Here is a 57,671-nt window from a genome sequence, read left to right on the forward strand (position 1 = left end):
TGTTGCGGTCGCTATGGCGGTCGTCCATGGAAAACCGCATCGAAGGCCCGCTTCCAGTACGAGCTTTTCTCGCGTTTTGTTTGCCCGCCTTTCTTGTGTGGTCCTTCTTCCTCCTGGTCTTCTATCCCGGCACCATGAATGCCGATTCCCTAACCCAGTGGTCGGAAATTCCGGACTTCAAGTTCACGGCAATCCATCCGCCCATCTACGCCCTATGCATGTGGCTGGGCACCTTTCTGTGGGATTCACCCGCCACCACGGCACTGTTCCAGATACTGGCCGCGTCCATCGTCGTCGGCAGCGCATTCTCCCTCCTCTGGAAGGCGGGTGTTCCCCGCGCGGTGGTGCTGGCGCTCTACGCCGTCACCGTGCTCTCCCCCCGCAACAACACGACCCTGATTTCCCTGATGAAGGACACGCCCTACGCCATCGCCATGCTCGCCATGGTGGTCCTGCTTGCGTGGTACCTCGTCCAGCCAGGCCGGAAAGCCCTCCTGCGATGGGGGGCGGCGGGGCTCTGCCTTGGCGCGGCCTGCGTCTTTCGCTATAACGGCCCCCTCGTGGCCGCTGTCTTTATCCCCCTTGTTTTCATTTACTTTCCCCGCCAATGGCGCGCGGGGCTGCTCTTGACCGCGGGGTACTTCGTCGTCACCGTGGGGGTAAATCACGGCGTCTATTCCCGAATCTCCATCGATACCGAGAATGGGGGCGCCCACGACTTGACCACCTGCCACCTCGCCATCCTGCTGGATCGGGACGTGCCCATCCGGTCGGAACAATTCGAGTTTCTGAGCAAGGTGCGCGACCTGGAAGACCGCTGGGCCTACGATCCCCGGCGCGTGGCCTCGGTCGTGCAGCCCTTTGAAGAGCTCTACCGCCGCGCGTGGGCAAAGGAAAACAGCCAGGCGTACATGGCCCTCTACAAGTCCCTCGTCATGCGAAACCTTCTAAACGCCGCCATGTACCAGGTCGAACGGGGCGAATTCCTCTACGTGCCCTGGCAGACCGAAGTCGATATGGAAACCTACTTTCTCGGCATAAGTTCCAACGATCTGGGGCTATGGAACACCCAGCTCTTCCTCGAACTGCCCGATCAGCTTCGCGCACTCCTCGCCGCGACGGCCAAACCCGGCCTGAATTGGCTCTTCTGGCGACCGGCCCTGCCGCTCTACATCATCCTCATCGCCTGCATTGTTCTCTGCATTCGCCAGCGCAATCTCGCCTGGAGCATTGTCTATCTGCCTTTCGTCCTCAACACGGGAACCATCGCCCTCGCCGCCATCTCCCAGGCCTGCCGCTACCAGTTTCCCCTCACCTTCGCCGCCGCCTTCCTCGTGGGGCTGGCCTGCCTGCCGCGTCCGACCCCGCCAGTGACTGAAACGACACAGGATTGAAGGGTTCCATTCCTCGATTTCCACAATTGGCGAAGCTCTAGGTGTAGGAATATCGTGGCTAATCTGAACAGGCCCGTTTGTATCTCGGTCCCTTGACAGCATTCCCCGCGGCGGTGTCCATGTCGTAAACTGACCCCGGCTGGAACGACACCATGGAAATCGCCCACACCACCGACTTTATCCTACTCCACCGCTGGCGCGCATCGCGGGACGCCGAAGCCTTTCGCGCCCTCGCCGAGCGCTATGCGGGTCTCGTTTTCGCCGCCGCCCACCGGGTGCTACGCGATCCGTCCGAGGCCGAGGACGTGGCCCAGGAGTGCTTCCTGACCCTCGCCCAGGCCCGAAAACCCCCAGAGCGCAACCTCGGAGCCTGGCTCAACGTGTGGCCGAGTTGCTTCAACTTGCGCTGGGGAGCACTACAACAAGGTCCTGCGTCTCGAGCCCCCCGTCGTTCTCTCCCAGGTCCAGGTGGACTGGTTCGAATCCGGGGGCCTCGATTTGCAGTAGCCAGTGACCGCTGTAAGGGAGGCTGACGGAAAAGATGCCCTGAGTGTTTGAAAAGCGTTCTCGAAGCACACGCGACTCTGTATCGTTGGCGAGCGAAAGGATCACGGTAAAGTCTGTTACGGGCTGGCCGTCCCTGGCGCTAACAGCACCGCCGACCGAAAGTGCGGACCTCAGTCGTACGAGTATGCCATCGCCAGAATCGCTGCCGACGGTCATCATGTGGTCGCCGTAACCACGGGCCGATACTTGGAGGACGTAAGTACCCAGGGGCAGGCCATCAAGGTGAAACTCACCGTGCTCGTCCGTAACTCTCGCGGGTATAAGGCCCAACGGCGATGCGTTCATGACCGAAGCCTTTACACGGGCTCCCTGGACGGGCGCATCGCTTTCATCAACCACAACGCCCGATACGTCGAATAGATCGCCGGGATCATAGACCAATTCAAGCCCAGTCAGCGACTCACCGGGCGCGATATGAACCGTCTCCAAATCACTCGGACTCTTCCCCGGAGGAATGACGCGCAGCAGGTATGTCCCGGCGCAGACACCGCCCATTACGAAATTCCCCTCAAAGTCGGTCTTAGCGTGGGGCATCAGCATGGGGAAACCGAGTTTGGGATCCTCTCCGTGGGCCTGTATCTGGCAAGCGACGGGGGTGCCGTCTGGGTCGATAACCCTTCCGGCGATGATGCCCGAGCAGGCCAGTGCCAGGACGATCTCTATGGAATCGGAACCAGGCGCGCCCGCAAGAAACGGCCCCTGAAAACCGCTTTTCTGTTCCAGGGTTTCGGCGCTCAGATTGACCGCCACGCCGTCCGCATAATCGCCAAAGGAAAAGCGGCCGTCGGTCCCCGTGTAGAACTCCGCCAGCACTTGCGGCCCCTCTTCGTTTCGGGCGCGGACAGTAGCGTCCGGAACCGGTCTTCCCTCTGTATCTAAGACGACCCCCGCTAACGTGGCGCCCGGCGTGAGAATAAAATCGACGTCGCCCAGTTCACCGCCTTCCTCAACGACAACGCTGTGCTCCAAGGGCGGCCTCGGATCCTGGGGGTAAGCGGGTATCCTCTCGCTAAGGGCTACCTGGTATTTCCCCGGCGGCAGGCCGCTCACGAGATAGGCGCCTTCCGCGTCGGATGCGCTGGAGAAGAATACCCTCTGCGATTCATGGTTGGCCCAGACGACCACGTTGCGAATGCCCGCGCCGGTGTTGCCATCGGCGATCCGCCCGCGAATCCGTCCGCCATGAATAAGCCTGAGCGTCAGGGGCGGCTGTTTTCGAGCCGGGTCGATTTCCACCTCTTCCGGGCCCTCCGCGAGGGCGTACGTTTTGTCGTCGATTCCAACCGAGTAGATACCCTTGCCCACGGATGCGAACTCGGCCAATCCTTCCGCATCGCTGACCGCCTGGAGGCGGTCGATCTCGGTCACCGCGTGGGAGAGTGTCACGGTCACGTTCGGGATCGGAGTCCCATCGTCCGCAAGGACCACCCGACACTCAACCATCGCTCCAGCGTCCAAAACAATTCGGGCAGTATCGCGGCCCGTGGGGATTTCCTCCGTGATCACACTGCCGAATCCATCCGCCGAAACCAGCAACTTCCACGATCCGGGCGCCAGCCAGGAAAGGCGAAAGCGTCCGACATCATCCGTCGTTGCCGCCTTTGCCTCGATGATGTGCTTGAAGGCTTGTCTACCCGCCTGCTCCAGGGGAAATACACGCGCGCCTGCAATTGCGGCTCCATTTCGAGTGACTACCGTGCCGCCCAGATAGTCTCCCCCGGCGAGAACAAGAAAGACCTCCTCGACCGGCTGGTTTAAACGCAGGTGAACGCGCTCGATGGCGCGGCCCGTTTCGTGTTCGGCAGTCACCACAATCCAGCCCCGCCGCAAGTCACGAAATTCGAAGCGGCCATCCGCTTCCGTATTCATGGGGGCCGGCCCTGCCGGTGGGTCGCTGTCCGACAGATCCGGCACCGGCACTTGAATTCTGCTGGACGACCAGCGATAGCGGATAGAAGCGTGTGCGGCGGGATGCCCGTCGGGCTGGAGAACGATTCCCCGGACAGCGCAGAGGGATTCGTCATTCAGGGGGGCTTTGCCCTCTTTAGTACCCTTGGTCAGGGAAACGGACTCCGCGGGTAACACGTTCGTATCCCACGCCGTACTAGACACGGCGATCACAGGGAGAACTTGGCCACTTATTTCGGGGGTGGGCCGCCTAATATAGAACAGGGCCCCCGAAAGCGCCACCAAGGTTAGAATGATGACCGCAAGTCTATTCCGCCTTCGCAAGTTTTTGCCCTCCTATTGTCACCACGCGAACACGTGTATCGTAGAATGGCCCCGAAATTTTGTCAAGCGTTGTCCCACATTGGAGTCTCAGCACGCCAACTGATACAGAAAAACGGCCCGGAAAGGGTTTCAATACGAAATCATTGCAATGGAGTGGTTTTTCGCGTCCTCGCACGACATCATGTGGTGATAGTAGAAAAGCGGCTGGACAGAATAGAAGAAAAAGGGTACAGTGAACGCGTAGTTGTTACGTAAAGGGGTATGCGATGACTAACTATTCCCTAATCCGATTCCTTCCCCTGGCGGGCTTGCTTCTGGGGCTATCCTGCTCCAGGCAACTCGACCCATCCGCAGTCGCTAATGCTGGCGATTCTCCCGCAGTCGCAATATCAGCGGCGCCGGCATCAATCGGAAGTGAGCCGCCACCCTCAGAAACCGGCGATGGTGAGGAACAGATCAAAGCGATCATGGCGCAGTGTAAGGCCGCGCGTGAGGGAATTCGTTCCTACCGACTGCATATTAAGTGGAGGACTTGGAAGTATGCAGGCAGTTCGTTAGCTCAGCCGCTTCCCGATGGCCAGGTAGTTTCCGAAGGCGAGGGGGTTTGGATCGAGGAAGGCGACAAATGGCGGGTACATCACTCCAGGCGTAAGGAGCGGGCGGAATTTCTCCTCTCGCCCGACTTGCCGTCGAGCGCCGCTCCACCGCCAGAGCTGCCGCAAGGCGAGTTCCAGTATTGGGCGGCCTATGATGGTGAAGACTATGCCAAAAGAACCACCCAGCACGGGTTGGACGAACTTTTGTTTTTTCCTGGGCCGGTAGTAAGAGCCGGAGAGCACGTCATAGTTGGTCCGAGTCTTTTTCCATTTCCACTCAAGTGGGGGTTTGGCAGCGGTAGCGACTATCTGGACGAGTTGTATAGAAAGAGCGTTGAGAAAAAGGTTGAGGCCCGCGGCATTTGGGATGTGGAGTATTTCACCGATGAAACCGGTTCCAAAATAAGACTGAACGCCTATCATTCGCGCGAGAAGAGGGCGGGGCGGATGGTTGAATACGTGCTCGATCCGGAACGGGACTTTCAGGTTGTGTATGTCGCGGGTTGGGATCGGCCTGGGGGAATGAAAACCATGGAGAAGCGCAAGACCCTGCAACAATTGGCGGATGGGCGTTGGTTTCCGGACAAGGTGAGCCATCGGCACGAAGATCTGTTCAAGGAATGGGAGTACAGCAATGTAGAGTTCAATATTTCCCTGGATCCCTCGGTATTTACGATGAACGGTTTTGGTCTCGGGCCGTCCGTGACCATGCACAGAAGGAATACGGATGGGAGCACGTCAAGATTTCTTTTCAGAGACGACCAATGGGTTCCCGAAGCATTTGTGCCACAGTCAGAACGTCCCGAAATGTTGCGCGCACACTAGGTCAGTCGTAGTAACACGCTTTAGACAGAAGGTCATCCCACGGATACAGTACTTCGAGAGTTGTTACGTAAAGGGGTATGCGATGACTAACTATTCCCTAATCCGATTCCTTCCCTTGGCGGGCTTGCTTCTGGGACTATCCTGCTCCAGGCAACTCGACCCATCCGCAGTCGCTAATGCTGGCGATTCTTATCCACCCTCCCAGTCGGCGCCGCCTTCAATTGGCAGCGAACCGCCGCCCTCGGAGCCAAGCGATAGCGAAGAGATCAAAGCAATCATGGCTCACGTTGCCGCCGCCCGCCAGGGGATCCGTTCCTACCGGATGCACATCAAATGGCATACCCGCCGATTCGCAAGCACCTCGCTGAATAATCCGCTTCCGACGGGAGTTACTGTATCGGAAGGCGAAGGGATCTGGATAGAGCAGGGAGAGAAATGGCGCGTGCATCATTCCAGGTGCAACCAGCGAACGGACCTGCTCTTTTCCCCAGGGCTGCCGCTGGATACGCCGCCACGGTCGGATTTTCCCCAGGTGGAGTATCAATTTTGGGCCGCCTTCAACGGCGATGAATATGCAATGCGCAGTACGGAGTATGCGACCGATTTCCTGACGTATTGTCCCGGAGAAGTCGTAAGGTCGGGCGAACATGTTCAAGTGGGAGCCGCGCTATACCCGTTTCCTCTAAAATGGGGGTTCGGTTTTGGCTCAGAATATTTGACGAGTTTTACAAAGAATCCATGTCCAAAGTGAAGGTTCGCCCCATATGGGAAATCGAGCGATTTAAAGTGGAGGGCGAACCGAGAATAAAGCTGACCGTATTCCAGACACGGAAAGGGAGAGACGGTCATGCAATAGATTTTATTTTGGACCCAGAGCGGGACTTTCAAGCCGTGCATGTGCTGGTCTGGGAAACTTTTGGGGTAAAGAAGCTGGAAGAACACCAAAGAACGCTCCAGGAACTTACCGATGGGCGTTGGTTCCCATCGAAAGTGACTGTCAGAAAAGAAGACGAATGTATAGAAAGGGAATTTAGCAATGTGGAGTTTAATGTAGATCTCGACCCTTCGATATTTACCTTTCAGTCCTTCGAGGCCGGGGCTTCCACCATTATGCAGCGTAAGAACTTGAACGGAACTGACACGATATTTCTCTTGAGAGGCGGCCAATGGGTTCCGGCATCAATGGTTCCCCGGTAGAATTGATGAGTCGGAATTCGTGGGGCTGGTTTCACGCGCGTTACTCCACTCAGCGGCTGAGAGTTTTTCCATCAACACAGTCGCCAATCGCGAGCGCGGGTTTTCTTACCCGCGTATCGTGCGACGGAGTCGCACGGAAATCACGGATTGGAAAGTCCGTGCTCCCGCTGGCCGACAATTTCACAAGCTCTCAGCTTTGAACTGGCACCAAAGACACAACATGCGTCTTCGGCCGATGCAAGCTCAGGTCGTGAGTGGTCTGCAAGTTACTCCAGAATTCTGGAGACGTCCCAAAGGCGTCGGCGAGCAGCCAAGCCGTTTCGGGGGCAATGCCGCGCTTGCCTTTGATGATTTCGTTGACCAGCCGCACCGGTATCTTCAAATGGGTGGCCAGTGCCCGCTGCGTGATTTCGAGCGGCTCAAGAAACTCCCTCTGGAGGATGATTCCAGGAGGAGTCGGAATTCGTTGGGCTGGTGTTACGCGCATCGCTCCACTCAGCGGCTTTGAGTTTTTCCATCAACACAGTCGCCAATCGCGAGCGCGGGTTTTCTTACCCGCGTATTGTGCGACGGAGTCGCACGAAAATCACGGACTGGAAAGTCCGTGCTCCCGCTGGCTGATACTCTCACGAGCACTCAGTGACGGCTCCCGTAAGCCAAGGCGCTGGCGTGGTTCGATTGGGGCACCGATTTCTTGTTCCCCACTGCACCGCCATTCAAATTTGCGTCCATTTGCGCAAATTTGCGGTTCAGCAGGAAGTCGCCCCCCAAAAAGGAAGGGGGCGGTGGACCTTGGGAATCCACCGCCCTCATGTGCGGGAGTGTTTGGAACACAGTTCCGTGTTCTAGGCGCAAGAGGGTCACGGTTGCGAATTACATCAGGGCTCTTGGGCTGCGGTATACCCTGAATACGCGTGAGCTGTTGTGTCAACAGTCTCTTGTTCCAAACACCGAGCGCATACTAACACAACATGTAGGGCTTGTCAACCCCCCCGGTAGAAAAAATGAAAATTTTTTCTACCATATTTTGCGACGCCCTGGACCCTCGCCGGTAAGAGGCACAAAATATGGTGGTTTCATTGGGAATGGCCCCTTCGGTCCCTTCCTTCAGTGTCCCATATGTTGTGCCACAACAGGTAGAAATGCTCCCGCCAGGGTGCCGGGACTTGTGGTTTGTCTCTTGACAGGGGATTAGTTTTTATCAATTGGCGTACGGCGGGGACCGGGGGAGAACCTGTCGGCGCAATTCGCCCATCTGGTTGAACAGGCTTTTACACGGGGCCTATACTCTCAACCGAGCAAGGTTCGCGTATTGGTTTGCATCCGGTGGGAGATCGATTTTGAATATCTTTGCGTATTCGGGGAAAAGCGAGGGGGAGCCACGTCGTTCGGCGACCCCTCAGTCGGTGCGGCGTCTCAAGAGTCTAGGGGCGGAAGTGTTCTTCGAGGCCGATTTTGGCCGCGCCTGCGGTTGGTCCGATGAGGAATACGTCGAAGCGGGCGCACAGACCGGTGGCGACACTATCGGAGCCGATGTGATTCTGGGGCTGGAACCGCCGGACCTTTCGCTGATTGAGCGCATCCGGCCCGGCGCCCTGTACATCGGCTATCTGGATCCCTTCAATTCCGGGGCGCTTCTGCGCGCCTTTGCCGCGCGCGGCGTGCACGCCATTGCCATGGAGCTTATTCCGCGCACGACGCTGGCGCAAAAGATGGACGCCCTGAGCAGTCAGGCCAATCTCGCGGGCTATGCCGCGGTGTTGATGGGGGCGTCGCGCCTTGCACAGATCCTGCCCATGATGATGACCCCCGCCGGAACCATCAAGCCCGCCCGTGTGTTTGTCATCGGCGTGGGCGTGGCGGGGCTGCAGGCCATCGCCACAGCCAAGCGGCTGGGCGCGCGTGTGGATGCCTTCGACACCCGGCCGGTGGTGGAAGAGCAAGTGAAGTCCCTCGGGGCCCGATTCGTCAAGGCAAATCTGGGAGAGACGGGCCAGACAAAAGACGGCTACGCCCAGGCCCTCACCGAGGAGCAGCAGGCCCTCCAGCGGGCGGCCATGGCCGATGTGGTGGCGGAGTCCAACCTGGTTATTACCACAGCCCAGGTGTTCGGCCGAAAAGCCCCCATCATCGTCACCGACGCCATGATCCAGCGGATGCGCCCCGGCAGCGTGATTGTGGATGTGGCGGTTGACAGCGGCGGCAACGTGGAGGGCATCACGCCGGGCGAAGTAACGGAACGGCACGGCGTCACGCTGGTGGCCCGGCCGCACCTGGCTCGGGAAGTTCCTGTGGACGCCAGCGAGATGTACGCGGCGAACCTCGCCAATCTCATCGAGCATTTCTGGGATCGGGCGAACGCGACCATCCGCCTGGACACGTCGGACGAGATCATGGCGGGTTGCCTGGTCGTCCATAACGGGGAAATCCGGGACGAGCGTTTTCGCGGGTAGACCGTGCGCCGGCGCACCGGGGAAAGCCGCAGTCACGCAAACTTTTGCCAACGGAGAGGAGGCCATCAGGCCATGATACTGCTATTCTTCACCTTCGTCCTCGCCATCTTTCTCGGCGTTGAACTGATCAACAAGGTTCCATCCCAACTCCACACCCCCCTCATGTCCGGCTCGAACGCGATATCGGGCATCACCATCGTGGGGGCGCTGCTGGCGGCGGGAAGCATCCAGGGACACGACTGGCTTGCCGCCGGCCTTGGCTTCACCGCCGTGGTCATGGCCACGATCAACGTGGTGGGGGGCTACTGGGTGACCCACCGCATGCTCTCCATGTTCAAGTCGAAGGATCAACGCAAGTGAGCACCATCATCGAACTCAGCTATATCGCTGCCGCCGTACTCTTCATCGTCGGCCTGAAGATGCTCAGTCACGCCGATACCGCCGTCCGTGGCAATCAAATCTCGGCCGTCGGCATGCTTGTCGCCATCGTGGCGACGCTGCTGGACCAGCAAATCGTGACCTACCCTTGGATCGTGGCGGGGGTTCTCGTGGGCGGCGTGATCGGCGCGGTCTCCGCCATGCGCGTTCCCATGACCTCCATGCCCGAGTTTGTCGCGTTGTTCAACGGCACGGGCGGCCTCGCCAGCCTGCTGGTCGGGTGGGCGGATTACCATGCCCACGCCGGACACTATGGCGAGGTGGGTGCGAACGTTAACGCCGTCACCATTGCAACCTACCTTGCCGTGCTTATCGGCGGCGTCACGTTTACCGGCAGCGTGCTGGCCTACGCCAAGCTGGCCGAGAAGATTGGCGGCAAGCCCGTACTTTTTCGGGGACAGCAGTGGGTAAACGGTCTGGTGCTCCTGGCCTTCGCGATTGCCGGCGTTGTTTTCGTCGCGAAACCCGATTCACCGGCGGCGGAGGTGGCCTTCTTTGTGGCTATCGCGCTGTCGTTTCTCTTCGGCGTGCTGGCGACCATCCCCATCGGCGGTGCGGACATGCCCGTGGTCATATCGCTGCTGAACAGCTATTCCGGTCTGGCGGCCTGCGCGGCGGGCTTCGTCATCGAGAATACCGTGCTCATCGTCTCGGGCTCTCTGGTGGGCGCCAGCGGCATCATTCTGACCAATATCATGTGCAAGGCCATGAATCGCTCACTGGCCCACGTGCTCTTCAGCGGCTTCGGCAGTGCGACCGGCGCCGCGAGCGCCGCTGGCCAGGAGGGGGAGGTGAAGTCTCTTTCGGCGGAAGACGCCTACTACATCCTCGAAGCGGCCCGCTCCGTGGTCATCGTTCCCGGCTATGGCATGGCGGTGGCCCAGGCGCAGCATGTGGTGCGGGAACTCTCCGACATTCTGGAGGAACGCGGCGCGGAAGTGAAATTCGCCATCCACCCCGTGGCGGGGCGCATGCCCGGCCACATGAACGTGCTCCTGGCGGAGGCGGACGTCCCCTACGAGCAGTTGGTCGAAATGAACGACATCAACCCGGTAATGCCCACGGTGGACGTCTGTATTGTGATCGGCGCGAACGACGTGGTCAATCCCGCGGCGCGGGAAGATCCCGCGAGCCCGATTTTCGGCATGCCGGTGATCAACGTGGACTATGCCCGTACGGTATTCGTGCTGAAGCGCAGCATGGCCTCCGGCTTCGCGGGGATACCGAACCCATTGTTTTTCAAGGAAAATACCCGAATGCTGTTTGGCGATGCCAAAGCCATGGTGGCGCGCCTCGTGGCGGCCTTCAAAGAGGCCTGAGCGCGACGGGCCCGACTATTTTCTTGAATACGCCGCAGGATGATACTACACTGCACTTACCCAGCGGCAGCAGCGCCGCAGTGTTTTCAGTGCGATTTCCCCGGCCCGCCGAGGCAAGAGCGAAGTTTCGTAGATCGGAGTGATGAATGCTTAATCTGGCCCATTTCCTGGACGTTACCGCAGCGGAGTATCCCGACACCACAGCCGTCATCCTGGATGATTTTCGACTGTCTTATGCGGAGATGGCCGCCGCCGCCAAGCGCGTGGCCAGCGCGCTGAGCGCCAAGGGTATCGGCAAGGGCGACAAAGTCGCCATGATGATTCCGAACACGCCACACTTCCCGATTATCTATTACGGGATTCTGCACACGGGCGCCACCGTGGTGCCGGTGAATGTGCTCTACACGCAACACGAAATCGAGCACTATCTCAATGATTCCGAATCCGTGGCCTTTTTCGCCTTCAAACATTTTGAGAATGAGGCCATCAAGGCGTTCCGCACCTGCGAAGCCTGCCGCCACTATATCTCGGTGAGCGCTCCGACCGATCTCGAGGCCCCGCCCGTCGGCGAAAACTTCATGCAATTGATCATGTCGGCGGAGGCCGAGTTTGACACGGTTCAAACCATGCCGGACGATACGGCGGTGATCCTTTACACTTCCGGCACCACGGGGGCGCCCAAAGGGGCCGAGCTGACCCACTTCAATCTGTTTTTCAATGCCTTTTATTCCACGCGCGAAATCACCAAGCCCAAGCCGGGGGACGTCTGCCTGGTGACGCTGCCTTTGTTTCACTCTTTCGGTCAAACCTGCCTTCTGAACGCCTCGGTCCTCGCCGGCGCCACCATGTCGCTGCTGCCGCGCTTCGAGACGGAAAAGGCCATGCAGGTCATTGAGCGCGACAAGGTCCGTTTGCTGGCGCTTGTGCCCACCATGTATTTCTTCATGTTGAACGAAGCGGACAACTGCAAGTACGACCTGTCCTCCATTACCCACGCGGTATCCGGCGGCGCGGCCCTGCCCGAGGAGGTCCATCGCCGCTTCCAGGAGCGCTTCGGCATCACGATTCTGGAGGGCTATGGCCTTTCCGAGACCAGCCCCGTGGCCACCTTCAGCCAGGCGGGTGACAAGCTTAAAGTAGGCTCCATCGGCAAGCCCATCTGGGGTGTGGATGTGGCCATCAAGAAAGATGACGGCAGCTTTGCCGCAGTGGACGAAGTGGGCGAGGTGGTGATTCGTGGGCACAACATCATGAAGGGCTACTACAACCGCCCCGAAGCCACCCGCGAGGCTATCGTGAATGGCTGGTTTCATACCGGAGACATGGGCCGGGTCGATGCGGAAGGCTTCTTTTACATCGTGGACCGCAAGAAGGACCTCATCATCCGCGGCGGCATGAATATCTACCCGCGCGAGATTGAGGAGGTACTCTACGGCCACCCCAAGGTGCTTGAGGCCGCCGTAATCGGTGTCCCATGTCCCATGCGGGGCGAGGAAGTTAAGGTCTACGTGTCCGCGCGCGAGGGCCAGTCCCTGGAGCCGGCGGAGATCGAGGCCTATCTCCACGAGCGGACCGCCAAGTTCAAATGGCCCAAGGAAGTGGAAGTGCTTCCAGAACTCCCCAAAGGCCCCACCGGCAAGATACTGAAGCGCGAGTTGCGCGGCGTGTGAGGCGCGTGCGTAGCCGTTCTTCGTACTGAACCCCGTCAGACCGATCAGTCCGATCCGATTGATCGGTCTGATTCGTATTCTGGCCCCCTTCCAATCACTATTCGACACATTTCCATAATTGTGGTATATACTGGTCGGTAGGTTTGGCCACCCGGTCCAGTCCAAATAAAACCCGAACTCGGGCGGTATAGTCACAGAGAGCGGACGTGTCAGACCACAGATCAGGAGAGGCAGCCTATGCAATTGGACGATAAAGCCAAACAGGCATCCCTGGATGTCGCCGAAGACGCCCGGGAAGCCGGGTGGCAGGCACCGAGTTTCGTGGCAGAGCTATTCAAAGGCAATTTTGACTGGAAGCATATCCATCCATTTCCGCTTCAGTCTGCCGAAGATCGACAAGTAGGGGACGAGTATATCGAAGTGCTCCGGGGTGTGCTCGAACAGCACATCGACCCCAGCAGCGTGGACCGGGACGGCGTCATACCGCGAGAAGCCCTGAAGGCGTTGGCCGCCGTCGGTGCGTACGGGATGAAGATCCCGAAGGAATACGGCGGTCTCGGTCTCAGCCAGACGAATTACAGCCGCGCCTGCGCGTTTATCAGCAGCTATTGCGCCTCCACGGCGGCGGGTATCACAGCCCATCAGAGTATCGGCGTGCCCCAGCCGCTGAAACTCTTCGGAACGAAGGAACAAAAAGAGAAGTATCTGCCGCGCCTTGCCAAAGGTGCCGTTTCCGCCTTTGCCCTCACCGAGCCTGGTGTCGGCTCGGATCCGGCTCAGATGACCACCTTCGCCGAACCCACGCCCGACGGCAAGCACTACATCATCAATGGGCGCAAGCTCTGGATCACCAACGGCACCCAGGCCGAGATCATGGTGGTCATGGCGCGCACGCCCTCCATCACGGTGAAGGGCAAAGAAAAGAAGCAGATCACGGCCTTTATCGTGGAAACGGACACTCCCGGCTTCGACGTAATTCACCGTTGCGATTTCATGGGCATTCGCGGCATTCAGAATGGCCTGCTTAACTTCGACAACGTGAAAGTGCCCGTGGAGAACATCATCGGGAAGCCTGGCGAAGGGCTCAAGATTGCCCTCGTCACCTTGAACACCGGTCGCCTCTCCATCCCCGCTACGGCCTCGGCCGGAGGCAAGGCCGCCATCCTCGCGGGCAGCAAATGGGCCAAAGAGCGCGAGCAGTGGGGCGCGCCCATCGGCAAGCACCAGAATACCGCCCAGAAAGTGGCCACTATCGCCGCCGACACCTTCGCCATGGAGGCTGTTACCTGGCTCGGCTGCGCCATGGCCGATAAGGGCGGCAGCGATATCCGCCTGGAAGCCGCCATGGCGAAATACTTCACCACGGTCCACGGCTGCAAAATAGCCGACGACTTTCTCCAACTGCGTGGCGGACGGGGATACGAAACTGCCGAGTCGCTGGCCAAGCGCGGCGAAGAACCCATTGCCGCCGAGAAGATGGTGCGAGACGCCCGAATTGCCCGCATCGTCGAAGGTACAGACGAGATCATGCGGCTCTTCATCGCCCGCGAGGCGATGGACGTGCATGTCAGCCAGATTATGCCCCTCATGATGCCCGGTGGCAACAAGGTGAGCCATTTCTTCAAGAGCTTCCTGCCGTTCTACGCGAAATGGTATCCGAAGCAGTGGCTGCCAGCTGGCGGGGGATACGCTACCAGCCATCTGGATCATCACAATCAGGCCCACCTTATCTTCATCGGGCGAAACGCCAAGAAGCTTGCCCGGGCCATGTTCCACACGATGGCGCGCTACCAGCAGAAGTTGGAGCGCGAGCAACTAATTATGGCCAATTTCGTTGATATCGGCACAGACCTCTTTGTGATGGCGGCGGTGCTGTCCTACGCCGATGCCCTGCTGCCCACAGTGGAACACAAAGAAGAGCTCCAGCAACTGGTCGATCTGTTCTGTACCGACGCCCAGGACCGGGTCAAAACCAACCTGAAGGCGGTCACGAAGAACCACAACAGTAAATACAGCAAACTTTCCAAAGACGCGATGGACGGCAAGTTTGACTGGATCTGCAGCGGCATCTATACCGAGGTGCCGCCCGGATACCAGAAATTCATGAACGAGAGCATCCACGCCTTCGAAGCGAAGCGCGGCAAGCAATCCCCCGCCGACGAAGTCCTGGAGCCGGAAGCCGCGAACCAGGCGTAGCCCCAACACTTTCCAAACGAATCCTTGCGCAAGAGGGTTCACCGGCGCGGACACTTCGGTGTCCGCGTTTTCTATAATGAAGGTTGCGTTCTGCGCGGCGGGGACTGCCTCGCCGCTGCCCACCTGGAACGCAAAGGCATCCGTCCCCTCCAGAGGGAAACCCCACGGGCGCAGTCAACAACAACCGGCGAGGCTGTCCCGTGGTGAGCGAGGTCGTCGAATATGCCGACGTTCCATTCAGAATAAGCAGCCGTTTTTTGTCTCAAATCGGGACAAATCGCCCCGCCGCAAGAGAAAAACACGGGCTATTCTGGACTTGATCACAATGCGCCGTCAGCCAGTGTACTAGATAAAATTCTATCTTGACAAGCGCACAGATTTTCTGTAAGGTTGCGACTCAGCGGCACGTGTCGCGGCAACACTTAATAAATATCGGGCAACCAACAGTAAGGACCAGGGCTTCCCCAATGTATCTCTTTTCGCGTCACCGTGCATTTTTTCGATGCATATCTCTCGTCACCGCATTGAGCTTCCTTCCCACCTCCGTGCAGGCGTGGTATTTCCTTCCCGCGTTTGCGGCATCTGCGGGGGGGGGGGCAACAGAATCTATTGATTTGGACACCCTGCTCGACATGGAGTCCTCCCTGCGCACCGCGTCCGAGCCCCGAATGCCGGAATCCCCCGCGCAACCTCTTATGCTGGCCGACGCCGGTCCCACAGGTATTCCCGCAGCCCCCATTCCCCTCCGTCCCGAATCGCTTACCGAGGGTACTGTCATTCCCGCACAAGCGGGAATCCAGGAAGGTGGCACAGGCGTCCCGCCTGTGGTTTCAGCGCCGCAAGGCGCGTCTCCGGTGCCCAGTCCCACCTTACCCCAACTCCCGCCCACGCCCGAAGGCCTCGCATCCAAACTCGCCCAATCCGAAGGCGTAGTCCCCAACCTGAACCTCGCCATCACCCCCGCGACCAATCGCCTCAAAGGCAAACTGGAAGAGCACCCGCAGCCCACCGCCGCCGCGAAGCCCAGCGCGAAAGTCGACTACGCGCCCGTGCCCCGCACCGCGAAAGCCCTGCCGAGCGCCGAAGACTTTCTCAAGCGCTTGGACCATCCCGAGCCGCTCCAGGCCAAGGTTAAAGTAGCCCAGCTAGGTGACGCGCCGCCCGCACCCCGGGTCAGTTCCCACCACTACCTCACCCACCCGGAAGTCTCGCCCGCCGCGCCCGAGCTCATCGCGGCCAACGAATTGCTCCTCGCGGGCGACTTCCTCGGCGCGCTCTTCAAAACCCTCGACGTGATGGATCAATACACCCACACGCCCCCCGTGCTCGATGCCCAGACCCAGTTCAACGACATTTTCAACGCCCTGATCCGCAAAGAGGAAGGGGGTGATTCCGCGCCCTTCCAAGTGGTCGAAGCGGGCCTGCCCCAGGGCAACGAGGCCCTGCTGAATCGCTTCCGCTCCGTGGAAAGCCGCTACGCCCTCATCGAGTTCTTCCAGCACCGCATGCTCCAGGGACAAAAGGCCGATAATGCCGAAAGCGCCCGCACCTACGCCGACCAGACCATGGATCTGGCGGATCGCACGATGCAGCAGGATAGCGCCCACCCGCTCCAGAGCGACATCATGCACTACTACTACGACACGGCGGTATACATGGGCGGCGAGACCTACGACCGCTGCGTGGCCTACCTGCAAAACGTCGTTCGGCAGGGCGAGCCCTCCATCGCCCGGTGGACCGGTCGCCTCCTGCTGGCCGAGGTCTACACCCTCACCGAAGACAACCCCGCCGAGCGCACCCTCGTCTTTGGCGGCCTGATCGACGAACTGGAAAGCGCGGGCGTGCAGGCAGCATTGGAAGACTCCGGTGTCTACGTCTGGCTCCAGGCTGCCATCGAATCCGAAGTGGGTCAGGCGTGGTATGCCCTCGCCGACTTTGACCGCGCCGCGGAACACTTCAACCGCACCCTTCAATACCCCAAAGGCTCGGAGGCCAAGGCCGCTTCCATGTATCTGCTGGCCGATATCGCGGCCCGCCAGAACCCCTACGACCCGGAAATCGCCATCGCCAAGTACCAGGAGTTCTTGACGCGCTTCCCGAAGGATGCGAATGCCGACGCGGGCCTGCTGAACATGGCGAGCCTCTATCACGCCTACGGCGACTATCCCCAGGCCCTCCAGCTCTATGGCGAAGTCCTGGAGCGCTACGGCGACACCCGTTCTGCTCCCGCCGCGCGACAGGCCATAGAGTACATCCTGGCGAATCAGCAGGATACCGTGGAAGTCGCCTCCACCAGAGCGCCGCAGTCCGAGGGCAAAGGCGAACTCGCCATGCACTGCGGACCCCAGGCCCTGCAAAAGTTGCTGGAATTGAAAGGTATCGCGAGCACTGTGGAAGAGCTTGCGACCCTGGCCGGAACCGACGGTACTGGCACCACTATGGCAGCCCTCTCCCGCGCGGCGGATGCAAAAGGACTCCCCCTCACGGGCATTCAGGCCAACGATCTTGCCGAAGTGTCGATACCCTTCGTCGCGCTGCTGGATGGCAACCACTTCGTCCTTGTCTCTCAAGTCGCGGGTGAACAACTGCGCATCTACGATTCCGGACAACCCGAGTCCGCGCTGAATCTCGCCACCTTCGCGAAGCGCTGGGCGGGCCAGGCCCTGGTGTTGGGCAACAGTGTTCCACCGATTGCGAAGGCGCTCCCACCGGCCGCGATGGAAGAATTGCGAGGAGGCGGGGGGCCGGTCAGCATCCCACCTGATCTGCCCAAATCTTCCGTTGGAATACCAACGATTGGAGTGAATTCTCCCGGAGTAAATGCCGAGATTGATCCATTTACGACGTCGCTGAATCTGAACGAGTTAGACTTGTCGCTCAAAACACGGGGTGCTTCGGGACTCGCCTTTAGTCGCAGCTACCGCGCGGAGAAAGGCTCCCCTCGTACGGAGACATCGAGTACCGCTAAGTGGTGGGAGAATAATATCGGCCTTGGATGGTCCCACAGTTATAACCTGCATTTGCGCACGTCTGGCGGGGCAACGCCGGGTACCGTGCTCTATTGGGACGCTCAGGGTATTTACCGGACCTACACCCTCGATTCCACTGCGGGCGGTTACAATATCTATAAGCGCTCCGCGACTGCGAATCCAGATGAGCTAGCCAACGTGCTGAAACGCAATACCACCACGTTGGCCTTCACGCTGGAAACAGGCAGTGGATCAAGAATCGAGTTTAGTCCTTCCACCACGTCGGGGGACTTCATCGCCCGCGTCGAATCCCTTGTGGACGCGATGGGGAATACTGTTACCTTTACATACGACAATGCCAGCGTGGCCTTGGGAAAATTGACCAAAGTACAGTCTCCGGCGGGAGATGCCCAACACCTGGCCTTCACCTACAGCGGCAACCTCATCACAAAGGTGGAGTTGAAGAAGAACAGCACCGTACTCAATTCGGTATCCTTTGCTTACAACGGATCCAGCGAATTGGTTACCGTCACCGACCACGCCGCAAAGACGGTGGAGTACGAGTACGGCACCAGCGGTAGTTTGTCTGGATCGCGTTTTATCACCAAAATTACGAACAAGAGGGGCGTGGAAACGGACTTCGCTTGGGCCTTTGGGCTGAACAGTCTTTCGCTCTACGAGGCCCATAAGATAGAAGTCGACAATGTGGACGGTCTCACCACAGTCTACGACAGAAGCATTACAACAAATGCGTCCACAAACACCAACTGGGATGGCGCGACATTACTTGCGAAGCAGGTGAAAACGCCGGTGACCGGAGACACGAGTCTTTCGCGATATTCCGACTACTACATTGATTCTACTACCTATGAACGCTGGACCAACACCTACGACGCAGATCGTAATCTAACAGAGGTGACAGCGCCCGGCAGCGTGGACTACGCGGAGTATACCTACAACGCTGTAGGCCAGGCACTTACGGCAAGCAACGGTACGGGGCCCGTGACGGAATACGAGTACGACCCATCAGGTCTCTGGGTTGAAAGCACCATCGATGGGGCGGGTATCGAAACCGTCAATGAGTACGACGCAAACCATAACCTCGAAAAGACGACCCATCCTTCTCTGGACGCTGCGGGCATCCAGCACGAATATGATGCCTATGGTCAGGTTACCAAGGACATAAGCCCGACAGGAGTGGAGACTGTCTATACGTACGATACTTTGGGCCGACTGGAGGAAACAGTACAGGATCCCTCTGGACTCGCCATTACCACAAGTTATGTGTACGATGATCTCGGCAATATGATTGAAATGACAGATCCGCGCGGGGAGGTGACGGAATACGAATATGGTGGTCCCGGCTGCGGTGGCTGTGGCGGCGGTTCGAAATTGATAAAGAAGACCGACGCCCTAAGCCATGAGACCGAGTGGATCTACAACGCGGACGGCCTCTTGGAGACCACCATTGACGCGGCGGGTATCGAGACCGACTACACTTACGACAGCATGAATCGCCTCACGACGATTACTCGCCCGGCGGGCAGCACCATCACCTCCACCATTGCCTACAACGCGTTGGGCCAGGTGGCTTCGCGCACGGATTTCGGCGGTAACATAACAAGCTACGACTATGATCACATGGGCCGGGCAGTCAAAGTGACGGATGCCGTGGGTGATATTGACTACGCCTACGACAGCCTCGGCCAGTTGGTTACGGTAAGCGATTCGCTCGGCCACGAGACAACCAACACCTATGATTCCGCGTTTCGTCTGACCAAGGTGACGGACGAAATCGGCAAGGAGATCCACTACTTCTATGATGCGGCTGGTCGCAAGGAATCGGTTGGTGCGGGCACTTCGGGCACGGTAGATCCAACGACCTATGCCTACAGCAGCACCACGGGGCAGGTTGAATCCGTGGAGTATGGAACGAGCACCTACACCGCGAACTACGAGTATGACGGCGAAGGTCGCCTGGTAAAGCTGACGGATTGGCTGGATGCCGTGGACGGGCTTCGCTATGGCTATGACGCCGTGGGCCGTCTTGAGACAATAACGGATTATGATGACTCCGTGCTCACTTACACTTACGACAACGCGGGGAATGTGTTGTCCATAGTGGACTACCACGGCAACACCACCGCTTATACCTATAACGACATCGGCCAACTGGCGACACTCACCGCGCCGGGCAGCAAGGTTTGGACCTACACCTATGATACGGGAAACCGACTGGCGCAGGTCGACATCCCCAATGGTATGCACACGGAATACACCTACGACACGTCGGGCCGACAGAACTCCATCCACCACAAGGACGGGACCACGGTCAAGCAGGGCTTCGACTATACCTTCGATGATGGCGGCAACATCACCCGCATCGACCAGGAGGATGGTTCCTATTGGGAATATGACTACGACGGTCGCGACCGCTTGACCGATGCCATTCGGGGCAACCATGCCACACCCACCATCCTGGCGACCTATGAATACACCTATGACGATGCCGACAACATGCTGACGAAAAAAGTCCCGTGGTATGACGACTTCGAGGATGGCAATCACACCGGCTGGTCGGGGAACACGGCGAACTATACCGTATCGGGCGGGGTATTGAAGAACACCCTTGATACGACGGTGCGCGACCTGTACCTGAGCGAGACGGATGCCGACCACGATCTGAGCTTCGATTATGTCCGCTACAGTAGCACCGGACGCGTGGATGTTTATCTTCGCACCATCGACGGGAACAACCGTCTCTATTTGGAGTTGAATCCAGGCAATATCAAATTGCAACAGGTAGACGGAGGCACTTCCTCTACGCTTGCAACTTACACTACAACGGTGGCCCAGAATACCTGGTATAAACTCCGGGCCAACTTGGACGGAACCTCGGTGAAAATCTACTGGGGTGCGGAAGGGGAGGACTTCAACGAGATCATCTCGACCACCACGACGAAGACCACCACAGTGCGCGCGGCTTACTTCCGCGCCCAGGCCAACTCCGAGCATGGCTTCGACAACATCCAGCTCATCGCGGGCACCCGAAGCACCACGGAAGCCTTCACCTACAACAACGCCAACGAGCAAATCACCCACGCGAAGAACGGCGTTACCACCACCATGACCTATGACGACTGGGGCCGTCTGGCGACCCGAGACGACGGCACCCACGACGCTACCTATGCCTATCGCTACGGCGGTAAGCTCTACAGCGTCACGAGCGACTTCCCCGGAGAAGGGAATGTGACCTACGAGACGGGCGGCGATGGGAACAGGAGATCGCGCGATGATGGAACTAGCTTTACTTGGTACAATTGGAAAAAAGACCAGGCAATACAAGAGGAAGGGCAAGGAACCGGGCTTGGTGATGGTCCATTGCTAAAGACACACATGAAGGGACAAGCCGATATTCTTGGAAGCAGTCCCGCGTCAGGCACGTACAATTATCTAGCGACAGACCACCTAGGTTCCACGCGGAGTGCGTACAATGCTTCAAGAATCGAATTGGGCACCGCAGATTTTGTTCCCTTCGGAGCCAGCCACGACAACACTTTGCCAGTAAGTGTTGATTCAGTATATGGGGGGCATGAATATGATGCGAGGGTAAATCTTTACCATGCTCAATACCGAGATTATTCCATAGATTCTTCACGTTGGCTTGCACGTGATCCCCAAGGTATGGTTGATGGACCTAACGTCTATGTCTACGCGGGTGAGAATCCTGTTACGAGAGTAGATATTAGCGGGGGAGAGTGGAGTAGTTATGACTTTGTATGGTGGTACTATTTTGGATGGGGTCAAAGCATAAACCTAAAGGATGTCGGGCTGCTGGATAACTATAGAGCTCACCACTTGGTGAAAAAATTTGTTAATGCACAAAAGCGTGACTTGACAACTCGCGCAACGCAATTTGCCGATAGGCTTGCCTTCAAGTGCTTTGTTACTGAGGGGTTGCGATGGGCTAGCGGCTCGGTAGGTAATTCTGGGAGCCAGGGGATAGATGTCGCAAGGGGGCCTGGCAGTGTTGATAACCCCTATACAAATCCATTGTGGTCCATTGGTTGGCATCGCCTTTATCAAAATGGCAGATGCTCAGTTGTGTTAGACTGCAGAACGAGAAAATATACCTATCAGTGCAGTTCAAATTTTAGCTTTAACGATAGTTTCCGAGATCCGACAGGATATGGGTTCGAAATGGGTATTGGAATACCCTACGACATACATGCCAATTGGAACGAACAATGGAGTGGAAGTGGAACTGCTTCGCCGATTATTACTGCCAACTAATGAATTGGCCTAGATTTACGGGGCGATATATTCTTAAAGTGTTTCCAACATCTCAGGAAGTGTGCCTCCTTCTTACCTGTCGGGCAGGGACGAATTCGATTTCGTCGTCACTGCGATTAAAAACTCATCAACCTGATCTGACCACTAGTATGATATATCTCAATGATCGACGCTAATTGCATTGCGAGATTTCGTGTTTCTTCAGGTCGTGATGTAGTGAAACTCTCATTGCTGATTGACTAGCTCAACAGCGAGTTCTAGGATAGTCAAAATGAAACTCAGCAAATATCTCGCCATTACGATTGCGGTGGGCGTGCTCCTGCTAGTTGGAATCCACCTTACGCGCAGGGATGCAAATCTCCTTGGGTTGCGACCTAGTGCCGCAGTGGCGGGGTACTGGTTGAGTATTCCCATGCTAGCCTTAGTGTTAGCTCTCGTATCTTCCAATGTGCGACGGCTTCAGCAGGGAATCGCTGTGTTGGGATACTACTTCGTATTTATGCTCTTTTGGGTTTTAGGAAAGCCTACGAATGACGTCTCGGGAGCCCAACATTTTCACGTTATTGTTGTTCCGGTGATAATGTTGCTTCTTCTGCCCATTGTGCTCTATGTTCAGTGGTGCGTATGGAGATTCCTTGATTGGAGGGCCGCCAGACACAATAAACATGGGGGAAACGGGGACAGTGACCTATAAAAGCCCTAGTCTGTCCCGAATGGCACTTACTTAACGGGAGTAATCGCAGATTATCGAGGGCCACGCCGGGTGCCACCCTCAAGCGGAGGAGCGCAGCGGGGGAAGCTTGTGGGTGTGGTGGGTTCAGAAAGCTAAACTTTGGACGATACTTTGTGCTGGTTTTTACTGGCTTTGAAGCAGTTTCTGTCGGCGTGAAGTCTCATCACCCACAAGCTCCCGCAGCGAAGCTGCCCCACTTGAGGGTGGCACCCGTGGAGTCTTTTTCTTCGCACCAGTCCTTAAGTAAGTGCCATTCAGGACTGTCCCCCGTTTTTAAAATCGCGGGACGGTCCCGCGAATTGTGGGGGCCTTCGTTCGGACAGTTGTTCCTGTTGGCGCGGGGGAGCCTGCGCTGTGCCCCTCTGCCTTGTCCGCAGGACGGTCCCGTCGGCTGCCCCATGGGGACTGCATCCTCCTGGCACGTGTCGTTCGATTGAAGTCGTGTCGCAGGGCCAGGTGGGCGTCGAAACTCCGGAGCCGGAGGACTGTTCCCCTGCGAAGCGTCCACACTACCGCGCCGCTGGCGCCGCCGTCGTTCGTGCACTCGCACGAAATCCTTCGAGCACGTCCATCCCCGCTACGTACAACTCTGTCTTGACCCCCAGCAATTCCAGCAAGGTATCGGTACTAAGGTCGCGACGGCGTGTCGTGCGGGTCTCCCCGCTAACGCCCGCTCGGGACAGGCTCCCGCCTCACGGTGCTCCTGTGCCGAGGCTCGGTGTGGTGAAGGGCCTCGGTCTGCCTTGCCCCAGCCGAAGTGCGCGCGCGGGTCCGTCCCCGGAAACCGCCTACCCAGGTGGACATACCGAATGGAATGCATACGGCGACTTTTCTATGGGTACAGTTTCCGATTGGGCTTTCGACGCTAGACGAGCCGGTCGTCGTGCAAAGAAAGAGGCGGCCCGAAGGCCGCCTCTGGCATTGTGTCTGTACACCCAGGGACTAGTATTCCTGGATGTTGATGTTCTTGAAGGACAGGTCGGTTGTCGGATCGTGGCCCTGGAGGTGGATCGTGCCGGGGCCGGGGACGTAGCCGTTCTTGCCGTCGTTTTCGGGGCTGAGGGGACGAGCGTCGTAGAAGTCGCTCACAAGGTAACCGTTGATCCACACGGCGGTATGGTTGCCGTCGGCCACGATGGTCTTCTGGAACCATTCGTGATCGGTGGAAACGACCTTGCGGGTCTCCTGGTTGCCGTAGTTGCCACCGGTACCGAAGTCGTTGGGGGCACTGCGATCATCGCCCTTCCAGTCGTTGCGGACCTGGGACTCGTAGCCCTTCCAGAACACACCCACGGGACCGCGGAAGAATACGCCGCTGTTAAGGCGTTCGCCGTTGGAGATAATGTCGAGCTGGAGGACGAAGTCCTTGTAGAGCCCGGCGGTCTCGATCTGGCCGTTGCCATTCTTAATGTTGATGGCGCCTTCGACGACGGAGAATTCAGACTTCTTCTCGGGGATGATGTTCCAGCCGTCGAGGTTCTGTCCGTTGAAGATGGGGGAGAGTCCCAGGGGGCGCAGCTTCACGTTCTGTACCGACAGGCTGAAGGGGTGAGCCCGGAAGCGGTGATAGCGGTGGTACTGGATGATGATATAGCCTTTGTCGCGGCTGGCCTTGACTTCAACGGGGGCGCCGTCGATGTTGGCTTCGATGGCATCGCCGACGGCCTTCACATGGATGGTGTGCCACTGGTTGTCGTTATTTTCATTGCCGTAGAAGATGGTGCCGCCGCCGTTTTCATTGGCGTGGCCTTCGAGACCGGCGCGGACTGCCAGGCCCATGGTGCCGGGGCCTTCCATTTTCACTTCGGCGCTCAGCTCAAAATTCTTGAACTGGCTCGTGGTGGCCACCCAGCCGCCGTCGCCGGTGCTGGCGGAAAGAACGCCGTTGCCGGCTTCCCAGCCGACATTGCCGAACTGGGTCCAGCCGAACAGGCTTTCTCCGTCGAACAGGTTGATCCAGTTGCCCTCGGCCACGTCGGCGGCCTGGACAGCCAGCGGCATCGCGGCGACGGCCGCGGCGAGCGCCAGCTTGCGTACTGTGCGAAACATGATATTCTCCTCTCCGTTAACTACTTTGGGTAAGAACTTGCGGGATTGCCACGGACGGGAAATATTCCCTACAATGACAGCCCACAAACTTACTAAACTGCGGCCCGAAATGCAATGAAGACCTGAGAGCGAACCAAACGATGTCTAAAATCACGGCTTTTCTCGTTGCCCTCATTTTCCTTCTGCCCGCCATGGCCGACGCTCCCCAGCCTCCCATCGGCGAGCCGGTGACGGGCTACCGGGGTATCTGGTACGCCAACCAGAAGACGAATAACGAGTATGTCTACAAATACAGCGGGGGCCTGGGCACCTATTGCGCCAACCACATCCCCATGGCGATATACGCCCCGGCGGTGAACAAGACCTTTTTTGTCTACGGCGGCACCTCCGAGACGGGCGATTCCCTCTGGGAAATGGTCTCCTGGTACGACCATGCAACCGGGGAAGTGCCCCAACCGGTCAAAATCATCGACAAGAAGACGACCGACGCCCACGACAACCCGGTGCTCTCCATCGACGCCGAGGGTTACCTCTTCGTCTTTGCCAGTGCCCACGGCAATGAGCCGCCCTCCTGGATCTTCAGGAGCCTGAAGCCCTATGACATCACGGCCTTCGAGCAGGTGGCGGATTTTAATTATTCCTATCCCCAGCCGTGGTACATCGAGGGGCAGGGCTTTTTCTTCCTCCATACCTGGTACAAGGACGGACGGGGCCTATATTTCCGCACGAGTCCGGATGGACGCACCTGGAGCGACCGGGTGGCCATGGCCCACATCGAAGAAGGGCACTACCAGGTAAGCTGGCCGTGGAAAGGGCGCGTGGGGAGCTTTTTCAACTACCACCCGGCCGGAAAAGGACTCAATTTCCGCACCAATCTGTACTACATGCACACGCCTGACCTCGGCAAGACCTGGTCGGCTGCGGACGGCGCGTCGGTATCCATACCCCTTACCGAAATTCAGAATCCGGCCCTCGTGCGGGACTACGCGGCCGAGGGACTGCTGGTGTATACGATGGATTTGAACTATGACGAAGCGGGGAATCCCCATCTGCTCTACATGACCGCGAAAAGCTGGGTTTCGGGCCCTGAGGGCGGTCCGCGCCTCTGGACGCTGGCCCGCTGGAATGGCACGGCCTGGGAATTCCACGAAATCACCGAGTCGGACAACAACTACGACTTCGGCTCGCTCTATATTGGGGAAAAGGGCCTGATCAGGGTTATCGGGGCTACCGAAACCGGGCCCCAGGCCTATAATCCCGGCGGGGAAATGGCCCTCTGGCAGAGCGAGGACTATGGCCAGACCTGGTCGCGGGTGCGGCAGTTGACCGGCGGCAGTGCGATGAATCACACTTACGCCCGGCGGCCTCTGGGCGCGCAGGACGGCTTTTTGTCCTTCTGGGCCGACGGACATGGGCGAGAGTCCTCAACGTCTCGCCTGTACTTCTATGACGCGCAGGCGTCGGAAGTGAGACAGTTGCCTTTTGAGATGGTCAACGAACGGGAAAAGCCGGTCGTTATAGCATTCCCGAGATAAGATGCAGCGTGGGGCACTGAACCAAGGCACACCGATAAATCCGGGTGCCACACAGGAGTAAAGAACGTGAAATCTAGTATGTGCAGGGCCCTTGCCACCATCGTGGCCGTTGTCGGCCTGGGAGTTTTTGGTTCCGCAAGTCAGGCGGCCCCTATCATCATGAGTCCGGCGCCGGTTTACGAGTTTGGCGAACAGGACAACGAGGGCAAGGTCACCCACGATTTTGTGATCAAAAATGCGGGCGACGAGCCCCTCCAGATCACGGAAGTAAAGACGACCTGCGGGTGCACCGTCGCCAAACCGGAAGTCAACACGCTGGCGCCGGGCGAAGAAACCAAGGTCGGGGTAACCTTCAACCTCAAGGGCAAGCAGGGCCCGCAGACCAAGAAGATTACGGTGCTTACCAACGATCCGGAAACGCCTCAGTACTACCTTGAGCTCAAGGGTACGGCCCTGGCCCTGATCATGATGGAACCGGGCATGCTCAACTTCGGCAAGATTATCGACAACGAGCCCCACGTCCTTCCGATTAAACTGCACACCACAAAGGAGGGTTACTCCTTTGAAGTGAAAGAAGTGACGGTCGAAGGCGCGGCCCCGATACAGACGGTCGTGGAAACGGTTACCCCCGGCAAGGAATACAAGATCATCGCCACCACGAATCCCAATCTCATGCCCGGCAACATCAGCGGGACCATCAAGATTACCACCAGCGAGACCACCCGTCCGCAACTGGAAGCACGGGTCTTCGGTCATGTCATCGGGGCGCTGACGGTTCAGCCGAATTTCGTCACGATCCAGTCCAGCACCGATCCAAACGCTGCCCGTTCGACCCAGTACCTCCAGGTGGTCGCCGGTCGGACCAAATCATTCGAATTGCTGGAAGTCATCGCGCCGATCGAAGGCATGAAAGCCGAACTGATCAAACGCAAGGAGAATGACTACCACATCAAGCTGAGCGAGATGCCGCTGGACAACTCTCTGAAGGACAAAGAGCTCATCGTGCGGACCAATCTGCCCGACACGCCCGAAATTCGCATCCCCTTCAAAGTCCGGCCGGCCCGGGTGACCCAGGTGGGGAGGACGCCATCGCGCATTCCCAAGGGAACGGTCACGGAGCCCACGCCCGTGGTAAGCACGGCGGTTCCGCCCCAGCTTCCGGGCGCAGCGGCACCCGCGAAAGAAAGCGAAAACTGAAGTTCCGAGAATCCGGCCCCGGTAGTAATCAGGTCTGCTGCCGGGGCCTTTTCGTTGAAACCGCTGGTCGAGGGGCCCAGTCTAGTCCAATCAGCATCCGGATAGCGTTCCGGCAAAGGAGAGCAGCTTGAAAGTCCGCCCGATCTCAAAAATACTGGTACCCCTCTTTCTGGGTCTCGCACTGGCCGATACCGGCGTTGTAGCGGAGTCCCAGGCGCCCAAGGCCGCGGCGGAAACCGCCCTGGACCGCTACGTGCACGCGCCCGATCCCAGCTTTTCCTGGAAAGTCGAGGGTTCATTGAGCAAAGAAGGGGTCACCCAGTATGTCCTGAACATGGTCTCCCAGAACTGGCGCACCCCTGAAGAGGTCGACCGGACCGAATGGCGACACTGGGTTACGGTTACCGTCCCGGACGAAGTGAAATATGACACGGCCCTGCTTTTCATCGGCGGCGGCAACAATGGAAACGAAGCGCCCGACGAAATCAACAAAGAGTTCGCCCAGATGGCCAAGCTGACCAGTTCGGTCGTTGTCGAATTATCCATGGTGCCCAACCAGCCCCTTGAATTCGCGAAGGATGGCAAGAAGCGCACCGAGGACGATCTCATCGCCTACACGTGGGACAAATTCCTCCGCACCGGCGACGAATCCTGGCCCGCGCGCCTGCCCATGACCAAGAGCGCGGTCCGGGCGATGGACGCGGTGCAAGCCTTTGCCGCGACGGACGAAGCCGGCAAACATACCATCAACAATTTTGTGGTGGCCGGCGGATCGAAGCGTGGCTGGACCACGTGGACGACGGCGGCGGTGGACAAGCGGGTCGTGGCCATTGTGCCCTTTGTGATCGACCTGCTCAATATCAAGGAGTCTTTCAAGCACCACTGGGAAGCCTATGGCTTCTGGGCGCCGGCCGTGGGTGACTACCAGAATGCCGGTCTCATGGACTGGATGGGTACGCCGGAATACGACGCCCTGCTTCAATTGGTAGAACCTTACAGCTACATTGACCGCTACACCATGCCCAAGTTTATCGTGAACGCCTGCGGCGACCAATTTTTTCTGCCCGATTCTTCGCAGTTCTATTGGGATGATCTGAAAGGGGAGAAGTACCTCCGCTATGTGCCCAACGCCGGTCACGGCCTTGATGGTTCGGATGCGCTGTACTCCCTCGTGTCTTTTTATCACTGCATTATCAGCAAGACCCCGCTGCCGCAATACAGTTGGGCCTTCGAGGGCGATAGCCTGGTCGTAAAGTCGGCGACGAAGCCCAAGTCCGTGCGCTATTGGTCCGCCACCAACAGCGAGACCCGCGACTTTCGTGTGGACGTCGTCGGCAAGATCTGGAAGGACAAGAAGGTCAAGGCCGAGGCCGACGGCACCTATCGCGTGAAACTTCAGACCCCCGAAAAGGGGTGGACCGCGCAGATGGTCGAGTTGACCTTTGAAGGCCCGGGAGGGACCGCACTGAAGTACACCACGCCGGTGAAGGTGCTCCCCGAGACGATGCCCTTCACCTACACCCCGCCGGCGGTATTGCCGAAGGGCTACCTGTCCAAGTAAGCAGTAAGAAAAATGCCGCCCGATATGAATCTATCGGGCGGCATTGATTTTGGACTACAACTGCTTCGCGTTTCGGGCCTGCAAGGCCTGAACAGCCCGTTTCACATCTTCCGTCTGGTCTTTAGGCACCACGAGCACAGCATCTTTCGTCACCACCACCACCAGATCCGTCACGCCTATCACCGCCACCGCCCGGGCGTCCGCACCTTCATCGTTATACACGATACAGCCTTCGCTGTCGATAAGCACCGGGTCACCCTGGGTTACATTGCCCTGTTCGTCCGCTTCGCGCGAACGTTCGAGTGCCGACCACGTGCCGATATCGTCCCAGGCGAAGGTGGCGTTCACCATGGCCACTTTGTTGGCTTTTTCCATCAGGGCGTAGTCGATGGAAATGCTGATGAGCCCTTCAAAAATCTTGACGACCTTATCATTGTCGCCATCAGCCTTGGCCGCCGCCATCGCGCGAATCGCCTGGCCATAGGCCGGATCCGCCGCGTCGAATTCCTTTACAAAGGTCGCGATGTTCCAGAAGAACATGCCGCTGTTCCAGAAATAGTCGCCGCTGGCCACATAAGACTTGGCCACGTCCAACGGGGGCTTTTCGCGGAAGGCCTGCACCGTAAACGACTGAGGTACGGAGCCGAGGTCCTGCGGCTTCTCATCGAGAATCGCCTGAATGTAGCCGAAACCCGTTGATGGCCGAGTCGGCGGAATGCCGATGGTGCCGAGTACGGGTTCGGACTCCACGACACTCAGAATCTTTGAAACCGTTTCCGCGAAAGCCTTATTGTCGCCGATACGGTGGTCGGCCGTGACCACGGCCATGCTCAGGTTGCTTCCATCGCCGCCATAGCGCGCAAGCATGTGGGCCGCGGCATAGGCCAGACAACCCGCCGTATTGCGTCGGCAGGGTTCCGCAATCACATTCTCATCGGGAATGCCAAGTTTGGCGGCCCGAATTGCCGGAACCAGCTCTTCGCTGGTCTGCACGTAGATGTGCTCCGGTGAGATAAGGGGCGTAAGGCGGTTTACGGACTCATGGAGCATGGTGTCCGTCGGGCTGGTAAGCCGAAGCAATTGCTTCGGGTGAAGTCGCCTGGAAACCGGCCAGAATCGCTCGCCGGAACCGCCCGCCATAATGACCGCTATGCGTTGTTGTGTATCGGTGGAACTCACCCGAATCTCCTTCTATGAAAAAATGGTCTGGTGCCGAACGTACTGCAACCCCGACGGGGCTTATCATAGCGGTTTCCGTCCTTCGATGTGAACTGGATGACGTCGCCCGTTGTAGTTGCCGCGCGGCGGATGATACGATCAGGGCTCCCTTCCAACCCCGTGACAGGCGCGGCCTGTACTCTGGAATCTCGACATGACCCGCGACACGAAGATCCTTCTGGGCCTGCTCGCCCTGGCCGCCCTGGTATTCAGTCTCAACGCCGGCGGCTACGACCTGTGGCCGCCCGACGAGCCACGCTACGCCGAAGTGGCCAGGGAAATGGGGGAGACCGGCTATCTCGTTCCCCGCGTCAATGGCGAGGTGTACACCGAGAAACCGCCGCTCCTGTTCTGGTCCATGGCGGCCTTCGGAGCGCTCCTGGATGAGACAAACGAGTGGGCGGCGCGCCTTCCCTCGATTCTCTCGGGCATATACGTCGTGGGACTTGTCTTTCTGCTCGCACGACGCATGTTCAACGCGGAAGTGGCCTTCTGGGCCGCCATCGTGCTGATCACGTGTTTCCGTTTCTGGTATCAGGCCCGAAGAGGCCAGATCGATGTACTGCTGACCGCCTCCATGATCACGGCCCTCTACGCCTTCTGGCGATGGGATGACGAACGAAAGAGCGCCTGGCTCGCCCTCGCCTACACCGCGATTGGCGCGGGCATGCTCGCCAAGGGGCCGCCCGCCCTCGTATTCCCGCTCCTCTTCCTCGTCGGATTCTACTGGAAGAAACCCGAGCCCCGTAAGCAGACCCACTGGGTCCTGGGTTCGCTCTTTGCCATCGGCGTTACCCTCCTGTGGTACGTGCCGGCCCGTATGTATGGTGCGGATACTGCCGCGGAAGCCGTGCAATCGGGCATGGGGGAGAATCTCTTTCGAAACACCCTCGGGCGCTTCCTGTTGGGCGTGAGCAAGGCCCAGCCCCCCTGGTATTACCTTGAAACCCTGCCGGTGGACTTGATTCCCTGGACCTTCATCGCGCCGCCGGTGCTCTATTGGGCCTGGAAGAGCCGAAAGTCCTCCAAGGCCATGTGGGCCATCCATTCGTGGCTCGTGCCCGCACTGATCTTCTTTTCCATATCCATCGGAAAGCGGGAGCTCTATCTCCTGCCCCTGCTTCCCGTTTTCGCCATGCTCTTCGGTGCCGCCATAGTCCATCTGCGCAAAACAGGAAACCTGAAGTGGCTGCTGCGCGGCGGCGTCGCCTGGTCCGTCTTGCTGACGCTCTTTGCCGTGGCGCCGGTGGCCCTGGCCTTCAGCCCGATCGAGGCGCAGGCGATCTGGCGCGTATACCTGCTTGCCGGCGCGGGGGCCGTCACCGGGCTGGCGGGAATGCTGTTGCTCCTGAAACGCGGGGGCGCTATGACGCCGCCGGTCATGGCGGTTCAGACGCTCTTGATCTATAGTCTGGCGGTTTTCACCGCTTATCCCGAGATCAACCATTTCAAGTCCGCCCGGCCCATCTGTGAACCCGTGCGGGCCCTGGCCGAGGCCGGTGTGGACTTCAAGCTGTATTCCGTCGGCTTTTCCCGCGAGGAGTACGTCTACTACGCCCGACACTTCCACACCCCCGTGCTCACCGGGCTCGTGGGCGAGATTACACCCGATACGATCATGGAGCAGGCCAAACTTCAAAAGGACGCCAGAAAGACCATTGCCAAAGCGGTGGACGAGGTCCCGGTTGCAAACCTTCAACACGTGACCCCGGAAGAGCGGCAGGCCCTTTTTGACGCCATTGAGTCGGCCGTCGCCGGGCACGAAGATGAGGCGGCCATCCGCGCCTTTGAAGCCGATCTCCAGAAGGCCATCGCGGATTTTATTAACCTGCTCAAAGAACCAGCGCCCGCCTTCGCCTTTATACAGGAAGAGGACTGGCGCTGGCTGTTACCGCTCTATCCGGGCGAGATTCCCGCCACGATTCTGGTGGACCGCCCCGTGGGGAGCCGACACGTACTGTTGCTGGCCAATGATGCAGCTACGGCGCTTCTCAACCCACCCAGGTGAGGATGTGTTCGATGACGAAGGGCCCGGTCAAAATCACCACCACGCTGGCGACCACGCCAATGATACCGCCGGAGATCATCATGTCGCGATTTCGAACTTCGCCCGTGCCGTAGGCTATGGCGTTGGGCGGTGTCGAGATGGGCAGGCTCATGGCGAAGCTGGTCATGATGGCGCACATGGCCGCCAGTACCTGAAGCTGAATCGTGGAGCTGCCAATACCGGCAGCCATGGCCAGGCCAATGGGGACTAGAATCAGGGCGGCCACACTGTTGCTGATAACCGTGCTCAGGCCGATGGCGATGAGACCTACGAGGCCGGTCAACATGAAGAAGTTCAGCCCCTGCGATGGCAGCGCCGCGACGACCCACTTGTCCAGGCCGGTGCTGGTGATGCCGTCACCCAGGGCGACACCACCCGCGATCAGCATGAGGATGTTCCACTCGAGGCGGTTAAAGTCCTTTTCCGAAATGACGCGGGTCATGGTCAGGACCGCGGCGGGAAGCACGGCCACTACTTCCGTCGGAATTCCGTGCCAGGAACCGGTCACCCAAAGAATCACCGTGATGGCAAAGGTCAGATAGACCGTCATGGCTTCCGGGGTGGCCTTGAAATTGCTCTCGACCTTGACCTCAAAGCGATCGGTGCGGGGTTTGAAGAGGACCACGAGCAGGAACCAAACCAGCACGAGAGAAATCAGCATCAAGGGGACGGCGAAGGCCATCCAGCTCACAAAGGAAATATGCAGCCCGGCGGTCTGCAACTGGGCAAGGGCAATGGCATTGGGCGGCGTGCCGATGGGGGTGCCGATACCGCCGATGTTCGCCGCAAAGGGCACCGCCAGGACCAGGGCCTTCCGGAAGCGATCACGTTCCTGCAAGCGATCCACAAAGGGTTGCACCATGATGAGCATCATGGCCGTCGTCGCCGTGTTGCTCATCCACATGCTGAAGATCGCCGTGATGAGCATGATGCCCGCCAGTACGGCCAGGGGGCGCGATCCGAAGGCGCGGAGCATCAGGGCCGCCATCTGCACGTCGATTCGATGCTTCTGAACCGACTTCGCCATGATGAAGCCGCCGAGGAACAAAAAGATGACAGGGTTGCTCAGGCTGTTGAACACTACCTGATATTTCATGTGCGCCCCGACATCCGTCGGCAGGGCCACCCACCAGGACTCCAGGGCAATCACGCCGAGGCTGGTGGCGAAAAGGGGAATGGCCTCTGTGATCCACAGGACCACCGCAAGGGCGAAGATGGTCGCCATGCGCCGCGCCCCCTCTTCCATCGTCGCGGGCATAATGAAATACACCCCGGCGGCCACAAGCAGCGCAGCAAAAGCCAGAACCGTGTTCTTGAATACACTGCGACCGATGTTCTCTTTCTGTGCCGAACCGTGTTCAGCATTCGCTTTACTCGACATGGCGAGTCAACTCCTTCGCGTGTCTGACTACTTCAAATTCCCGCCCCGGCGAGTTCAGACGTACTCTGCGGGCGGTGCCCGTCGAAGTTATAGGAGCATTTTCCGTGCCGCAGCACCGCTTCCGCCAGACGGCGTGATCTCACCGAAATCGTGACTTCCTGGAGCCCTTTGATATAGTTGGTCGGGTCAACATTGTTCAATTTGACCATAGTTGCGCAATTTGTCTATGCTTGTTCCGCGAGTTTGAACTTCGCGACTTGCTAACGTGTTCATTTTGAACACCTTTGAGCGGCTGCTTATTGAATCGTCGCATGGCATGAAACATGCTCCATGTCTTCCAGATTTAGTGACGCGAATCCAATTCCGCAGCCGAAGCTGCGGCGATGAGGATGGATTGCCGAGGACCGGCCACCCACACCCTGAAGGTTTGATCGAATGGTACATGACCCATTGGCCGACAAAGTCGAAGAGGTCGTCAACAAGTGGGACGACGATGCCTGGTTTCGTGGTCTGGTTGAAAGTGCGGTAGATGGAATTCTGACCATCAACGACAAGGGCATCATTCAGCACGTAAACTCGGCGGCCCTGCGTATGTTCGGGTTCACGCGCGAGGAACTCGTCGGCAACAATATCAATATGATTATGCCGACCACCTACGCGCGCCACCACGACGCCTATCTGGCGCGGTATCTGGAAACGGGAGAACAGCGCATCATCGGGATTGGCCGGGAAGTCGTCGCGCAGCGCAAGGACCGCAGTACGATACCGGTGTACCTCACAATCAGCGAGGTAGCCTTCGGGACCGAGCGCTACTTCTCCGGGTTGCTTCGGGATATTTCGGTTGAGTACGAAGCCCGCCGCGAGCAGGAGCGCCTTCTGGGCGAATTGAAAGAGCGCAACAAGAAAATCACATGCCTTTACAGCGTTGGGGAAGTCATCCGAGGCCAGGCGGTGGAAACCGATATCTTTCGCTCCGTCGCCCAGCTTATCCGGCCCGCCTGTTCTCATCCGGAGCGCACCCGAACCCGGATCGTGTTTGACGGCCACGTCTACGAAGAGTTGGCCGTTTCCACCACCCCCTGGACCTTCAGCGCCCCGATTATTGTCGGCGGGCGCTGCCGGGGCAAGTTGGAACTCGTATATCGCGAATCCATTGACGCCTCCATTCCGGGCATCATGACCCAGGAAGACTGCACCATGGTGGAGGCGATAGCCCGGACGCTGGGCGAGGCGGTGGAGCGCCGGGAGGCCGAGGCGAAGGTGATCCAGGCCTCGAAGCTGGCGTCGATTGGCGAGCTTGCGGCGGGGGTGGGCCACGAGATCAACAATCCGATCAACGGCGTGATCAACTGCGCCGACATTCTCCTCGAAAACATGCCCGCCACGTCGCCCGACCGGCAGTTTGCGGAGTTGATCCGTTCCGAGGCCGAGCGCGTTGCGACTATTGTGAAGAAACTGTTGACCTTTTCGCGTCAGCAGCAGGAGCAATACTCCCAGGCCAGCATGACCGAAGTGCTGGATTCGGTACTTTCGCTGAGCGCCAAGAAGATAGAAAAATCGCTGATCGAGCTGCGACTCAATATCCCCGAGTCGCTCCCGCGCATACGGTGCCGGGGGGAGCAACTTCAACAGGTGCTCATGAACTTGATTATCAATGCGATCCACGCGCTGGACGAGCGCTACCCCGGGGGTTCGCCGAACAAGATCATGACGATCGGGATCGACCAGGCCCAGATCCGGGGACGGGCGTACCTGGAGGTCAAGGTGGAAGACCATGGCATCGGCATGACCGAGGCCACCCGACTGCGCCTTTTCGATCCTTTTTTCACCACCAAGGGCCGCGATAAAGGAACGGGACTGGGCCTTTCCGTGTCCGATGGCATTGTCAAAGATCACGGTGGTTTCTTCGAAGTCGAGAGTGTGCCGGGCGAATTCGCGCGATTCAAAGTGTACCTTCCCGTGGACGGCCCGTCATCGACGGGGCATGGCAACCGTGGGTTGCTGGAGTAAGGGCAAATGAACAGTGTGCTGATAGTCGAAGACGAGGACGTACTGCGCCTCACCTTTGCGCGGTTCCTGGAAGCGGATCGCTACCACGTGGAAACCGCCTCGTCGTATGAGAGCGCCCGGGCGCTGCTGGATCGGCGCACCTTTGATGTCGTGGTGACGGACATCATTCTCGGCGGCGATACGGGCGTGGATCTCCTCCGATTTGTGCGCCAGGCCACTTCCCGCACGGAAGTGATCATGATTACGGGCGAGCCGAGCGTGGAAACCGCCGCGGAAGCCGTGCGCCTCGGCGCCTTCGACTACCTGGCAAAGCCCGTCACGGGGGATGCCCTCAAGCGGGTGGTCCGCCTGGCCTTCGAGCACAACCGCCTCGTCGCCGAACGGGACGAGTACGCGGCGCGGACTGACGCCTACCGCCGGGAGTTGGAGGCCATTTTCCATGCCGTTCGCGAGGGTATCGTCACGGTGGACGATCAGGGGATCATCCGCCAGGTCAACGCGGCGGCGGCCCACATGCTCGGCGAAGATCTGAGCGAACTAACCGGCCGCCTGGCGCGCGATGTGTTCACCGGCAGCCTTGACCGTGCGGCCGAGGCCCTGCGAAAAACCCTGGCGACCCGGGGCGAAGTGGGCGAGTTCCGTGTCGAAGCCACGCTCGCGCGAAGCGGCGAGAAGGTTCTGGTGATGTCCACCACGCCGTTGGGCAACGGGGGAGTCTCACCGGGCGGTGCGGTGCTGGTCCTTCGCGATCTCACCCACATTACACGTCTCGAAAAGCAGCTCGCCTCTTCGCACCAGTACCAGGACATGATCGGCAAGTCCGCCCCCATGACGGAAGTGTTCAATCTCATCGAGAACGTCGCCGAGACGGACTCGACGGTGCTCATCTACGGTGAAAGCGGTACGGGTAAAGAACTGGTCGCGGCGGCCCTCCACTACAAGAGCCACCGGGCCAACGGACCCTTCGTGAAGGTCAATTGCGCCGCACTGGCGGAGGATATTCTTGAGAGCGAACTCTTTGGCCACGTCAAAGGGGCCTTCACCGGGGCGATCAAAGACCGTGTTGGCCGCTTTGAAGCGGCCAATGGCGGCACGATTCTTCTGGATGAAGTGGGGGACATTTCCCCGCGTCTGCAGCTTCGTCTGTTGCGGGTTCTCCAGGAGCGAGAATTCGAGCGGGTGGGGGATACACGTCCGATCAAAGTGGATGTCCGTATTATCGCTTCGACGAATAAGAATCTGGCGCAGCGCATAGTCGAGGGCGCCTTCCGAGAGGATCTCTACTACCGCCTCAACGTCGTGCGTATCGAATTGCCGCCGCTGCGGGATCGGCGCGTGGATATTCCCCTGCTGATCGACCATCTCTGCAAGAAATTCAATCAGACCTTCCGAAAGGAGATCGCGGGCTTGTCCTCGGAAGCCCTCGAGCTCATGCTGCGCCATACCTGGTCGGGAAATATCCGGGAACTGGAGAACTGTCTGGAACGGGCTTTCATCGTCTGTCACGACACGGTGATACGACCCGACCATCTTCCCAGAGAAGTGGGGCAGCGACCGAACCATAGTTCCGGAATCGCGCCCTCCGCGCCCGATGTGCCCGGTGCGCGGGAACTGGACCGGAATCAGGTGCTGGATGCGCTCGTGAAGACGGACTGGAACGTGGCCAAGAGCGCGCGGCTCCTCGGTATCGCGCGGAACACCCTCTATCAGCGCATCCGCGCGTACAAGCTGGATCGGCCCGACTGAGTGAGGGCGCTTTGCGGCCTGTGCGTTTCCTGTGATACGGTTCGGGCGAGCAGTATCTGACCCGAACCCACCCCATGGGAGAGCACCGTAATGTTTCGTTTCCCCGCATTCTTCTTGGCGCTGGCCTGCCTCTTGTCCTGCGCCCCCGAGGTTCACGCCGCGCCGGCGAGGGAAAAACCGAATCCCCGGCAGGAAAGTGCCGGGGGAATACGGCACAGTCTGCTCATCACGGGCTCCACGGGCACCTATCTCTACGACGAGGACTCCAGGCTCATTTGGGAAACGCCCGGCGCTTCACATGACGGCTATATCCTGGAGAATGGCAACGTCCTCGTTTCCGTGGACAATGAAGCCCGTGAGTTCAAAGCGGGCACCCAGGAGATTGTCTGGTCCTACAAATTGGACCCGGTGAACGCCGAACTCGGAACGGTCCTCCGCCTGGAGGATGGCCAAACCATGATCGTGGAGCGGGGGACTCGCCCGCGCATTCTGGAGCTCTCTCCAGAGGGCAAGACTACCCGTGAAGTGCCCCTGCAGCCGGAAGCCGATGATATCCACATGCAGACGCGCATGGCCCGCAAACTGCCCAATGGCAACTATCTCGTGCCCCATCTCCACGCCTTTAAGGTGAAGGAATACACACCGGCGGGCGAGGTCGTGCGCAGCATACCCACAGACCTGCCTGCTTTCGGCGGGCGGGAGGAGCATAGTTGGCCTTTCACGGCTATTCTGCTTCCGGATGGCAATATCCATGTCAACCTGACCCACGGAAATCGCGTGGCGGAGTTTGCGCCGGACAACAGCGTGGCCTGGTCCCTCGACAACGGCGATGTGGGCGGGCGACTCAGCGACCCCTGCGGCGCGCAGCGGCTCCCCAATGGAAACGCGGTCATCTGCAGCTATGCCCAACAGGATCCGGAGAAGCCCCGCATTTTCGAAGTAACGCGGGAGAAGAAGGTCGTCTGGGAATTCTTCCACCCGAAGGCGCGCGCCCATGAAGTACACATCGTGACCACCAACGGAGAGCGCGTCGCCCCGGTCATGCGCTGAAAAGAAAAAGCGCGCCGGATTCTTCCGCGTTTCCGGCGCGCCGTTCTTAAATTCGTATCAGGGCTTGGTCAAATCCCGGACCACGAGCGTGGGTTCGCCGGGGATGCGGGTCGCCTCAAACCCGAGTTTCTGGCAGACATGAAGCATACCGCGATTCTCGGGCAGCACGGAACCTGTAATTCGGTTCAGGCCCTCCTTGCGCCCGATGTTCACCAGGCGCTGGAGCAGTTCCGAACCGATGCCGTGACCCTGAATGTGGTCGCTCACCACGATCGCGAACTCGCCTTCGCCGTAACGGTGCTCCTTGACGATCCGGCCCACCGCGATAATCTCTTCCACCCCGGTGGATGGATTCTTCCAGACGCCGACGAGGGCAATCTGGCGATCATAGTCGATAAAGCAGAGGCGGGTCAGGCGCTCGTGACTGACGCGCTGGTCCAGCGAGATCAAACCAAGATAGCGGTAATAGACCGTATCGCTTGAGAGCGTCTTGTGGAAGGCGACCATGAGCGGTTCATCTTCGGGACGGATGGCGCGAATGTGAATTGTCTCGCCTTTCTTGCTCGTCCAATCTTCGGAATACTCCAGGGGATAGGGACGAATAGCGAGTTTGGGCAGCTTGTCCTCGGTGACGTCCAAGCCATGCAGCACGACCCGACCATCCAGCGCGATGAGGCCATCGGGCGAAACGAGCAGGGGATTGATGTCGATTTCGGCAATCCAGGGCTGTTCCACGACCAGCTTGGAGAAGCGGACAAGGAGGTGTTCCAGCGCCACCAAATCCACAGGCTTGCGGCCGCGCACACCCTTGAGCGCGGCGTAGATGCGGGTCTGTTCCATCATGCGCCGGGCGAGAGTGGTATTGAGAGGCGGCAGGCCCAGGGCGCTGTCCTTGAACACCTCCACCAATTGGCCGCCGGAGCCAAAGAGCAGTACGGGTCCGAACTGGGGATCGATACTGCTGCCGATGATTATTTCATAGCCCTCGTTCTGCACCATGGGCTGAACAACGACGCCCTCGAAGTGCTCGGCTCCCGCCTTTTCGGTGACCGACTTCAGAATGGTGTCGAAGGCCCCGGCCACGGATACCGCGGACTTCAGGTTCAACTGAACGCCGCCCACGTCCGTCTTGTGGGTGATGGTATTGGAGTACAGCTTGAGCACCACGGGATAGCCCATGGCATCGGCCGCAGCCACCGCCTCTTCCGAGGTGCGCGCGACTTCCGTCGGCACTACGGGAATACCATAGGCCGCGAGAATCTTCTTGGATTCATGCTCGGGGAGGATGGTCCTGCCGGCCTGGCGCGCATCCGTGATGAGTTTATCCACAAGACCGCGATCCGGCCCCTGGGCCGTTTCGTCCGGCGGCAGCATGGGCGTCTCGTAAAGACCGCGAATGTTGTAGTTATAGCGCCACATCAGGTTGAACACCTTCGTGGCGGTGTCGGGATAGTCGAAGCAGGGGATATCGTGACTGTTTAGAATGTCCCGTCCCGCCTGAACGCCGTCGCCGCCCATCCAGCTTGCCAATAGCGGCTTCTTGGAGGCCATTTTCACCTTGGCAAGTTCTTCCGCCGTCTTTGTGGGGTCGGTCATGGCCTGAGGGGTCAACACGACCAGCAGGCCATCGCTGTTGGGGTCCCGCGAGGCTATCTCAAGGGCTTTGGCATAACGATCCGGGCCGGCATCGCCGAGAATATCCACCGGGTTGCTGTGGCTCCAGGCCTGTGGCAACACGCCGTTCAATTGCGTGATCGTCTCTTCCGAAAGCTCGGCCAGCTCGCCGCCATCGCCGATCACGGCGTCCGTTGCGAGCACACCGGGACCACCGGCGTTGGTCAGAATGGTCAAACGGGGTCCACGGGGCCGCGGCTGCTTCTCCAGCACGTCGGCCATCTGGAAGAGGCTTGCTATGGTGTATACGCGCGATACCCCCGTCCGGCGGAATGCCGCCGAAAGTACGCCATCGCTGCCTGCGAGTGAGCCGGTGTGGGAGGCCGCCGCCTGAGCCGCAGCCTGGGTCTGACCGGCCTTGATCACGATAATGGGCTTGCTCAGGGCCACTTCCCGGGCCGCCGAGAGGAAGGAACGGGCATTGCCGATGGATTCCATGTAGAGCACAATGCTCTTGGTGTTGGGATCGTCGCCCAGATAGTAGATCAGGTCACCCCAGTCCACATCCAGCATGGAACCGATGGAGATGAAGGCGCTGAAGCCCACGTTGACGCTGTAGCTCCAGTCGAGAATCGACGTACAGAGGGCACCGCTCTGACTGATAAAGCCCACACTGCCGGGCCGGGCGATGCTGCTGGCGAAGGTGGCGTTCATTCCCTTGATGGGGTTCATGACGCCCAGACAGTTCGGGCCGATGATGCGCATGCGCCCGTTGCCGGCCGCCGCCAGCACTTCCGCCTCCAGGGCGGCCCCTTTTTCGCCGACTTCCTTGAAACCCGCCGAGATGATGATGGCGCCTTTCACGCCGCAGGCCACACATTCGCGTACGATCTCGGGGATCGATGAGGCGGGCGTGACGAGAATGGCCAGGTCGACCGGCTCGGGAATGGAAGTGACGTTTGGATAGGCCTTGATGCCGAGCACGTTGTGGCGCTTGGGGTTGACGGCATACACCGTGCCCCCGAAGGGACTGCTGATCAGGTTCCACAGCATGGTCCTGCCCACGCTGCCGGGCTGCTCTGTGGCGCCTATGACGGCAACAGTCTTGGGATTAAAGATCGCCTCCAGGCAACCCTGTTTACCGGCGTCGGCTATGTTCATTCGAAAAGGCCTCCTCTATGCATTCAAAATCGTGTACTATCACTACAATGCCCCCGCGCCCGATTGCCTTGAGTTGGAGGTCAATCCTGGGTGGGTACGCTTTACTCACCGAGTGTTCAGCGTGTGCAAGTAAATTTGACAAGCAAGTTCGATGCCTGAATGATTACACAGTAATCGGGCGTGGCACAAGGCGTTAGAAGCGACCGCGTCGAGCAGTAGTGTAATGTGATCTGTTCAATGCGCTAAACTGTAGCGTTCATGGTGACACATGTGCGCAATTTGTTGTTGCCGCTCAAGAAAATGACCGGCTGGAAAGACCACGAGGACCATGAGACTCTACATCGTCCGCCACGGCGAAACAGACTTCAACCGCAACCGAATGATGCAGGGCTATCATGAAATTCCCTTGAATGGGCGCGGCATTCGGCAGGCCACGCTGCTGGCTCATCGCCTGAAAGAGGAGCGGCTGGACCGAATCATCTGCAGCGACCTGCGCCGCGCCGTCATGACCGGCTGCATCGTTGCTTCGCACACGGGAGCCCCGATGGATTACGACCCGGCACTTCGGGAGCGGAATCCCGGACTCCTGACCGGAAAGTCCTATGACGACGAACCCCGCTTCTTTACGGATATCGACTTCATACCGCCGGAGGGCGAGGGGGTTCGGGATTTCCGCTTGCGCGTACGAAAGGCCTTTGAACATTTTGCGAGTCAGGCACACCTCGCGACCGAGCGGGTGGCAGTTATCACGCATGGCCTTGTGTGCCATGCATTTGTAAGCGAGTTCTTCGGGGACGACGCGGCGGAGGGCATTGGCTCACGTAACGCCGCGCTCACCCTGGCGGAGTATGACGGGGGGCGGTGGACCCTTGTGGCCCGGGACTGTGCCACCCATCTCTCCGGCGAGGAGCCACCGCGAATTGTCGTCGCCGGAGCTTGAACCGGGTCAGGTCTTCAATGCGATGCCCTGTGCTAAGATAGGCCGGAGGTGGGAGCACGTGGGGTGCTTCGCAGACAAAGAAACAACGCCGGGTGATGTTTATGGGATCGGAAGACGCAGAACGCAGGATTATGGAAGCAATGTCGGAGGTCAAGCCGCACCGTCTTGATTCCTACACCCTCAAGACCAAGCAGTTGAAATTTCGAATGCATGACGAGGAGTTCGAGGAGATTCGGGAGACGGCGGAGCATCTCGGCCTCTCCATATCCGAATACTTCTGCGCTCTCCATCGTTACGCCCGTCCGCGGCTTACGCCAGACCCCCAGGCGGGGCAGTGGCTCCATCCAGTTCGCAAGCCGCGCCGGGACTGATACTTCCGAGCACTCTTAGACGATTACAGGAGATTTCCATGAGTCACGAGCAGGGGCGGGGCAACGACGGCAACGAAATGGCCGAATGCACCGGTCTGTCGCTGGGGCTGGGTACGCTGCTGGCCATCATTATGGGTGCGGCCAATGTGTACCTGGGGCTCAAGGTGGGCATGACGGTAAGCGCGTCCATACCTGCTGCCGTCATCAGCATGGCCGTAATGCGCGGGATTTTCAAACGCGGCTCCATTTTGGAGAACAATATCTCGCAGACGATCGCCTCCACGGGGGAAAGTCTGGCCGCCGGAGCGATTTTCACCCTGCCCGCCCTGTTGATCGCGGGCGTGTGGGACTCCTTCAACTTCTGGATCAGCACGGGCATCATTCTCACCGGCGGGCTTCTGGGCATCGTGTTCATGGTGCCCCTGCGCAAGACCCTGATCGTTGATCGCAAGGACCTCCGCTATCCGGAGGGCGTAGCCTGTGCGGAAGTGCTTCAGGCCGGTCAGGGTGGCGGCGTGGGTATTCGGGGTATCATCGTTGGTCTGGGGCTGGGCGCGTGCTTCAAGCTGCTCGGCACCGGGCTGGGCGTCGTCCGCGGCACGGTGGAAGGGGCTACCGCCATCGGTCAGCGTGTGTTCTACCTCGGTGCGGACTTGAGTCCGGCCCTGCTCGCCGTGGGTTATATCGTCGGCCTGGGCATCGCGTCCCAGATCTTTCTTGGCGGTGTCATTGGCTGGCTCGTTGCCATTCCAATCGTGGGGCCTTTCGTCGAGACCGAAGCCACCGCGCCTGTGGCCATGGCGTGGGAGCTTTCGAGTTCCCAGGTGCGCTATCTCGGCGTCGGCGCCATGCTCGTGGGCGGCTTGTACTCCATCTGGAAGGTTCGTGGCGGTCTCGTTGCCGGTGTGCGCAGTCTCTATACGGTGTCCGCCGATCACGCCGGGCAGCGGTCGGCTATTCCGAGGGCCGAGCGAAATATGACGTTTCGCGCGCTTATGATCATCTTTGTTCTGGCGACCGCCTGCACGCTGCTTCTGTATGTGAATCTTATAGGCTCCGTGGGTCTTGCCCTGGCGGCCACTGCGGTCATGGTTCCAGCCGCGTTTCTCTTTACCGCCGTCGCCACTTACATTGTGGGCCTCGTGGGATCGTCCAATTCTCCAGTGTCGGGGATGACCATCTGCGCCCTTCTTCTCGCTGTGTTCATCATCTGGCTCGCCGGCGGCGAAGGTAAGTCCGCCATCCTGGCCACCCTCGGCGTTGCCGGTGTAGTCTGCTGTGTGGCGTGCAGCGCGGGCGACGTGGCCCAGGACTTGAAAACCGGTCAGCTCGTGGGCTCTACGCCCGAGCGCCAGCAGTGGGCGGAGGTGCTCGGGGTTGTCGTGCCCGCTTTCTTTCTGACGCCCGTTCTGGGTTTGCTTCATTCCGCTTATGGTATCGGCGATGGATTGAAAGCGCCCCAGGCCACGTTATTTGCCAGTCTTGCCAAGGGTTTCTTCGGAGACGGGGGGCTTCCCTATGCAATGATCGAGGCAGGGCTCGGCGTCGGTGTGGCCATCATCGTGCTGGACATGATTCTGGAGCGCGCGAAGTCGCCAGTACGGCTCCATATCATGCCCATTGCCGTGGGGATTTACCTGCCGTGGTCGTTGTCGGTGCCCATCATGGCTGGCGGGCTCCTGCACTATGCTATCGCGCGGACGCGCACAGACTCCGACGACGCGAGCAGCAGCGGGATACTCTTCGGGTCGGGATTAATCGCAGGAGAGGCGCTGATGGGAATCGCACTCGCCATACCACTGGCCCTGGGCGTAAAGTTGGCCCTGAACGTGGAGGCTATCCCGTCGGGGCTGTTGGATCTTCTGTCGCTACTCTTGTTTTCCGGTCTTGTGGGCTATTTCGGCTGGTACTCCCGGCGGAATTCACCCTCCTGAGGGGACCGGTTCATCCGCGGCGGCGACCGGGGATTCATGAAGCCCCGCAGGCCGGGCTTCCAGCGCCATGGCGGCCTTGAATGTCTCGGCGGCTGCCTGAAGTTCTTCCACCACAAAGCGAGAGCCAGCCGCCTGATTATGTTTTTCAGCGATGTCTTCCGTTAAATTGTACAGGGCGAGGGGGGTGTCCCGCTGCACGTAGGGCGCGGGTAGGCCGTCTGTGCCCGCAGGTACTTCCAGAGTGCGGTACGAATGGGGGAGGTGGAGTTTCCAGGGGCCCTTCCGGACCGCCTGGAGTTCATCTCGTCCGTAGAAGTAGAAGTATTCGTGGGGCGTGCCCGCACCGGGTCTGCCTTCAAGCAGGGGCCACAGGCTCTTGCCATCGATGATGCGGTCTGTCGGGAGGACCGCCCCCGTTGCTTCGGCGATCGTGGGGTAGAAATCGAAATTGGCTATCATCTTGTCGCAGACTTGATTTGCGGGAATCCGGCCCGGCCAGCGCACGATACAGGGTACGCGATGGCCCCCTTCCCAGGTGGTTCCTTTCGCTTCGCGCAGGGGGCCGGCGGATCCGGCGTGGTTGCCGTAGCTGATCCAGGGGCCGTTGTCTGAAGTGAATATGACCATCGTACTTTGTTCCAGTCCCGCCTCCCGCAACGTGCGCATGATCTCACCGACGGACCAGTCAATCTCCATAATGACATCGCCGTAAAGGCCCTGGGCGGATTTTCCACGGAACTTGTCCGATACCCCGAGGGGTACATGGGGCATGCTGTGGGCAAGATAGAGGAAGAAGGGCCTGTCTTTGTGCTCGGTGATAAAGCTGACCGCGTACTCCGTGTATCGCGTCGTCAACTGATTCATGTCCGGGTTGGTCTCAATAACCTTGTTGCCCTCCATGAGCGGGAGTGGCGGAAAATCTTTTGAGGTGGGATGGTTGGGCCACATGTCGTTGGAGTAGGGAAGTCCAAAATACGCGTCGAAGCCCTGATTCAGAGGAAGAAAATCGGGGATATCGCCCAGATGCCATTTGCCCACGCACGCGGTGGCATAACCAAGGGGCTTGAGCAATTCCGCCACCGTCACCTCATTGGGATGGAGGCCAACCGCGCGGCCATTATTTCGCTGGCTGGGTCCCAGCACATCGGGCAGGCCCACACGCACGGGATAGCACCCCGTCAGCAACGCGGCGCGGGATGGACTGCAGGCGTTTGCGACAGCGTAGGCCGAGGTGAAACGAATGCCCTCGGCGGCGAGTTGGTCGAGGTTGGGTGTCTGAAAGCCCGTCGCGCCATAGGCCCCGGTGTCGGCATAGCCCTGGTCGTCCGTATGGACGATAACCACATTTGGAAGCCGCTCTCCATGGGTGCTTGACGTCAAGAGCGCCAGCGCCAGAGCAATCAATGGGGCAACCCGGAGCATTTCATTCCTCCTCGTCGGCGTCGGTTCCTTCGTCATCCTCTTCCCACGCCTCGATGAGCAGGCTGTGGCCAAACTCCCTCGCCTCCACGATGAACTCCCACATTTCATCGTCTTCGGTCATGGCCTCCTCGGCCAGTTCGAAACTGCTCATCGTGTCACCGGGCGTCCAGCCGGCCTCCCGGATGTAAAAACGGGCCAGTTCTTCCGCCCCGTGGAGCTCCTGGAAATTGATCCAGGCGGAGACATCGGCGTGGGTATACTCGCCGTGCTCCTCGTTTTCGGGGTCCGGCTCGGCAGATATCGTGAATAGAAACATAGAGGGTATCCTTGCAGACATAAACTCGTTCGGCGAGCGCTGATGGGCTTCAACCCGGCCTGGTTGCAACAGTGGTATTATTCACGCCCACCGTCGTGATGGCAAACGGGCTGATGTTCGCCCGAGCGCAGGTTCGAAACACACTACAACCGCCGGACACCAAATCCGCCGCCGACCTCAATCTTCGCACCCGTCGCATAGCCGAAATAGCCTTCCGCCAGCGCGGCGCAGGCCTTGCCGATGTCTTCCGGGGTGCCCCAACGCTTCTGAAGCAGGAGTCCCCCCTCGATCAAGGCGTCGTACTTCTCGGTCACGCCGGCGGTCATGTCCGAACGAATTACGCCGGGTTGAATCTCATAAACATTGATGCCATGCTCCGCAAGCCGCACGGCAAAGAGCTGAGAGGCCATGCTGCCGCCCATTTTGCTGATACAGTACTCGGCGCGATTTACGCTCGCGGCCGTCGCTGAAATACTGGTGATGAAGATGATCGACGGAGCAACGGCGGCGTTGTCCCTGGGGTGGGCCACCATGTGATTGGCCACGGTCTGCGTGAGGAAAAATGGACCGCGCAGGTTAATACCCATCACCCGGTCATAACTTTCCGGCGTCGTTTCGAGGATATCGTAGCGCTTCGCGAGGGAAACGCCGGCATTATTCACGAGGACATCCACGTGTCCAAAAGCATCCACCGTTTCCGCAAGGATACGCGGGTGATCTTCCAGACTGGACACATCACCACGGATAGGGTGGAGCCGGCGTCCGAGTTTTTCGACCTCCGCCTTCACCTCGTACAGCCCTGATTCGGTGTTCTCGGGATCGGGGTTGGTGGCCACACCGGCAATGTCATAGCCATGCCGGGCGAGCGTCAGGGCAATGCCCCGACCGATGCCACGGCTGGCGCCGGTGATAAGTGCAACTTTCTTCATGTGATCGGGTTCCCTTCGCGTTTCATAGGACGGACAAGACGGAAATGACCGACTGAATCAATCCGTCGTACTCGCCGTATCGGTCCTATTCTACAGCGGCGTCACATCCAGCCAGCGGCGCTCTTCCCAGCTCTTCAGGCCGAGCTCGGCCAATTGAACGCCCTTCGCGCCCTCCTTCAGCCCCCAGGGGAAGGGCTCGCCCAATACCACGTGGCGCAGGAAAAGCTCCCACTGGGCTTTGAAGGCGTTGTCAAAGACGCGGTTGGTGGGGACGGTCGTCCAGCCCGCGTTAAAGTCGATGGGACTTGGGATATCCGGATTCCATACGGGCTTGGGGGTGTTGGCCTGATGCTGGGTCACGCATTCGCGCAGGCCGGCCACCGCCGAACCGTGGGTGCCGTCCACCTGCAGGGTCACAAGATCGTCGCGGCGCACCCGCACGCACCACGAGGAATTGAAGTGGCAGACAATGTTTCGATCCGTCACGAACGTCGCATAGGCCGCGTCATCGGAGGTGCAGGTGTAGGGTTTGCCCTGTTCGTCGATTCGCGTGGGGATATGGGTTGCGCCCAGGCAGGAAACCGACGTCACATTGCCGAAAAGGTTGTCCACCAGATAGCGCCAGTGGCACAGCATGTCCACGATAATACCGCCGCCGTCTTCTTTGCGATAGTTCCAGGACGGGCGCTGCGCGGGCTGGTCTTCGCCGGTAAACACCCAGTAGCCGAATTCGCCACGCACGGAGAGAATCCTGCCGAAGAAGCCGGTATCGATGAGATACTTCAGTTTGAGGAAGCCGGGAAGCCAGAGTTTGTCCTGCACCACGCCATGCTTGACGCCCGCAGTCTCCGCCAGACGAAACAGTTCCAGCGCCTGCTCGGTGTTTTCGGCGCAGGGCTTCTCGCAATAGACATGCTTTCCGGCCGCAATCGCCGCCTTAACATCGGGAAAACGGCGCTGGGTTACTTGAGCGTCAAAATAGAGGGGATAGGCGGGGTCCGCAAGCAGTCCAGCCAGGTCGGTAGAATACTTCAATCCACCATGGGCCGCCGCCAGCGCCGCAAGCTTGCTCTCGTTGCGTCCGGTCAGAATCGGTTCCGGGAGAATACGGCTGGTATCGTCAATCTTTACGCCGCCCTGTTCCCGGATCGCGAGAATGGATCGAACCAGGTGCTGGTTGGTGCCCATGCGTCCCGTGACGCCGTTCATGATGATGCCGATGTTGTGGGTGGTCATGAAATGATCCTTATCGTGATTGCACGTTGATTATCAAATGGACTGTGTCGGCTCGAAAAAGGTGAGGTACGGACCCTCCGCTATGAACCGCTTCAAATAGACCGCCAGCTCCATCGCGTGGTAGTCACCCCACATGGAGGACTCGCCGCAAGGGATCGACCGGCCTTCGGGCACGTGATCCCAGCCGTTGGGGCGGTGGTAGACCGAGTGGAGCAGTAAGCCCTGGTGCGCGGGATCCTCCGAGAGATAGGGCGCGGCAAGCAGCGTCTTCGCGACTTGTAGCCCGGCCCGGAAGTATCGCGCCCCTTCTTGGGTATCCAATCCCAGATACCGTCCAAGCCGCAGCAGGCCCTGGGCCGAAATTGCCGCCGCCGAACTGTCCAGCGGCTCGTGGGCGTTATACGGGTCGCCGGGCTCGTCGCGATAATTGGGAAAGTGAACCACCCCCGGCGCGCCCGTGTCCCAGAAGGGGATACCGTCGGCGGTTGTATTCTCGATGTAAAAATCACTGGTCGCGCGGGCCATGGCAAGCAGCATTTCTTCCACGTTGGCACGTCCCCCCTGACACGCGAGATCGTTGTCGTCCAACAAGGGAAGAAACTCCAACTCTTCCGCCGCGCCGAGCAATACCCACGCCAGCCCGCGCGTCCAGGTGGAGAAGGGAGTGTAGCCCTGCTGCGTACTGGGGCAGCGATACTGGCCGTCCGTCATGTTGAAGATGCTTTCATGCACGACGCGACCGTACACGTCGTAATGGTCGCGCCCCGTCCCATAGTAAACGTTGAATCGGTGCGTGTTCCGCATGTGCTCCAGCGCCCGCTGGCAGAGGGATATCTTCTTGTCGCCTTCGCCCATAAGCACGTGGCCCAACTGGTGCGCCCGCATCAAAATACGGCAGGAGCGTATGGTGTCGCTGAACAGGGAGTGGGGGCCGTTGAAGCTGTGGATATAACCCGTGCCGTCGGCGATCCTCGACCAACGCGCGGCCTGTACGGCGCCTGAAACCTTGACGGCGAGCTCGTAAAAGGCCCGGGCGTCGTCCGCCATGGGTATCCGGCCTTCCTTGGCCAGGCGCAACACATTGCCATAGGTGGACAGGTTGTTGAAGCCATGATCGTGCACGCCCACATGGCTGATGTGCGGCGCCATGTAATCATGTATCCGCCGCACACCCCGATCCAGATACTCGCTGTCGTCCGACGCGTCGAATTGCAGCACCAGACAACCGTACTGAAAGCCCTGGGTCCACTCCGTCCAGCCCCGGCTCGTGTAATTGCCCGCGACGGTAAACACGGGCGAACCCTTCGCCGGATCCCATGCATTGTCGAGGTTGAGGAGTTTCGGGCCCGCCAGCGAAAAGAACTGATCGAGTTGAGTGGACAGACTGGAAGCGTTCAAAGTGTCAGGAAGGTGCATGGGGCCCTCTCGGTGTTGGATACGAAATCAAAGGCGTTATTGTAGCAGTCGCCCGCCCAGCCTTCCACCCACCGGGGACGTGGCATCTTGGGAACGTACCGCCGCACGGGCGCCCGAACGGGGCAATGCGGCCACCGGACACTTGAGCTTGCTCCGGGCCGGTGAATCCCATGCCGGTGCGGCGTGTCCGCGCGGAATTCCGCAACGTTGTTGGAGTTCCATTACCTTTGCTTGTGTACCGTCCGCCACCACTTTTGTCTCTCTACGCCACCATGGTGTAACCTATTATTACCAATCGGTGACGCCATCGGCGCCCCAGACTTATGGAGTACCCCCTCATGTTTCTGTCCATGCTCATCCTCTCCCTCTCCACCCTTGGCGCCGATGTCCCCGCCACCACTACTTTCCATGTCGCTCCGAACGGAAGTGATTCGGCGGCTGGCAGCCAGGAGGCCCCTTTCGCCTCCCTTGATCGCGTGCAAGCCGCTGTGCGGGACACGATTGCCGCAGGCCTGACCCAACCGATTTCCGTGGAACTCCGCGCGGGCACTTACAGCCTTACCGAGGCGTTGGAATTTGGTCCGGAAGATGGTGGTACAGAGGCCTTCAGCGTCACTTACCGCGCCTTCGAAGGCGAGCACGTTACGATCTCCGGCGGACGCGCCATCACAGGCTGGAAAAAGGCCAAGAGCAATCAGTGGACCGTGGAAATCCCCGAAGCCGCCAACGGCGCATGGTCCTTTCGCGAGCTCTTCAGGGATGGCGAGCGCTTGCCCCGTGGACGCTTCCCGAATGCCCCGGAACTCCTGCGCGTCTCCGGGGTTTCGGAGGATCTCACCGGGATCGTTCTGAGCAACGCACCGGGCGTCGACAACCTCTCGGGCAGTAATGCGGAGCTCGTGATGTTTCAGAACTGGTCCATCTCCCGGGTGCTTGTGGATTCCTCGGCCGACCAGACCCTCAAGCTCAAGAACCCGATGGGATGGGTCGGTCATGGCGATATGACCAGCGCCAGTACGAACAAGCCCACGTATCTCGAAAACGCACTCGCGTTTGTCGATGTACCGGGCGAGTGGTACCTGCACTATGATACCGGACTGTTGACCTATCAGGCGGAAGAAGGGGAAGACCCGAACACGCGCGCCTTCGTCGCACCGGTCGCGGAACAACTACTGTCCGTCAAGGGCACGCCCGAGCAACCTGTGCGCAATCTACATTTCGAGGGGATCACCTTCGAACACACCTACTGGCCGCTGCCCGACTTTGGCTATCTGGGCATTCAGGCGGGCCACTACGGCACCACGGTGAAAGATCCCACCTATGTGCTGCCGCTGGCGCTCGAATTCATCTACGCCGAGGCTTGCGGCCTTACCCGCTGCCACCTCGCGCGGATGGGCGCCTGTGCCGTCGGGTTTGGCGCCGGCACGCGGCGCAATCGTGTGGAAGAATGCACCATTGAAGATATTGGCGGCAACGGCATCATGGTCGGGTGGCGCGGTCATGGTGAGATGGCCCGCCAGTCCAGCGATGAGGACGGTTATCTGGCCGCGGACTGGGCCAATCCCGGCGATGTGCCGATTGAGAATGTTGTCAACGGCAATCTGGTGCAACGTTGTGGTGCGGTAAACCATGGTTGCGTGGGAATCTTCGACGCCTTCGCCCAGAGCACGGCCATCACGCACAATGTAGTGCGGGATCTACCCTACACCGGCATCTCCGTCGGTTTTCGCTGGAATGAATCGGGTACCAGCCAGCGCGGCGGACGAATCGCCTACAACCACGTTTACGACACGATGAAGATGCTGGCCGACGGCGGCTGCCTCTACACCTTGGGCAGCCAGCCGGGAGCGGTAATCCTGGGCAATGTTTTTCATACCGTGCACCGCAGCGCCTACGCCCACGGGGGCGCGCCCAACAACGGTATTTTCTTCGACCAGGGCAGCAAGGGCTTTCACGTCGAGGGCAACACGATCTACGACACCAGCGGCGATCCCATCCGTTTCAACCAGTGTGGTGAAGATTCCATGACCTGGAAAGACAACCAGTTTGGCGTGGGGCGCTGAAAATAATTCCGGAAGGCAATGTTTGAAAATGCTCGCGAACCGTCATTTTGGATGGGCAAGCCGGATCGGGGACCTCGTTATTGTTTGAAGGCGCTATTCCTGATGGCGTCCAGACGAGCGTTGCTTGATTGAGGTGGCACTTCGTGGACTGCGAACATTCTCGTCCAGTCTACTTCAGCAAGGCCAATTCTTTGTGCTTTTTGCGCACGCTTGCAAAACAATAGGGGTAGGGCCTTCTCAACCGAATCCGCATCCTCACAAATACCCCATCGTCTCCAGCCCCTCAATCACCTCGGGGTCGATGCGCTCGATCCCTTCCGTCGGCTCCGCCCCTTCGCTCGCCCCTTCGGCAAGCGTCTTCAACCCCTTCGTCACATATTCCGGCCCAAAAGGATCGCTGTCAACGCCCGCAGGCAGCGCGGAGCGAAAGGGAACTGAGGCCCTCTGATACGCCTTCATCAACGCCCGACCCCGTTCCAGCACTTCGGGCATCTCACGCGCCACATCATGCTTTTCATCCGGGTCCGCCTTTAAATCATAGAGCGCCTCCCGTTCCGGCGGGGCCCAGGGGTTCATTGGCAGGAAATCCGCCGTGCGCGCCTCGGCCGCCATGACATTCTGCAACATCCAGAATTGCGCGTATTCCTGTCCCTCAAGCCAGCGAGGTCCAGCAATGTATTTGTATTGTTCGAAAACTACCGAATGAAGCTGCGCACGGCTCTCGGGAAAGAGGCTGGCATAGATGGGCCCCCTTCTCGGCACATAGCCCCACGCCTCGTCCCGCGCCTGGAAGAGATACTGCCCCGCTTCCGGCGCTCCATAGGCCTCATGGGGTACGTGCAGGCAACGGAGCAGCGTGGGCATGATGTCCACAATGGACACAGGATCTCTCACGCGCCGCGGTGCGAATAGGGAAGGGGCCCAGAGAATCATGGGAATGCGCAAAGTCTCCTCATGAAGATTCCAGGCATGATCCGCGAAGCCGTGCTCCATGAATTCCTCGCCATGATCAGAAACCAGAACAATTACGGTCCTGGAGAGGGTGCCCAGCTTCTCCAGCCCCTCCACATATCGACGAATCGATCCATCGATAAAGGCGATCTCGGCGTCATAGTGTTTTCTTAACTCCGCGAGGCGCGGATCGTCCGCCTTCATTCCGCGGGCCACCAGCGCCGCGGGGTGCACCTCGCTGGCGGGGTCCATGAGCTCCCGGTCGATATCAAATGGCCTGAGAAAGGCCTCCGGCGGATTGTAAGGGGCGTGGGGCGCATAATAGTGCAGATACTGGAACGTGGGTACGTCCCGGTGGCGCTCGGCAAAGGCCAGGGCCGCGTCCGTCAACTTGTCATCCAGGGCGGATGTATTGGGAACGCTGGGAAATAGCTCCGACTCCTGAAAGCTGTCATAGAAGCCTTTAAAGCGCATAACAAAGGAGGTGGAGAAGATACCGGTCCGATATCCCGCCCGCTGGAAGAGACCGGGCAAGTTTTCCTCCATCGGCGCGGGCCGTGCGGTCCAGCCGAGTCCCGATTCGCTCATGGCCGGTGGACGTCCGGTGAGCAGCGCGGCTACGGCCTCGCCGGTAAAGGTGGACGCGGAACGGGCCTCTTCGAAAAGAACACCTTCCTTCGCAAGGCCGTCGATGAAGGGCGAGGTTGGCTTGTCATGGCCAAAGCACCCCAGGTGATCGGGGCGCAGGGTGTCGACGAGTATCACAGCGACGTTGTAACCCGCGCCGGGCGCGGCCGCCTCTTTCTCCTCCGCAGGCCGACAGGCGGTCAGCATGGCCGTACATACGAGCAGGAGCAATAAAGACGAGACTGAGAAGGTGCGCATGAAATGGCCTGCGGGCTGCTAGGGAGTATTGGATGCCTTCGAGGTGAATTCAGCGAGAACAACCGCCTGTACACCCCCAGCATCATAGTAAAAGACCTCGACACCGCGCAATGGCTCGTGAAAGACGAATACGGCGCTGTTCGATTGTTTCTCCACAACCTTGATCCGGTCTTCGCGATCTTCCTCACTAAATCCCGAACGGGCATCGAGGCTCCGAAGCTCCATGGCGCCCGGTGGACCTTCCGGCGCCGGGCCGAAAGAAAAGCGGTAGTCGCGCTGGTACATTCCCGTCGCGAAGAGCGCCTCGGCCACGGGAGTGTCGATGGGATGAGGACCGAAATGCTCCAGCGCCTCAGGCAGACCGGTCCGAAACACCAGGGCCCCCCCGAAGGTGTCGGGCTTATTCACGAGCAGAATCCCGCCGCCTTTGTGTTGCTCCTGGATGCCCGCCACTATCACGCGCGCGATTGTGGCGGCTCCGCGCCAATACAGGACGCCGGAAACAAGCACGGCGGATTGAAAGAGGACGATGGCGCAAAGCGATACCACCCGGGTGCGCCGGACGCACAGACGGGCCAAGCCAAGGCCGAGCCCCATGGCGGCAAAGACAGAGGCCAGATAGAGGTAACGCTCGCCTTCAATCTCACTCAGGTAGATTCGAACGTTGAAAACAGGAACAAGGGCCGCCAAGAAGGCCATTGCACAGAACACACCCGCGGTCGGACGACGCCAGCCGCGCCAGGCCAGCACAAGCAGAAGGGCGATAAAACACCCAAGCCACGCGATGGCCAGCGTGCCTTGCAGGGCGGGCATGGCGTCCAGCAAGCGGGCTGGGAGGGGCGGCAGCAATGCCCGCCACAGGAAATGGCCCAGCGACTGGGCTACAAGATCCGGCTGGGCCCGCAGGTGGCCGTGGGCGCCATAACCGCCGACAAGACTTCCCAACACCGCCCGGCGAAAAAAGAAGTAAAGGACCACGAGGAGAATGTGGGAGAGAAACGCCACGACCTGGGACCGCGGCAAGGCGCTTGCCCTCGATCGGTGCCACATCAACATCAGACACAACATCAAGAGCAGGGGCGCCGAAAAGGCAGACTCCTTCGAGAGCAACGCCAGGCCCAGGCCGGTCACACTGAACACCCAGGCGCGGGAAAGGAAAGAAATCAACATGAGAAGAATGAAAAAGGCCCCCAGGAGGTCGCCCCGGCACGCAATCCACGATACCGCCTCGGCATGACAGCCCAGCACGAGGAACAGGAGCCCCGCAGCCATCGGACCAAAGCGCGAGGCGCGCGCCTGGTCGCCCTGAACGACAAGTGCAAGTTTGATTACCAGCAGGCTGTTTGCGACGTGGAGCGCGATGTTGACGAAGTGGGCGGGAAGGGGGTTGAGCCCCCAGAGTTGATAATCCAGCCAGAAACTCAGCCCTGTAAGCGGGCGAAGGAAGCCCCCGCCTTCCGGCCCCGGCCAGAAGGGCAGCCCGCCCTCAATTACCCTGGCATAATGAAGAAAGTCGTCGCTTGCATACCAGGAAAACAGCGCCGGGGCGTAGAGAAGGCCTCCCACGGCCGAGTACACCGCCACCAACCCCGACCAGTCGCGAAGAGACAGTTCCGGCCCTTCTCCGTCTGGCTGTTCGGCGCCCGACATCGCTATGCCATCAGCGGAGCACACGTGCCCGCGCGACGCATGGCGATGACTTCCCGGTACACGTCCTCGTACTGGTTCACCGCATCATCCCGGCGAAATCCCGTCAAGGCCCGCTCCTGACCTTTGAGCCCCATGTCCCGCGCGAGAGCGTCATTGGTTAAGAGTTCGATCGCGCACTGGGCCATGTGTTCAATATCGCCCACTTCGCACAGGTAGCCCGATACGCCGTGCTCGATCACCTCGGTAATGCCTCCGCTCGCCGTTGCAATAACCGGCACCTTGCACGCCATAGCCTCCAGGGGAACCAATCCGAAGCTCTCGTGCTCGCTGGGCTGGATCACCAGATCCGCACAGGGGATAATCGTTTCCACGTTCTCGTAGTTGCCCAGATACTTTATCCGGTCCGAGATGCCGAGCTGTTTGGCCACACCCACCGCCGCCATGCGCTCCGGCCCTTCTCCGACCATGACCAGCGTGGCGTCGACCTTTTCCAGCACCCGCTTGAACACACGCACCACGTCGGTGACGCGCTTCACGGGGCGGAAGTTGGATATGTGCATGATGATCTTCGAGCCATCACAACCCAGCTCGCAGCGATTGGTCACGCTCCCGTTGAATTTCTCGTGGTCCAGAAAATTGTAGACCGTGCGCACGGGCCGTTCCAGCTTGAACTCCCGCATGGTTTCGTCGTTGAGCCACTGGGAAACCGCCGTGACCGCGCAGCTTCGCTCCATCGCGAATTTCGTCACACGAAAAAAGGACGGATCGCTGCCCACCAGCGTGATGTCCGTACCGTGGAGCGTGGTTACAATGCCGAATCGCTTCTCTTCGGGAAGCATCTCGTTGGCAAAAATTGCCGCGGCCGCATTGGGAATCGCGTAGTGGGCGTGCCAGATATCGATGTCATATTCTTCCGCCACATCGGCGATTTTGGTGGCCAGCGCCAGGGAATAGGGCGGCGTACGGAACAGGGGATACGATACCGCGTCGACCACGTGAAAGAGGAGGTTGGAGCGGTACTCTTTGTGGCGAAAAGGCGGCTCGGACGTGACAAAGTGCACCGTATGGCCGCGGTCGGCCAGCGCAAAGCCCAGTTCGGTCGCCATGATGCCGCTGCCGCCGGCGGAGGGATGGCATGTAATGCCGATTTTCATGTGTGCTTCTCCAGTTCCGGCGGCAGGTCCATGGCCACCGGTAGTGTGCCATAGAGCGGCTCGCCGTAGCGAACGCCGATGCGGGCCCCCCAGTATTCGGCTCGGGTCGTAATACCCTCCCAGAATGCGGACGAGGCGATCAGGGTCTCGGGCCCGGTATAGTCGGGGTTGTAAAATTGGGATCGGAAAGCGCGCAGCGCAGTCAGCTTATGCTCAAAGACGGCGGAAATATCAACCACGTGCGTCGGGGATTCTTCGTCTGATTCGTACGCGCGATAATAGTAAACTGTGCCCGCGCGATGAGGGGCTTGTCCCGTATCCACGCCATGGACACCGGCAAAAAAGTTGGCGTCCCGCACCAGCGAATGGGCCGCGCTATGATCCGGATGGCGATCGGGCGCCATCGGGGCCAACAGCAAGGCCGGTTTCAATTCACGCAGTATACGTATCAATACGAGACGCTGCTCCGGCGTATTCATGATGCCACCGTCTGGAAGTCCCGCATTGCGCCGCCCCAGAATGCCCAGCAGTCTCGCGGACTCCAGGGCCTCGACTTTACGCTCGGCCGCGGTGCCCCGTGAACCCAGCTCGCCTTTGGTCAGATCGAGCACCACCGCGGACTTCCCAGCCCGGCCGAGCTTGCACAGCAGGCCGCCCACGCCCAGGTCGGCGTCGTCCGGGTGAGCGCCTATCGCCAACACGTCTATACTCACAACTCCACCTCCTGCAGGGAAAAATCATTATGATCCAGGGTGGCGGTCAATCTCGGCACGAGTTCCCAACCATACTGAAACAGCCAGGAGAAGATCGTATAGTGCCGTTCCTGGGGCTTGCGTCCGGGGGCCAGTTCCGTACCCAGGCGCGCGAGCTGGCTGCGCACGGTGGCGGTGCGGCCTTCATCGGCCCGGAGCAGCGAGCGCTCCAGATAGTCCAGACCCTGGCGTACCTGCGCC

General features: G+C 59.3%; 37 protein-coding genes (2 of these 37 cut by a window edge). 21 read left to right on the forward strand and 16 right to left on the reverse strand.

What is annotated here, in order from left to right:
* On the forward strand, positions 1-1,394 hold the 3' portion of the coding sequence (locus JNK74_02410; protein MBL7645020.1) for a hypothetical protein. The gene continues 862 nt to the left of window position 1, outside the view; 1,394 of the gene's 2,256 nt are visible here — the last part of the coding sequence; its start codon lies beyond the left edge, outside the window; its stop codon occupies positions 1,392-1,394.
* A 396-nt stretch (positions 1,395-1,790) separates the two neighbouring features.
* Here the strand turns inward: JNK74_02410 and JNK74_02415 are convergent, their stop codons facing one another.
* Positions 1,791-4,046 carry a carboxypeptidase regulatory-like domain-containing protein gene (locus tag JNK74_02415; GenBank protein MBL7645021.1) on the reverse strand — a complete coding sequence of 752 codons (2,256 nt, stop codon included), beginning with the start codon at positions 4,044-4,046 and terminating at the stop codon, positions 1,791-1,793.
* A 413-nt stretch (positions 4,047-4,459) separates the two neighbouring features.
* On the opposite strand from JNK74_02415, the gene JNK74_02420 reads away from it, so the two are divergent.
* The 3 genes from JNK74_02420 to JNK74_02430 all read left to right on the forward strand — a co-directional run bounded on the left by JNK74_02420 (position 4,460) and on the right by JNK74_02430 (position 6,811).
* Complete coding sequence (locus JNK74_02420; GenBank protein ID MBL7645022.1) at positions 4,460-5,614, forward strand: hypothetical protein; 1,155 nt, start codon at positions 4,460-4,462, stop codon at positions 5,612-5,614.
* A 277-nt stretch (positions 5,615-5,891) separates the two neighbouring features.
* Positions 5,892-6,365: a hypothetical protein gene (locus JNK74_02425; GenBank protein ID MBL7645023.1), complete on the forward strand. Its 474-nt coding sequence runs from the start codon at positions 5,892-5,894 to the stop codon at positions 6,363-6,365.
* Positions 6,353-6,811 carry a hypothetical protein gene (locus JNK74_02430; GenBank protein MBL7645024.1) on the forward strand — a complete coding sequence of 153 codons (459 nt, stop codon included), beginning with the start codon at positions 6,353-6,355 and terminating at the stop codon, positions 6,809-6,811. Before JNK74_02425 ends, JNK74_02430 begins: the two co-directional genes overlap by 13 nt.
* A 190-nt stretch (positions 6,812-7,001) precedes the next feature.
* Here JNK74_02430 and JNK74_02435 read toward each other — a convergent pair whose 3' ends face one another.
* A complete protein-coding gene (locus tag JNK74_02435; protein MBL7645025.1) occupies positions 7,002-7,298 on the reverse strand; it encodes a HigA family addiction module antidote protein in 297 nt (98 codons plus the stop codon).
* A gap of 859 nt (positions 7,299-8,157) precedes the next feature.
* Between JNK74_02435 and JNK74_02440 the strand changes: the two genes are divergently transcribed.
* From JNK74_02440 to JNK74_02465, 6 genes are all read left to right on the forward strand, one after another.
* A complete protein-coding gene (locus JNK74_02440) occupies positions 8,158-9,264 on the forward strand; it encodes an NAD(P) transhydrogenase subunit alpha (GenBank protein MBL7645026.1) in 1,107 nt (368 codons plus the stop codon).
* A 72-nt stretch (positions 9,265-9,336) separates the two neighbouring features.
* Positions 9,337-9,624: an NAD(P) transhydrogenase subunit alpha gene (locus tag JNK74_02445; protein MBL7645027.1), complete on the forward strand. Its 288-nt coding sequence runs from the start codon at positions 9,337-9,339 to the stop codon at positions 9,622-9,624.
* A complete protein-coding gene (locus JNK74_02450; protein ID MBL7645028.1) occupies positions 9,621-11,021 on the forward strand; it encodes an NAD(P)(+) transhydrogenase (Re/Si-specific) subunit beta in 1,401 nt (466 codons plus the stop codon). Before JNK74_02445 ends, JNK74_02450 begins: the two co-directional genes overlap by 4 nt.
* Positions 11,022-11,167: 146 nt before the next feature.
* Complete coding sequence (locus tag JNK74_02455; GenBank protein MBL7645029.1) at positions 11,168-12,691, forward strand: long-chain fatty acid--CoA ligase; 1,524 nt, start codon at positions 11,168-11,170, stop codon at positions 12,689-12,691.
* A gap of 237 nt (positions 12,692-12,928) precedes the next feature.
* Positions 12,929-14,887, forward strand: a complete 1,959-nt coding sequence (locus JNK74_02460; protein ID MBL7645030.1) for an acyl-CoA dehydrogenase family protein — start codon at positions 12,929-12,931, stop codon at positions 14,885-14,887.
* Positions 14,888-15,501: 614 nt separating this feature from the next.
* A complete protein-coding gene (locus tag JNK74_02465; GenBank protein MBL7645031.1) occupies positions 15,502-22,149 on the forward strand; it encodes a tetratricopeptide repeat protein in 6,648 nt (2,215 codons plus the stop codon).
* Positions 22,150-23,824: 1,675 nt separating this feature from the next.
* Here the strand turns inward: JNK74_02465 and JNK74_02470 are convergent.
* The gene (locus tag JNK74_02470) at positions 23,825-24,931 is read right to left on the reverse strand and encodes a DUF1080 domain-containing protein (protein MBL7645032.1); all 1,107 of its coding nucleotides are present in this window, start codon (positions 24,929-24,931) and stop codon (positions 23,825-23,827) included.
* 140 nt (positions 24,932-25,071) lie between these two features.
* On the opposite strand from JNK74_02470, the gene JNK74_02475 reads away from it, so the two are divergent.
* From JNK74_02475 to JNK74_02485, 3 genes are all read left to right on the forward strand, one after another.
* Positions 25,072-26,466, forward strand: a complete 1,395-nt coding sequence (locus tag JNK74_02475) for a BNR-4 repeat-containing protein (protein ID MBL7645033.1) — start codon at positions 25,072-25,074, stop codon at positions 26,464-26,466.
* 66 nt (positions 26,467-26,532) lie between these two features.
* Positions 26,533-27,663, forward strand: a complete 1,131-nt coding sequence (locus tag JNK74_02480; protein MBL7645034.1) for a DUF1573 domain-containing protein — start codon at positions 26,533-26,535, stop codon at positions 27,661-27,663.
* Positions 27,664-27,790: 127 nt separating this feature from the next.
* Positions 27,791-29,224 carry a PhoPQ-activated pathogenicity-related family protein gene (locus JNK74_02485; protein MBL7645035.1) on the forward strand — a complete coding sequence of 478 codons (1,434 nt, stop codon included), beginning with the start codon at positions 27,791-27,793 and terminating at the stop codon, positions 29,222-29,224.
* Positions 29,225-29,278: 54 nt separating this feature from the next.
* Here JNK74_02485 and JNK74_02490 read toward each other — a convergent pair whose 3' ends face one another.
* The gene (locus JNK74_02490) at positions 29,279-30,364 is read right to left on the reverse strand and encodes a mannose-1-phosphate guanylyltransferase (GenBank protein MBL7645036.1); all 1,086 of its coding nucleotides are present in this window, start codon (positions 30,362-30,364) and stop codon (positions 29,279-29,281) included.
* 232 nt (positions 30,365-30,596) lie between these two features.
* Here JNK74_02490 and JNK74_02495 point away from each other — a divergent pair, with 232 nt between their 5' ends.
* Positions 30,597-32,450 (forward strand): glycosyltransferase family 39 protein, encoded by a 1,854-nt coding sequence (locus JNK74_02495; GenBank protein ID MBL7645037.1) that lies wholly within the window; start codon positions 30,597-30,599, stop codon positions 32,448-32,450.
* Here the strand turns inward: JNK74_02495 and JNK74_02500 are convergent.
* Positions 32,434-33,870, reverse strand: coding sequence for a DASS family sodium-coupled anion symporter (locus tag JNK74_02500; GenBank protein MBL7645038.1), 1,437 nt, complete (start codon positions 33,868-33,870; stop codon positions 32,434-32,436). The genes JNK74_02495 and JNK74_02500 overlap by 17 nt on opposite strands.
* 435 nt (positions 33,871-34,305) lie before the next feature.
* Between JNK74_02500 and JNK74_02505 the strand changes: the two genes are divergently transcribed.
* The 3 genes from JNK74_02505 to JNK74_02515 all read left to right on the forward strand — a co-directional run bounded on the left by JNK74_02505 (position 34,306) and on the right by JNK74_02515 (position 38,676).
* The gene (locus JNK74_02505) at positions 34,306-35,880 is read left to right on the forward strand and encodes a PAS domain S-box protein (GenBank protein MBL7645039.1); all 1,575 of its coding nucleotides are present in this window, start codon (positions 34,306-34,308) and stop codon (positions 35,878-35,880) included.
* A 6-nt stretch (positions 35,881-35,886) separates the two neighbouring features.
* Positions 35,887-37,626, forward strand: coding sequence for a sigma 54-interacting transcriptional regulator (locus tag JNK74_02510; protein ID MBL7645040.1), 1,740 nt, complete (start codon positions 35,887-35,889; stop codon positions 37,624-37,626).
* A gap of 90 nt (positions 37,627-37,716) precedes the next feature.
* Positions 37,717-38,676, forward strand: coding sequence for a hypothetical protein (locus JNK74_02515; GenBank protein MBL7645041.1), 960 nt, complete (start codon positions 37,717-37,719; stop codon positions 38,674-38,676).
* Between the two features lie 57 nt (positions 38,677-38,733).
* Here the strand turns inward: JNK74_02515 and JNK74_02520 are convergent, their stop codons facing one another.
* Positions 38,734-41,451 carry a bifunctional acetate--CoA ligase family protein/GNAT family N-acetyltransferase gene (locus tag JNK74_02520; protein ID MBL7645042.1) on the reverse strand — a complete coding sequence of 906 codons (2,718 nt, stop codon included), beginning with the start codon at positions 41,449-41,451 and terminating at the stop codon, positions 38,734-38,736.
* Between the two features lie 328 nt (positions 41,452-41,779).
* On the opposite strand from JNK74_02520, the gene JNK74_02525 reads away from it, so the two are divergent.
* The 3 genes from JNK74_02525 (at position 41,780) to JNK74_02535 (ending at position 44,696) form a co-directional block, all read left to right on the forward strand.
* Positions 41,780-42,391, forward strand: a complete 612-nt coding sequence (locus JNK74_02525; GenBank protein ID MBL7645043.1) for a histidine phosphatase family protein — start codon at positions 41,780-41,782, stop codon at positions 42,389-42,391.
* A gap of 140 nt (positions 42,392-42,531) precedes the next feature.
* Positions 42,532-42,762, forward strand: coding sequence for a hypothetical protein (locus JNK74_02530; GenBank protein MBL7645044.1), 231 nt, complete (start codon positions 42,532-42,534; stop codon positions 42,760-42,762).
* A gap of 77 nt (positions 42,763-42,839) precedes the next feature.
* Positions 42,840-44,696: an oligopeptide transporter, OPT family gene (locus JNK74_02535; GenBank protein ID MBL7645045.1), complete on the forward strand. Its 1,857-nt coding sequence runs from the start codon at positions 42,840-42,842 to the stop codon at positions 44,694-44,696.
* On the opposite strand, the gene JNK74_02540 is transcribed toward JNK74_02535, so the two are convergent.
* The 5 genes from JNK74_02540 to JNK74_02560 all read right to left on the reverse strand — a co-directional run bounded on the left by JNK74_02540 (position 44,685) and on the right by JNK74_02560 (position 50,015).
* Complete coding sequence (locus JNK74_02540) at positions 44,685-46,154, reverse strand: sulfatase (GenBank protein ID MBL7645046.1); 1,470 nt, start codon at positions 46,152-46,154, stop codon at positions 44,685-44,687. The two genes, JNK74_02535 and JNK74_02540, sit on opposite strands and share 12 nt — an antisense overlap.
* The gene (locus JNK74_02545) at positions 46,120-46,434 is read right to left on the reverse strand and encodes a hypothetical protein (GenBank protein ID MBL7645047.1); all 315 of its coding nucleotides are present in this window, start codon (positions 46,432-46,434) and stop codon (positions 46,120-46,122) included. Before JNK74_02545 ends, JNK74_02540 begins: the two co-directional genes overlap by 35 nt.
* Before the next feature lie 143 nt (positions 46,435-46,577).
* Entirely contained in the window at positions 46,578-47,363 is a 786-nt protein-coding gene (locus tag JNK74_02550) for a 3-ketoacyl-ACP reductase (protein MBL7645048.1), read from the reverse strand.
* Positions 47,364-47,453: 90 nt separating this feature from the next.
* Positions 47,454-48,599 (reverse strand): Gfo/Idh/MocA family oxidoreductase, encoded by a 1,146-nt coding sequence (locus tag JNK74_02555; GenBank protein ID MBL7645049.1) that lies wholly within the window; start codon positions 48,597-48,599, stop codon positions 47,454-47,456.
* 33 nt (positions 48,600-48,632) lie between these two features.
* Positions 48,633-50,015 carry a glycoside hydrolase family 88 protein gene (locus tag JNK74_02560; protein ID MBL7645050.1) on the reverse strand — a complete coding sequence of 461 codons (1,383 nt, stop codon included), beginning with the start codon at positions 50,013-50,015 and terminating at the stop codon, positions 48,633-48,635.
* Positions 50,016-50,353: 338 nt separating this feature from the next.
* Here JNK74_02560 and JNK74_02565 point away from each other — a divergent pair, with 338 nt between their 5' ends.
* On the forward strand, positions 50,354-52,078 hold the full coding sequence (locus tag JNK74_02565; GenBank protein ID MBL7645051.1) for a right-handed parallel beta-helix repeat-containing protein: 1,725 nt from the start codon (positions 50,354-50,356) through the stop codon (positions 52,076-52,078).
* 255 nt (positions 52,079-52,333) lie between these two features.
* Here the strand turns inward: JNK74_02565 and JNK74_02570 are convergent, their stop codons facing one another.
* The 5 genes in view from JNK74_02570 to bshC are tightly spaced (at most 18 nt apart) and all read right to left on the reverse strand, a layout consistent with a single transcriptional unit that may run on beyond the window.
* Entirely contained in the window at positions 52,334-53,914 is a 1,581-nt protein-coding gene (locus JNK74_02570; GenBank protein MBL7645052.1) for a sulfatase, read from the reverse strand.
* Positions 53,915-53,932: 18 nt separating this feature from the next.
* Entirely contained in the window at positions 53,933-55,564 is a 1,632-nt protein-coding gene (locus JNK74_02575) for a hypothetical protein (GenBank protein ID MBL7645053.1), read from the reverse strand.
* Positions 55,565-55,566: 2 nt separating this feature from the next.
* Positions 55,567-56,718, reverse strand: a complete 1,152-nt coding sequence (bshA, locus tag JNK74_02580) for an N-acetyl-alpha-D-glucosaminyl L-malate synthase BshA (protein MBL7645054.1) — start codon at positions 56,716-56,718, stop codon at positions 55,567-55,569.
* A complete protein-coding gene (gene bshB1, locus JNK74_02585; protein ID MBL7645055.1) occupies positions 56,715-57,431 on the reverse strand; it encodes a bacillithiol biosynthesis deacetylase BshB1 in 717 nt (238 codons plus the stop codon). Before bshB1 ends, bshA begins: the two co-directional genes overlap by 4 nt.
* Positions 57,428-57,671, reverse strand: the final stretch of a protein-coding gene (gene bshC / locus JNK74_02590) for a bacillithiol biosynthesis cysteine-adding enzyme BshC (protein ID MBL7645056.1). It continues 1,316 nt past the right edge of the window; only the last 244 of its 1,560 coding nucleotides appear in the window; its start codon lies beyond the right edge, outside the window — the gene reads right to left on this strand; the stop codon is at positions 57,428-57,430. Before bshC ends, bshB1 begins: the two co-directional genes overlap by 4 nt.

Source organism: Candidatus Hydrogenedentota bacterium (assembly GCA_016791475.1).
Classification (GTDB): domain Bacteria; phylum Hydrogenedentota; class Hydrogenedentia; order Hydrogenedentales; family JAEUWI01; genus JAEUWI01.

What these genes read in the sequence shown, in the direction of transcription:
- JNK74_02535 (MBL7645045.1), top strand. Translation starts at nt 42,840, where the DNA reads ATGGCCGAATGCACCGGTCTGTCGCTGGGGCTGGGTACGCTGCTGGCC.
- JNK74_02490 (MBL7645036.1), bottom strand. Translation starts at nt 30,364, where the DNA reads ATGGCGGGCGGTTCCGGCGAGCGATTCTGGCCGGTTTCCAGGCGACTT.
- JNK74_02525 (MBL7645043.1), top strand. Translation starts at nt 41,780, where the DNA reads ATGAGACTCTACATCGTCCGCCACGGCGAAACAGACTTCAACCGCAAC.
- JNK74_02550 (MBL7645048.1), bottom strand. Translation starts at nt 47,363, where the DNA reads ATGAAGAAAGTTGCACTTATCACCGGCGCCAGCCGTGGCATCGGTCGG.
- JNK74_02455 (MBL7645029.1), top strand. Translation starts at nt 11,168, where the DNA reads ATGCTTAATCTGGCCCATTTCCTGGACGTTACCGCAGCGGAGTATCCC.
- JNK74_02425 (MBL7645023.1), top strand. Translation starts at nt 5,892, where the DNA reads ATGGCTCACGTTGCCGCCGCCCGCCAGGGGATCCGTTCCTACCGGATG.
- JNK74_02505 (MBL7645039.1), top strand. Translation starts at nt 34,306, where the DNA reads ATGGTACATGACCCATTGGCCGACAAAGTCGAAGAGGTCGTCAACAAG.
- JNK74_02445 (MBL7645027.1), top strand. Translation starts at nt 9,337, where the DNA reads ATGATACTGCTATTCTTCACCTTCGTCCTCGCCATCTTTCTCGGCGTT.
- JNK74_02430 (MBL7645024.1), top strand. Translation starts at nt 6,353, where the DNA reads ATGTCCAAAGTGAAGGTTCGCCCCATATGGGAAATCGAGCGATTTAAA.
- JNK74_02500 (MBL7645038.1), bottom strand. Translation starts at nt 33,870, where the DNA reads ATGTCGAGTAAAGCGAATGCTGAACACGGTTCGGCACAGAAAGAGAAC.
- JNK74_02460 (MBL7645030.1), top strand. Translation starts at nt 12,929, where the DNA reads ATGCAATTGGACGATAAAGCCAAACAGGCATCCCTGGATGTCGCCGAA.
- JNK74_02555 (MBL7645049.1), bottom strand. Translation starts at nt 48,599, where the DNA reads ATGACCACCCACAACATCGGCATCATCATGAACGGCGTCACGGGACGC.
- JNK74_02570 (MBL7645052.1), bottom strand. Translation starts at nt 53,914, where the DNA reads ATGCGCACCTTCTCAGTCTCGTCTTTATTGCTCCTGCTCGTATGTACG.
- JNK74_02495 (MBL7645037.1), top strand. Translation starts at nt 30,597, where the DNA reads ATGACCCGCGACACGAAGATCCTTCTGGGCCTGCTCGCCCTGGCCGCC.
- JNK74_02475 (MBL7645033.1), top strand. Translation starts at nt 25,072, where the DNA reads ATGTCTAAAATCACGGCTTTTCTCGTTGCCCTCATTTTCCTTCTGCCC.
- JNK74_02435 (MBL7645025.1), bottom strand. Translation starts at nt 7,298, where the DNA reads ATGCGCGTAACACCAGCCCAACGAATTCCGACTCCTCCTGGAATCATC.
- JNK74_02565 (MBL7645051.1), top strand. Translation starts at nt 50,354, where the DNA reads ATGTTTCTGTCCATGCTCATCCTCTCCCTCTCCACCCTTGGCGCCGAT.
- JNK74_02575 (MBL7645053.1), bottom strand. Translation starts at nt 55,564, where the DNA reads ATGTCGGGCGCCGAACAGCCAGACGGAGAAGGGCCGGAACTGTCTCTT.
- JNK74_02510 (MBL7645040.1), top strand. Translation starts at nt 35,887, where the DNA reads ATGAACAGTGTGCTGATAGTCGAAGACGAGGACGTACTGCGCCTCACC.
- JNK74_02520 (MBL7645042.1), bottom strand. Translation starts at nt 41,451, where the DNA reads ATGAACATAGCCGACGCCGGTAAACAGGGTTGCCTGGAGGCGATCTTT.
- JNK74_02515 (MBL7645041.1), top strand. Translation starts at nt 37,717, where the DNA reads ATGTTTCGTTTCCCCGCATTCTTCTTGGCGCTGGCCTGCCTCTTGTCC.
- JNK74_02470 (MBL7645032.1), bottom strand. Translation starts at nt 24,931, where the DNA reads ATGTTTCGCACAGTACGCAAGCTGGCGCTCGCCGCGGCCGTCGCCGCG.
- JNK74_02545 (MBL7645047.1), bottom strand. Translation starts at nt 46,434, where the DNA reads ATGTTTCTATTCACGATATCTGCCGAGCCGGACCCCGAAAACGAGGAG.
- JNK74_02420 (MBL7645022.1), top strand. Translation starts at nt 4,460, where the DNA reads ATGACTAACTATTCCCTAATCCGATTCCTTCCCCTGGCGGGCTTGCTT.
- JNK74_02530 (MBL7645044.1), top strand. Translation starts at nt 42,532, where the DNA reads ATGTCGGAGGTCAAGCCGCACCGTCTTGATTCCTACACCCTCAAGACC.
- JNK74_02560 (MBL7645050.1), bottom strand. Translation starts at nt 50,015, where the DNA reads ATGCACCTTCCTGACACTTTGAACGCTTCCAGTCTGTCCACTCAACTC.
- bshA (MBL7645054.1), bottom strand. Translation starts at nt 56,718, where the DNA reads ATGAAAATCGGCATTACATGCCATCCCTCCGCCGGCGGCAGCGGCATC.
- JNK74_02540 (MBL7645046.1), bottom strand. Translation starts at nt 46,154, where the DNA reads ATGACGAAGGAACCGACGCCGACGAGGAGGAATGAAATGCTCCGGGTT.